The following is a 55595-nucleotide window of genomic DNA, read 5'->3' as shown; positions in this document are numbered from 1 at the left end:
CACCGCCTACGACATTAACGATGCGATTGTCATTGACAACACCGGTCGTTGGCGTGACCGCGAGGGACTGTCGCAGCACCTTCAGTCCAAGGGCGTTTCCAAGGTTCTTCTTACCGCACCGGGCAAGGGCGATGTGAAGAACATCGTCTACGGAATCAACCACAACATCATCGAGGAATCTGACAACATTTTGTCGGCAGCTTCCTGTACTACCAACGGCATCACCCCGGTGCTGAAGGTCGTCAATGACAAGTGGGGTGTCGAGTTCGGTCACGTCGAGACCGTCCACTCCTTCACCAATGACCAGAACCTGATTGACAACTTCCACAAGGGTTCCCGCCGTGGTCGCGCAGCCACCCTGAACATGGTTCTCACTGAGACTGGTGCCGCAAAGGCCGTCGCCAAGGCTCTGCCGGAGTTCGAGGGCAAGCTGACCGGTAACGCCATCCGCGTTCCCACCCCGGACGTTTCCATGGCGGTGCTGAACCTGACCCTGGACACTGAGGTCGACCGCGACGAAGTCAACAACTACCTGCGTGAGGTTTCCCTCAAGTCCGTTCTGCGCCAGCAGATTGACTACATCCACTCCCCGGAAGTGGTTTCCACCGACTTCGTCGGCTCCACCCATGCTGGCATCGTCGATGGTCTGGCTACCATCGCCAACGGTAAGCACCTGGTGCTCTACGTCTGGTACGACAACGAGTTCGGTTACTCCAACCAGGTCATCCGCATTGCTGAGGAGATCGCAGGCGCTCGTCCGCGGGTCTACCCGAAGCGCAAGCACATCGACGAGCTCTAAGGCGGCGGACCTGAGCTTGAGCTGCTGAGCCCTCGAACGCCCTCTCCCCCCCCCTCCAAAACCACGGGGGTTGAGGCGATGGGGAGGGCAGGGGAGGGGGACGGGGAGATTTTTCTGTCCATCGACGACGACCTGGATTCCGCGTATGAGCCGTTCGAGTTGGTGAGGATTGTGATCCTGCCGGAACTGAGCGACGAGGATCTGGTTTTCGGCCTCCAATTCCGGGCCTCCGGCGACATCGAGCACGGGCGGGGGATGAAGATTCGGGAAAGTGATTTCGGGATCGTCGAATACGGCTCGGCGGAAGTGGCCCTGTTCGGCGCCTTGGTGGCGGCGTCCGGCCGCCACTCGGTTCCAATCCGCGTGGGGCCCTATGTGGATTGTCAATAGTCAGGCGGGACTTTCACGTACATCGTATGGGAGGGGTGTAGCCATGACTGATCGCCGGGCCGCATCGTGCGGGCCGGCGGTGATCAGCGCAGCGGTCTACGCAGCCGTGGCGATGGTTCTAGCAGGGATTTCTCGGAAGAACTCACGCCGAGTCAACAGGGCATAGATGTCGTTGCAGCGGCTCCGGGCAAGCCACATCACCGCGGCATTGTGCTTCTGTCCTTCAGCCCGTTTACGCAGGTAGTAGTCGCGCGATGCGGGATGGCAGTGCGACGCGATCCACGCCGATCGAAACATCGCGTTTTTCAACTGTTTATTGCCGGCCCTGGTGGGAAACTCGCCGCGGACCGACGTACCCGACTGCCGGGTGGTCGGTGTGATGCCGGCGTAAGCGGCCAAGTGCGCGGCGTCGGCGAAGTCCTGGCAATCGCCGATGGACAACACGATGTTAGAGGCGGTCTTGATGCCTACGCCGGGCATCGACATCAAGACCTGGGCAAGAGGGAACGATTCGAGCATCTCCTCGACTTGTCCGGCAATCGTGTCGCGCTGTGCTTGAAGCGCTTTGATGTTCGCCGCCAGCTGGGGAATGACCAATTCTGCTGCCGCAGTGCCGGGTACCGTGACAGTTCGCTCGGCAAGGGCGGCGAAAATTGCGTCAACCAGGGCAGCAGGGTCCTTCTTGGCGCGGTTGCGCATCCACTTCAGGCCCCGGCCTCGACCTGCGGCGGCCAGTTTTGTCGGACCTTCGTAGTGGATGAGCGAGTCCAGCACCAGCGTGCGGGAGAGAATCTCGCCTGCAAAGACGCGCTCGAGTACGGGGCGAATCTCTGTGAGCACGCTGGGAAGGCGGTTTTTCGTTCGGGGGGGGGCGGGGGGTAATTTCAGTAAATTGAGCCTGGCGTAATCCGATAAGCATTGCCTAACCTAATACTGTTTCAGGTGGTTTTCCCGATCGGGAATCGGCAACGGAAGCGAGGCGGCGACGATGAACGGAAAACGTGGATCGACCGGAGAACCCCTCTCCGGAGGGGGAGCCGGGGACGCGGTGGCGTCGCAGACGGATGACGGGCGGTTGGTGCACGTCGCACCGGTCGCAGCTGGTGGCCGACCATCCACCCGCGACATGCTCGTCGCCGCCGCGATCGGCGTCGCGGGGTCTCTCATCATCGTGCCCCTGACCTACCTGCAGGTGTTCGCCGGCATCGCCCACGTTTATCTCGTCGCGGCGACGCTCGGGTTGTGGTTCCTGCAGTGCGTTGTTCCCCTCATCGTCGTCCGCAAGCCTGGCGCGAGCCTTATCGCGTGCCTTGCCATGGGCGTCGTGTCCGCGGCGACCACCCCGTTCGGCGTCGCCGCAATCGGGGCGCTGACTATGGAAGGATTGCTCATCGAGCTTCCGTTCATGGTCACCCTGTACCGGCGGTGGACGCGTCCGCAGTTCGTGGCGTCGGCGATGTTGTTCTCCGCGCTGATGGGAACGATGGCCCCGCGCGCAGTCGGCGTCGACTCGCCGACCACGCCCATGACCCTGATTAGCTTCGCCGTAGCCTTGGCATCGAGCCTGGTGTTTTTGGTCCTGGGCTTTGCCGTCGCAAAGGGGCTTCGCAGCCGCGGAGTCACCCGGTGACCGGCGGAGCACCCGCGTGCGCCGGTGCGACACGCGGGACGGCCCCGGCCCGGTTACGGGTTAGTGGCGCGGGCGTCCGGCACGCCGATGGGCGATGGGCACCCGACATGGTGGATCTCTCCTTCGATTTCGGCACGATTAACGCCATCACGGGACCCGTGGGATGCGGAAAGACGAGCCTGGCCCACCTCATCGCTGGACTGATCCCCTCGCACATCCCCATCGACCATGCCGGATTCGTGCACATCGTCGATGCCGACGGCACCGAACGCCCCGTGGACGGGGACCGGGTCACCTTCGTCGGGCAAGACCCGTCGACGCAGGTGCTCACGCTCCGAGTCGTCGATGACGTGTCGATGGCCCTCGAGTTTTCCCTCGTGGAAGCCGGCATCGTCGCCAAGCAATCAGCCGAGGCCCTATCGGAGCTCGGGCTGTCAGAGCTCGCGGAGAAGGATCCGTGGGCTTTGTCGGGTGGGCAACGCCAGCGGATGGCCATCGCCGGTGCTGTGGCCAGGGCGCCGGAGGTCATGATCTTCGACGAGCCCGCGGCCCACGTTGACGAGGACGGTCGTCGGTCGCTGTTCGCCGCCATCCGTGATTTGCGGGCCCCGGGGCGCGTTATCCTGCTCATCGAGCACGACCTCCGCCCGTTCGACGGGTGGGTCGACACGGTGACAATCCTCGATGCGGACGGGAGCGTCGCCGCGCACGGAGCACCGGAGGGCATCGCGGTGAAGGGCATTGCGACGTCGGCCGCGCCCGCCGGAGCGCCGGACGCCAGTACGCCGGGCACGGGGGCACCGGACCGTCCCGATTTGGAATCGGAGGCGGATGCCGTTCCACTGCTGGCCTTGACCGGAACCCACGTGGCCCGAGGCGGGGAGAGGATTCTGGACGGGGCCGATCTGACACTGGAACGGGGCGAGATTCATGCCCTAGTCGGCGCCAACGGAGCCGGTAAGTCCACCTTGCTGGCGGTGCTGTCAGGCCAGATGAAGGCGGGAGCGAACTTCCGGATCGACGGCGCGTCCGCCCGGCGCGTCCCCGACGCCTTCGCGTCGTGGGCGTTCCAGAACCCCGAGCACCAGTTCACCCGCGCGACCGTCGCCGCGGAAATCGACTCCGCGCTGGCCGGCACGGACCCGCACGGACCACTCGGCGCCGATGAGCTGCGGAAACTGCGGGAAGCCCTGTGCCCCAGGGCACTTGACCCCGTCTCGCCGTTCGTCCTGTCGGGCGGACAGAAAAGACGGTTGGGCATCTTCCTGGCGGTGGCGGCCAATCGCCGTTTGCTGCTTCTCGACGAGCCGTTGGCGCACCTGGATTCGCCGAGCTCGCGCATCGTACTGGATGCGCTAGCGGAATACGCCGGGGCCGGCGGAACCGTTGTGTTCACGTGCCACGACCGCCGTGTCGCGCGAACGTGGGCAGATAGGGCGAGCATCGTCGCCGAAGGGAAGGTCGCCTGGTCCGGTCCCGCAGCCGACCTGCCGGCTTCCCCGGAGTCGTCCCGGCGGGATCGCCCACTGCCCGCGGCCGGTGCACGGACGTCCTTGGACGAAAGCCCCTGGACCAATGAATCCGCCGCTAGAAGGCGCGCGGGGTTGAACGCCATCACGATTGTCGCGGCGGTGATGTTCGTCCTCGTCGCCGGGCTGCTCTCCGGCGGAGACGCCGTTCTCGCCCTGACGGTGGTCGCGTTCCTCGCACTCGCTGCGATCGCGGAACGCGACGTTCGGGCGACGGCGGGGAAGGTCCTTTTTGTCCTGTTAATCGGGGTGTTCTTCGGCCTGCTCGGGTGGCGCTCCGAGTTCTACGGAGGTGGGGATGCGTCGGAAGCCGTCCGCCACGGCATCCATCACGGACTGCTGTTGATGGCCGTGTTCGCGGGGACGGTTCTGGTCTCCGCGTGCATGCGCGTCGAGGAGCTTTTCGACGCCATGGTGCAACGCCTCCGGGTGCCCTACACATGGTGCACCATAGCGATTTCCGGGGTGAGCATCGCAGCGTTCCTGCGCAGTGAAATCCCCCAGCTGACATGGGCGATTAGAATGCGCTCGATGCGACCGGAGCAGTCTTTCCGCTCCGGTTTCATTCGCGCGACGACGCCCGCGCGCATCGCTTTCCCGTTGTTCGTCAGCGCCGTGCGCTGCGCCGAAAAGCTGTCCCTGACCCTGGCGATGCGCAACTTCGGCCTCTATCCGCGGCGTACCTTCCGCACCGATCACCCCTGGCGAGTGCGTGACGGGTTCGCGGCCGCAGCGTCCGCCGCGGTCTTCGTCGCCGCCCTGGTGTCCGCAGTGACTTGACGGGCGCCTGGAACCGGCGGGTCCCGGGCCCGCGAGCGTTTCTGAGCTTGTGCGGAGACGCGCCCCACCCAGTTGCTTCACCCTTTCAACCCTTCAGACGCATCCTCCGGGTCACGCCATGCGGGCCCGGTCCGCCCGGCACCGGCATGGCGCCGACAACCGAAAGAGGTACCAATGAACACGATCCGGACCATCAGCGACGTGCTTCGGGACAAGGCCGATGAGACGAAAAAGGGGATCACCTTCGTCGAGAATCGGCGGGACGTCTTCGTCCCGTATGGCCGGGTCCATGCGGAGGCGATGGCGGGCCCGGTTGACGTCGACAGGGTGCGGACGCTCTCGGACATGATGCCCGGGCCCCGATCCTGGTCGACGAACGCAGTCACACGCTGCTCACCGGCGCAAACGGTGCCGTGGTCGTGGGCGAGGACCGGCTGCTCGACGTGTCCATCGTCAATGACGCTGCCGCGGAACCGGGTGCGGCGATGCCGGGTGATGCTGAATCGGACTTCTCTCAGGCGGGGGACGTGGATTCCGGGGATGGCTCCGGGGCGGTCCCCGCGTTCCCGGTGCGAGGTGGGACGGCCGGCGAAGCCCTTATCCAGTTTTCGTCCGGCTCCACGGGATCGCCAAAGGGCGTCATCGTAACCAACGAGTCCGTGCTGAACGGTCTGCGCGCGACGATCCCACGCCACGCACACCGGTACGAGAACAAGATGCTCACGTGGCTACCTTTGACCCACAACCTTTCGCTGATCGGCTTCCACGTCTACGCCCTTTTTCGTGGTTACGACCAGGTGTTGCTGCCGGTTTCCGAGGTGGTCGCCGATCCCCCGAGGTGGTTCGAGGCCGTGACCAGGCACCGGCCGAGACGACCGTCGTCCGGGCGACTGGCCCGGGTTCCTACAAAATGACCGCGGCGATTGCTGCCGCCACCGTTGTGGCGGTGGCGGGGAAGCCGGTCACGCCGGGGTGCCGGGATCTCGTCGGCCACCCCCGGCTCCTCGAACCGGTCCTCGCCTTCGCCCGCGATGCGGGCATCCATATCGAGGTGCCGCATGACAACCCGACCACGGGGCCGCTGCCGACAGCGGCCCACTGCGATACCAAAGAAAAGGGGAAACGATGACGGAGAAAGCTGAACGAGGTGCGGCGATCGTCGTCCGCAACCTCACGAAGAGCTACCCGATTGCGGGCAAAGCGGGCACCGCGCCCGAAGGCGGTGCAGGTGCCCCGCCGGACGGCGGGCGTAAGGGAAAGCGCGGTGCCCGGATGCGCAAGCATGTGCTCGACGGCGTGAGTTTCACCGTGCCCGCCGGGGCGATTGTGTCGTTCCTCGGCCACAACGGCGCAGGCAAGACCACTCTCATCCGAATCCTGTCGACGCTCATCACCGCAGACTCCGGCGAGGTGAGCATCTTCTCGCGCGATGTGAAAGAGGATCCGGTGGGCGTGCGCGCCGACATTGCCACCACCGGCCAATTCGCGGCGATCGACGAGAACCTCACCGGCCGGGAGAACCTGGAGTTCTTCGGGCGGCTGCGCGGACTCGACCGCGCCGACGCGGCCGCCCGCGCGACGGAACTACTCGCGCAATTCTCGCTCGCAGACAGTGCCTCGACGTTGGTGTCGGCCTATTCGGGTGGCATGCGGCGGCGCCTCGACATCGCCGCGTCGCTGTGCGTCGTGCCCAGGCTGCTGTTCCTCGACGAACCCACGACGGGGTTGGACCCGGTCAGCCGCGAAGAGCTGTGGGGCTTCATCCGGCAGCTGCGGGACGACGGAATGACCCTGGTGCTGACCACCCAGTACCTGGAAGAGGCGGAGGCGCTGGCAGACCACGTCCATCTGCTCAAGGACCGCCGCATCGTCGCCAGCGGAACGCCGGAGGAATTGCGCCGCGACTTCGGGTCGCACGTGCTCCGCGTGTCCTTCGCCACCGCCGCCGGGGCGGAGGCGTTCGCCCGCTGCCTCGGGGGAACGTGCCTGGACCGCGCCCGCGTCGCGGGGAAGTCGGTGTCCCTCGACGTCGACCCCGGACCGCGGATCCTCGAGGCGGTGGCGCGGGCGATGGAGGCCTCGGAAGCGTTGCCGGATTCGCTGAGCGTGTCGCCGCCCACCCTCAACGAGGTGTTCATATCGATGAACGCAGGGGGTGCGGCGCGATGAGTGCGACGTCGGTCGCGGCGTTTCTCCATCGGGATCTGCTGCTGTTGCGACGCAACACCGCGTCGCTGATCTCCATGTTCGTAGTTCCGCCCCTCTTCCTGCTGTGCCTGTACGCGGTGTTTGGGTACTCGGCGGGGCAATCCGGCTTCGGGTACCTGCGTTTCGTGCTCGGCGGCTGCCTGTTCCAGGCGGCGATGTTCACCGCCGCGGCGTCGGCGATGGCGGTGGGACAGGACGTCGAATCCGGGCTTGTTGACCGCGTGCGCGTGTTGCCCGGGGCCACAGGCGGCTATGTCGCCGGCAGGCTCGCCACCGATTTGCTGCGGATGTCCGCGTCGATCGCGGCGCTGCTGGTCGTCGCGTGGGCCTGTGGCCTCGACATGGCTGTCGGTGACGTCGCGTGGACTGTCCTGTGGTCACTGCTCGCCGCAGCGGTTCTGTCCCTGGTCACGGACGGGGTGATCCTGATGGTGCCCGCCCCGGTGTCGACGGCCTCATCGATCCAGGCGCTGGAAATGCTGCTGCTTATGTTCTCCACCGCGTTCATTCCGGCGACCGCTTTGGACGGCTCCCTTCGCGACGTCGTACGTCACATGCCGTTTTCGCCGATGATCGAGGTGATCAGGGCAGCGTCCCCGGACGCCTTCCCGGATAGCGCCGGGGAAGAGGCAGCCCTGTGGCTCGGTGTCGCGGTGGTCGCCGGAATCGTCCTGTTCATCCGCCGGTTCACTTCGAGGAGCGAATCATGATCGACGCCATCTTCGTGCATTTGCGGCGCATCGCCCACATTTGGCTGCGGCGCCCCGACTTCTGGTTCATGACGTTCATTGCTCCGCTCGTGTACCTGTTCATCGTCAACCGCATGTTCGGTGGCCTGGTCAGGCAGCTCACCGGAGAGTTCGAACTCCGGAACGCGGTCATCCTGGTCGTGACGGCGTGGGCGTTCATCCTGGCCATCACGGGATCGTCCACCGTGTTCGTTGAACGCAGCAATGGCTTCCACGAGCGGTTAATCACCATGCCGTCACCGTACGCGGCCGTGCCGGCCGCACGGATTATTGCCGAGTTCATCCGGATCATGGCGATGACGGTCGTTGTTGCGGCGGTGGCCGCCTTGCTTTCCGACGGCCCCCCGGAGGTGTCCTGGTGGTGGAGGATCGCGGTGACCGGCGCGATGGTTGCCGCGGCGGCCGCATGCACCGGCACGTACATCGCGTTCTCCATCACCAGCCCCCAGGGTTCCGTGGCCCTCATCCCGTTAATCATCGTTGCGATGTTCGTCAACACGGTGCTCATGCCCGCCGACCACTTCCGTCCTCTCCTGCGCGGAATCGCCGGGCACACCCCCGTATCCGCGGCCGGCGAGGCCGTCAACGGCACCGGGGCTGCGGGTCTGGTGGTCTGCGCGGCCTGGTTCTTAGGCATCGCCGTGCTCGCGGCGTGGGGCATCGCCGTGAAAACGAGGCCGGGGGAGTCTGCATGACGGGCACGTCCACGGGCGCGGCGCCGCCGACGACGGCCCGCGAACCCGAGCACCTAACCCGAAACCGCCGCGTGGACGCGGCCCACACCCCCGGAGACAGAACCAGATGAAGTCGATTGCCCAGATCGTCCAGAACAACCGCAGACTCCTCGTGGCCTACGAGGACAAGGTCCAGCCGAGGTTCCTCAGCCGCTATGCGCGTGAACCGATGGACGCCGCCGCCGTGTATCGGCAGCTCCGTGCGCTGGATCCCGGGCCGGATGCGCCGGCCCGGGTTCTCGACCTCGGTTGCGGAACCGGGTGGCTCTCCCGCATGCTCGCCGCCGAGCCTCGCTATCGCAGGGCGAACATCGTCGGCTACGACCTGTCGCCCAATGCGATCCGCATCGCCCGCGAACGCGCCGCCGTCGAAGGGCTCGGGGCCCGGACGGAATTCCACGTCGCCGACGTCCTCGCGCCGCTCGCGGGAGAGACCGGCGGGGCCGATGAAATCTGGGTGTGCGGCGCGCTCCACCAAATGAAGGATGCGGGTGCCGCGCTCGGCAGGGTCGCCGGGCTGCTCGCCGACGACGGCATCGCTTACGTGCAGACGTTCGCCGAGGATCCCGACGTGAACGAGCGGGTCGACATGGCCATCATGGCGAAGATGGGCCACCGGGTGTTCCGGGACAGCGAGCTCGAGGACCTCGCCGAAGCCAACGGGCTGAAGCTGGGCGGAGCCTCACACGCCGGCATGGTGTACTTCTGTACTCTCACGAAGAAAAGCGCAATCGGGGAGGCGGGCAAGTGAGCGCCGTGGACGGGACTGTAGGCCCGTGGTCGCTGCTCGCCCCGATCCGGACCCGGATGCGTGCGGTGGTCGCGTTATCCGTCCTGTCGTCGGTGGCTACCGTCGCTTCGCTGGTCGGCATCATCGACATCGCGATGACGTACCCGGAGGCCCCGGAGCATCGGACGTGGTTGGCCGTGGCTGTCATTGTCGTCGCCGCAACGGTGCGCATGGCCGCGGACGGCGCCGCCGGCATGCTCTCGCACCGGGCGGATAACGACCTGCAGCTCCACCTTCGGCGCCGGCTGGTCGCCCAAATCCGGAAGTTGCCGCTGGGCTGGCTGGACGCCCGGCGCTCGTCGGGAATCATCGGGTCGGTTGAGAAGGACGTCGCGGCTGTCCACCAGCTCATGGGCCACACCGTCGGTGAGACCGTGGTGGCGGTGCTGGTTCCTATGCTTTCCCTCATCGCGCTCGTCGCGGTGGATTGGCGGATTGCGGCGGTGGCGGTCGTCCCGGTGCTGGTCACCTTCGCCCTGATGGGTGTGATGATTTCGCGCGGAGCCGGTCTTCAGCGCGACTACGAGCGAGCCTCCGAAGGAGTGATGGCCGCGGTCATCGAGTTGGTGCGAGGTATCTCAGTGATGAAGTCCTTCGGACGCGCCAACCAGGGCGCGGGTCGCTACGATGCCGCGGCGCTGTCGTTCGTCCGTGCGTGGTCTGCCTGGTCCCGGCAGTCGAACATCTATCTCGGGGTCATCGACGTGGTGACGTCCCCGATCACAGTCCTCGCAGTGGTGTGCGGGGCCGGCCTCGCTCTGAGGGACGCCGCGGGAGGTCTACCGGAGGGGCTCGTCGCCGGGCTGGTTCTCGGCCTTGGACTCTCCGCGGCGATCGTGCGGGTGGCCATGAACTCCGAACCCATCATCGCGGGGATCGCTGCCCTGAAGTCCATCGCGGAGGTGCTGGGCACGCCGCCGATCGTCGAGCCCGCCGATCCGGTGCCCGTGCGCGGAGGCGCGCTCGAGGCCCGGAACCTGGTCTTCTCCTACGGCGATGGGCCGCGGGTCCTCGACGGGATGTCCGCGACGTTCGAACCGGGGACCCTCACTGCGCTGGTGGGGGCCTCCGGTTCCGGAAAGTCCACCGTCGCCCGGCTGTTGGCGCGTTTCTACGACCCCGTTGAAGGCTCGGTGCTGCTGGGCGGCGCCGATCTTCGCGACATTGCCGTGCGTGACGTGCACCGCTCGGTGTCGGTGGTGTTCCAAGATCCGCAGTTGCTCACGCTGCCGTTGCGGGAGAACATCCGGCTGGCCAGGAGAGACGCCACCGACGGCGAAATCATGGCGGCCGCGAAGCTCGCGAACCTCGATGCGGTCATCGCGGCGCTGCCGAAGGGCCTGGATTCGGTGGTCAACGTCGACGTGACCTTTTCCGGTGGTGAGGCGCAGCGCGTGGCCATCGCGAGGTCGATCGTCACGGACGCGCCGGTGCTCATCTTCGACGAGGCAACCGCTTACGCGGATCCGGCTTCCGAGGCCCTCATCCAGTCCGCAATCGAGCGTTTGGCCCGTTCACGGACGGTGATTGTGATCGCGCACAGGTTGAGCACGATCCGCAACGCCGACCGCATCCTCGTTCTCGACGGGGGAGCGGTTGCGGAGGCGGGTACTCACGACGAGTTGCTTGCGCGCGGTGGCCGCTACCGGGATTTGTGGCGCGCGTTCGCGCTCGACGACGAACCATCCGCCCCGCGGGGCACTGAATTAGACGATGAAAAGGCGGGGAACCGATGATTCGGGACTTGTGGTCGATGACGGATCGGCGCTCGAGAATGACGCTGGCGTGGCTCATTGCGTTGGCCGCGCTTGCCGCGCTGGCTCAGGGAGCGGCGTTCGTCGCGCTGCTGCCGCTGCTGTCGGCTCTGGCCGAGGGAGATGATGCGACGGCGTGGCGTTTCACCGGCGTCATCGCCGGCCTCGCGGCCGCCCATGCGGTGCTGTCTCTCGCCGCGGGGACGGTCGGCAGGGCGAATTCCGCAGCGGTGCTGTCGTCCCTACTGCGTTCTCTGGGCGAACGCGTGCTGACGTTGCCACTCGGGTACGTCACCAAGTCCACGGCCGGCCGCTTTTCGGAGATGGCATCGTCGGGTATCGCGTTCGCGGCGTCCGTGCCGCACGTGATCCTGCGGCCTGTCATCGCCGCGGCGGTTGCGCCGACCGTCATCGCCTTCGGAATTCTGGCGGTGGATTGGCGCGTCGGTTTGGTTCTCGTCGCGTCGGCGCCGGTGATCTTCTTCGCCTACCGGGCCATTGGTCGCGTCGGCGGGGAGTCGGACGAAGCGCATGCTGACGCCGTCGCTGCCGTCTCCGGCAGGCTGATCGAGTTCACCCGCTGCCAGCAGGCGATTCGCGCCGCGGGCGACGGTTCGGCGGCGGACGCGATGGTGGATGAGGCAATCCGGGCCCAACACGATGCGTTCGCGAAGGCGACGTCGACGCAGGGGGCGGCCATCGGACGGCTGGGTTCGGTCGTCCATGCGGTGTTCACGGCGGCGGTGATAGTCGCCGTGGCAGTCGCCGCGACGGGCGGGATGGCGCCGGCGCATTTGGCGCCGATGCTCATCGTGGTCGTCCAGTTCACCGGACCGATCACCACGGCGGGAGCGTTGTCCGGCGGTTTCGGTGCGGGCCGCAACACGTTGGCTGCGTTGCGTGACCTGCGGGCAATCCCCGCCCTTCCCGAACCTGCCGCACCGGAGCTGCCCGACGGGCATGACGTGGAGTTCCGCGACGTGAGCTTCGGGTACGGGGATAAGAAGGTTCTCGACGGCGTCAGCTTCCGTGCCCCTCAGGGAGCGCTGGTTGCCGTAGTGGGACCGTCGGGGGCGGGCAAGACGACGGTCATGCGGCTGCTGTCGCGTTTTCATGATCCGGACTCGGGGGAGGTCCTCATCGGCGGGGTACCCTTGCCTCGGATTGGCACCGACGGCGTGAACTCGCTGGTGACCCCGGTGTTCCAGGAGACGTTCCTTTTCGACGCGTCCGTGCGGGACAACGTGGTCTTCGCCGATCCCGGATTCGGTTCCGAGCCCGGTGACGGGGATCGCTTGCGCGAGGCCGCCCGGCGTTCCGGGGTGGACCGCATCGTGGAGCTGCTGCCTTCCGGGTGGGATACCCCGGTGGGGGAGGAGGGGACGCTGCTGTCGGGAGGCGAGCGGCAGCGCCTCGCCATCGCCCGGGCGCTTCTGAAGGATTCCCCGGTGGTGCTTCTCGACGAGCCGACGTCCTCGCTGGATGCGGCCACTGAGCGGGCGATCGTCGGCACGATGGAGGCGTTGCGCGGCGATCGCACCGTGATTGTCGTCGCCCATCGCCTGCACACCGTTCGCGATGCCGACCTCATCGTCGTGCTTTCGGAGGACGGGACGGTCGCAGAACGGGGCACGCACGATGAATTGCTGGCGAAGGGCGGCCGCTACGCCGAGTCGTGGGCGTGCCGGACGGGGAGCTCCTCGGGCGCCTGATCCTCATCACCTGGTCGATGCCCTCACGGGCGCCCTGCCGCAGCTTCCCGAATCCCACCGCCAGGCGCTCGGTGGACAGAGCGAAAACGCCGACGAAAACGCCGAGCAGCACGAACACCGACGAGCTGTAAAGACTGAAGCTCCCGGGAACGTGAAAATAGCCCCCCCCTCCCGCTTCTGCTACCGCCCGTGAATCTGGTTCTGCGCAATCTCCAGCCCGTGGCTGGCGATTAGCTCCACCGCCTCCGCCGCAGTGGGCAGAGTGAAAGCGAGCTCCTCGCGTTCCTTAGCATTGAAGTTACGCAGCACGTAGTCCGCCGGATCTTGGCGGCCCGGAGGACGGCCAATGCCAATGCGCACGCGCATGTAGTCCTTCGTGCCCAACGACTTCGTGGTCGAGCGCAGGCCATTGTGGCCATTCTCGCCCCCGCCGCGCTTGACGCGCACCACGCCCGGGTCCAGGTCCAGCTCATCGTGGACTACCACGACGTCGGTAGGTGCGACGTTGAAGAACTTTGTCAGCGCCGCGACCGGTCCACCCGACAGGTTCATGTACGTCCGGGGCTTAGCCAGAATCACCTGCCGCTCGCCACCGTCGGAAGTCTTGAACCGAGTCTGGACTATCTCAGCATTCGACTTCTTGTGCACGCTAAACGACGACGGCATCGGAGAAGTGCGGCTGGCTAGTTCATCTAGCACCAGATGCCCGACGTTATGGCGGGTGAGTTCATATTTGGGCCCAGGGTTGCCGAGCCCCACGACAAGCAAAGGTGTGGTGGAGGCGTTCATGAGTTCAATCTTGGCACACAGCGCGCGGTCTGTTGGCTTCGGGGAGTTTCAAGAACAAAAAAGGGACGGACCAGAGTGTCCGTCCCTTTTTTTACTTAGCTGTGGTAGCTAGGCCTGCGAGTTCATAATTACTCAGCGGATTCCTCAGCTGGCTCATCCGGGGTCTCAGCCTCGCCCATGCCCTCGATGTCGGCATCGACGTCACCAGCCGGCTCTTCCTCCGGCTCGACAATGTTGAAGATGAGAAGGTCAGCGTCGTCGGTGAGGACCAGGCCCTCCGGCAGGGTAACGTCGCCGGCGTGAACCATGGTGCCGACCTCTGCACCCTCGACGGAGACCTCGATCTCTTCCGGAATAGCCAGAACCGGTGCGTTGACCAGAATGGTCTCGGCATCCTGCATGAGCAGGGCGCCCGGAGCGAGCTCGCCAGTCGGAACGACCGGAACCTCAACCTCAACCTTCTCGTCACGGTGAATGGCGAGCAGGTCAGCGTGGTCGATGTCGAGGGTCAGCGGGTTCTGGTCAACAGCCTTGACCATGGACAGCTGGGACTCACCCTCGATGTTGACGTCCAGAACAGCGTTGACACCGTGGTTACGGATGACAGCGTGGAAATCCAGAGTGTCAACGAGGATGTGCTTCGGGGCATCCAGGTCAGCGCCGTAGATGACAACCGGGATGTCGCCAGCAACGCGGGCACGGCGAGCGGCACCCTTGCCGAACTCGGTGCGGTTACGGGCATCAATCTTGATGATGTTGGGCTTTGCCATGAAAATGGACTCCTAAACGATTCGATATTGAGTCGTCGAGTCGAGCACGTGCCGCATCCATGCCACCGTGGGCGCAAAAGTTGGGCTGCGAGCGTCGCGTCGATAACGGCAACCACCTACTGTGGCCGCCCTCGCCGAGACTTACCGGAGAAATTGTAGTGGACTAACAGGTCAAACAGCAAACCCCGCCACCACCAGCAAAACTAGGTTGCTGGTCGCGGCGGGGTGCCCGTCGGCAAGCGGAAAGAACTTATGCCTGACCCTCGAAGAGGGTGGTGACGGAACCGTTTTCGAAGATCTCGTGGATCGTCTTAGCCAGCAGTGGTGCGATTGGCAGGACGGTCAGGTTGTCCCAGCCCTCGGTGGACTGCGGCAAGGTATCGGTGGTGATGACCTCGCGGGCACCGCACTTCGACAGGCGCTCGCGAGCTGGGTCGGAGAAGACGCCGTGCGTGGTAGCGATGATGACATCCTCAGCGCCAGCCTCACGCAGCACCTTGACAGCGCCGGCGATGGTGCCGCCGGTGTCAATCATGTCGTCGATGAGCAGACAGGTCTTACCGGAGACCTCGCCGACCACGCGGTTGGCGACAACCTGGTTTGCGACATCGACGGAACGGGTCTTGTGAATGAAGGCCAGCGGGGCGTCGCCCAGGGTGTTGGCCCACTTCTCGGAAACCTTCACACGGCCGGCGTCAGGGGAGACCACGACCAGGTTGTCCAGGGAGTAGTTCTTCTTGATGTACTCCGACAGAATCGGCATGGCGTGCATGTGATCGACCGGGCCATCGAAGAAGCCCTGAATCTGGTCGGTGTGGAGGTCCACGGAGACGATGCGGTCAGCGCCTGCGGTCTTGAGCAGGTCAGCGACCAGGCGAGCGGAAATCGGCTCACGGCCACGGTGCTTCTTGTCCTGGCGGGCGTATGGGAAGAACGGCAGGATAGCGGTGATGCGCTTGGCCGAACCGCGCTTGAGCGCGTCAATCATAATCAGCTGCTCGATGAGCCACTTGTTCAGCGGTGCCGGGTGCGCCTGCAGTACGAAGGCATCGGAACCGCGGACGGATTCCTCGTAGCGCACGAAGATTTCGCCGTTGGCAAAATCACGAGCGGTCATCGGAGTCAGCTCTGTGCCGAGCTCCTTGGCAACTGCCTCGCCCAATTCCGGGTGTGCCCTTCCGGAGAAGAGCATGAGGTTCTTTTGGTTATCGATCCACTGGCCGGTCATCTGCCGTCTAGCCTTCCTGGTCTTCCTTGTTGTTGTCAGCGTTGTCAGCTACCTGAGCCGCCTTCGATGCCTCAGCAGCAGCGGTACCTGGACGCTTCCGCTCGACCCATCCCTCGATGTTGCGCTGACGGCCACCACTGACCGCCAATGCTCCCGGAGGAACGTCGTCCTTAATAACAGTACCTGCACCTGAGTACGCACCATCACCCACGGTCACCGGAGCGATGAACATGGTGTCGGAGCCGGTGCGAACATGCGAGCCGATAATGGTGCGGTGCTTGTTGACACCGTCGTAGTTCACGAACACGCTGGAGGCACCAATGTTGGAGTGCTCGCCAATCTCCGCATCGCCGACGTAGGTCAGGTGCGGAACCTTCGAACCGTTTCCGATCTGCGCGTTCTTCGCTTCTACGAAGCCGCCGAGCTTCGCGCCGACACCGAGTTTGGTGTTCGGGCGAATGTAGGTGAACGGTCCGACCGTCGCATCCTCGCCGATCTCCGAATCGGAACCGTGTGTACGTACGACGCTGGCGCGCTTGCCGACGACCATGTTGGTCAGTGTCGTGTCCGGTCCCACGGTGGCCTCGTCGCCAATCACGGTCTTGCCGTGCAGCTGCGTGCCCGGCAGAATCGTGACGTCGCGGCCGATTTCCACCTCAACGTCAATCCACGTGGTGTCCGGATCGACGATAGTGGCGCCCCCGCGCATAGCTGCCTCGCAGGTGCGACGGTTGAGCTCGCGGCCAAGGGTAGCCAGCTGGACGCGGTCATTGACACCGGCGACGACGGTGGCATCGGCGAGGCGGTGGCCTCGCACTGAGCGGTCGGCCTCACGGGCGATGCCGATGACATCGGTGAGGTAGAGCTCGCCCTGGGCATTGTTGGTGTCCAGCTGCTTGAGAGCGTTTGCCAGGGTCTCGGCATCAAATGCGTAGACACCGGAGTTGACCTCGGTGATCTCGCGTTCCTCGTCGGTGGCATCCTTTTCCTCCACGATGCGCAGAACTTCGCCGTCGGCGTTGCGAACGATGCGGCCGTAGCCGTGCGGGTTGTCAGCAGTGGAGGTCAGCACAGTCACGGCAGCGCGTGGCTTGCGGTTGTGTTCTTCGAGCAGCGCCTGGAGCGCTTCGGAATCCAGCAGCGGAACATCGGAAGTGGTCACCAGGATGGTGCCATCGAAGTTCTGCAGCTCGGGGTGCTCCAGCGCGCACTGAACAGCGTGGCCGGTACCGTTTTGCTCGTCCTGGTGGGCAATGACGACACCGTTGGAGTGCTCGGTGTCCGAGGCCCAAGTCCCGATGGCGTCGATTACCTTTTCGCGCTGGTGGCCAACGACAACAGCAATCTCATCCGGATTAATGCCCTTGGCGGCATAGAGCGCGTGCTCCAACATGGTACGACCGCCGATAGCGTGCAGCATTTTCGGCGTATCGGATTTCATTCGGGTGCCTTGACCCGCGGCGAGAATGACCACAGCGGTGGCCGAACCGTTCGACATGAAACTTGCTACTCCTCGGTCAGGGTGCATCACGGTCACGGCGGGGCGAAAAGTCACTTCTTAATTAAGGGGCCGGCCCCCCGCTTGCTCTCCCACCAGGACTCGAACCTAGAATGCCGGTACCAAAAACCGGAGTGTTGCCATTACACCATGGGAGAATGGGGCAAACGCGAAAAATTGCATGGCTGATTCGACGCTGATTCGACTCAGCCAACTCGCTTGCGCCTGCGATATACGATAGCAAGACTTTAGCCACTAATCTAAAAGCATGGCCTCCGATTCTCCGAGACGACGTATGACCGGTCCACAGCGCAAAGCTCAGCTGACAGAAGTCAGCCGTGGAATCTTTGCCGCCAAGGGGCTTGATGCCGCCTCAATGGAGGAGATCGCTGCCGCAGCTGGGGTATCAAAGCCGGTTGTCTACGAGCATTTCGGTACCAAAGAGCGGCTCTACCAGGCAGTCGTCGACCAGGAGATGAAGACCCTGGAGGCCACGATTAGGGAAGCGTTGTCCCTGGGACGCTCGCGTTACCGCATCGAACAGGCGGTGTTGGCACTGCTGACTTATGTGGAGGAAAACCCGGAGGGATTCTCCATTATTTCTCGCGACCCCGGCGTGGCGGGTGGCTATGAGACGCTGCTGAATAATGCCACTGAGTCGATTACGCCTATCCTTGCCGAGGCTTTCAAACGCGCCGGCTTCGACCCGGCCATGTCGGTGCTCTACGGAAACTGCATGGTCGGTATGGTTTCGCAGACCGCTCGCTGGTGGATGGAGAAGCGCAGTCCGGATAAGGAGACAGTGGCGGCGCACATCGTGAACCTGTGTTGGAACGGGCTGGCCGGCATGGAGGGTTCTCCGACTCTGCATGGCTCCGCTGATGTGCCAGCGGCCGCTGAGGGCGCGAAGTTCGGCGCAGGTGCCGCAGCGGACCCGATGCAGGTGGCGGAGAACGGCTAACCAGCACGCAGGGTGGATCCGGGGTGCATGGTTATATTGGGGCTATGCCAACTTCTGCGTCTTCCTCGGCGAAAGCCACACCCAGCATTCTGCCGAACCCGCTGTCGGGGCTGGAAAGCCTCGTTGTCACGGATCCTCAATTTGTCGGCGTGCTCGGGCGCATCGGCGAAGACGAGCTGGCGCTCACGGGTGCGGACGCGGTGCGTTCGCACCTTATTTACGCCATGTCTACGAAGGTGCCGGTGCTGGTCATCACGGCTACCGGCCGTGAGGCGGAGGACCTGACTGCCGAGGTCAAGTCTATGATCGGCGACCGTGTAGCTATGTTCCCCTCGTGGGAGACGCTCCCGCATGAGAAGCTTTCGCCGGCCGTGGATACTGTGGCGCAGCGTCGTAAGGCGCTTTACGACGTTCGCCGGGGCAAAGTCGACGTTCTGATTGCGGCGGTGCGCTCGTTGGTGCAGCCGATTGTGGACGACCTCGAGGCTGAAACCAGTGCCCCCATTCACGTTCAGCTGGACCAGGACTGCGAGAACCTAGTTGAGCGGTTGGTGCATCACGGCTATTCGCATGTGGACATGGTCGGCAGGCGTGGCCAATTTGCCGTGCGTGGCGGCATCGTCGATGTTTTCCCTGCGACCGAAGAGCTGCCGGTACGTATCGAGCTCTGGGGTGACGAGGTCACCGACCTGCGCGCCTTTTCCGTCGCTGACCAGCGCACGATCTCTGAGGTAGAGGTCGACCAGCTGGATATCTTCCCGTGTCGTGCACTGCTTATCGACGACGACGTGAAGGCCGCCGCGGAGAAACTCGCCACCACGCGCTCTGGCCAGGTCCAAGAAATGCTCACCCGCATCGGCGATGGCCAGTGGGTGGAGGGCATGGAATCGCTGATCCCACTGATTAGTCAGCATCCGATGAAGATGCTCACCGAGGTCATGCCGGAGAAAACGCATGTGCTCATGTGCGGGCCGGAGCGCATTCGCTCCCGCGCACAGGACCTTATCAGTGCAGGCGAGGAGTTTATGGCCGCAGCGTGGGAAACTGCTGCGATGGGTGGCTCGGCGCCAATCGCCACGGATGGGCTGGAGCCCAGCGCGTACCGCAGCTTGGCCTCTATCCCGATGCCCACTTCGTGGCATATTTCCCCGCCCGGCATGCTGGAGGCGGGAGTCACCGAAGATGATGTGCTGCCACTGACCTTCGAGCCTGGGCCCGCGCCACGCGGAGACTTAAAGGAAATTGGTCACCTGATGAAGCAGCTGCGCGATGCCACGGTCGCGGGGGAGCGAGTGGCGTACGTGGCGGCGACGCCCGCGGGGGCGCGTCGGCAAGCGGAAAAGTTTAGGGAAGCCGGAATTGCGACGCGCATGGCGGCAGGTCCGGAGTATCCCGAGTCCGGAAGAATTACCGTCTACCAGGGTGTTTTGCACGGTGGTCTGGTATTCCCGCGTATTCCCGGTGGCGCGCTGACTCTGATTACCGAGCAGGACATCACAGGTAACCGCATCGCGGAAGGTGCGCTTGGTGGGCGCCGCAAGCCGGCGAAGCGCCGTGGTCGCGTGGATCCGCTGGCGCTGAAGGCCGGTGACTATGTCGTGCACGACACGCATGGCATTGGTCGGTTTGTGAAGCTCACTGAGCGCACCATCGGCACGGGCGAGGATCAGGCACGCCGCGAGTACGTGGTGCTCGAGTACGCACCGAGCAAGCGCGGAGGTCCCTCGGACCAGCTCTACGTGCCGATGGAGAGCCTGGATTTGCTGTCGCGCTATGTCGGCGGCGAAAAGCCCACCCTGTCGAAGATGGGCGGGTCGGACTGGAAGTCCACCAAGCGCAAGGCCCGTGGCGCTGTCCGCGAGATTGCGGAAGAGCTGGTCAAGCTCTACGCCGAGCGCCAAGCCGCGCCGGGCCACGCGTTCGCGCCGGATACGCCATGGCAGCAGGAGATGGAGGATAACTTCCCCTTCACCGAGACCGAAGATCAACTGCAGGCCATCGACGAAATTAAGTCCGACATGGAAAAGCCGGTGCCGATGGATCGCGTGCTCATCGGCGATGTCGGCTACGGCAAGACCGAGGTGGCACTGCGTGCTGCCTTCAAGGCTGTTCAAGATGGCCGTCAGGTGGCAGTGTTGGTGCCGACCACACTTCTGGCGCAGCAGCACTTGACCACTTTCACCCAACGTATGGAGGGCTTCCCGGTCACCATCCGTGGACTGTCCCGCTTCACCTCGCCGAAGGACTCCAAGGAGGTCCTCGAAGGGTTGAAGAACGGGACGGTCGACATTGTTATCGGCACGCATCGTCTCCTGCAGACCGGCGTGCAGTGGAAAGAACTCGGCCTGGTCATCGTTGACGAGGAGCAGCGTTTCGGCGTCGAACACAAGGAACACATCAAGGCGCTACGGCACCACGTCGACGTACTCACCATGTCCGCAACGCCAATTCCGCGCACGCTCGAAATGTCGATTGCTGGCATCCGCGAGATGAGCCAGATTCTCACCCCGCCGCAGGATCGTCACCCGGTGCTGACATACGTCGGCGCGCAGTCCGACAAGCAGGTCGCCGCAGCTATCAGGCGAGAGCTGCTTCGCGACGGCCAGGTGTTCTACCTGCATAATAAGGTGGAAACCATTGACAAAGTCGCCCAGACTATCCGCAATTTGGTGCCCGAGGCCCGCGTGGTAGTGGCCCACGGTCAGATGGGGGAGGAGCAGCTGGAGCGCACGGTCGATGGCTTCTGGCAGCGCGAGTACGACGTGCTGGTGTGTACCACCATCGTGGAGACCGGCCTGGATATTGCCAACGCCAATACGTTGATTGTGGAAAACGCCCACCATATGGGTCTTTCCCAGCTGCACCAGCTGCGTGGTCGTGTGGGCCGTTCCCGCGAGCGCGCCTATGCCTACTTCCTCTACCCGGAAAATCAGACGCTGACGGAGACTTCCTACGACCGTCTGTCCACGATCGCGCAGAACAATGACTTGGGTGCCGGCATGGCTGTGGCCATGAAGGACCTGGAAATGCGTGGCGCCGGAAATATCCTCGGTGCGGAGCAGTCCGGTCACATTGCCGGCGTCGGCTTCGACATGTACGTCCGACTGGTTGGCGAGGCCGTGGCCGCACTGAAGGCAGTGGCCGATGGTGAAACTCCGGATGCTTCCGATAACGAACCGAAGGAAGTTCGGATCGATTTGCCGGTCGATGCGAATATTCCGGCCGAATATGTGTCGTCGGAACGCCTACGTCTAGAGGCGTACCGCAAATTTGCTGCTGCCAGTGCGCTGGACGATATCGACGTAGTGCTCGAAGAGCTCGTTGACCGTTACGGAACCCCACCCATTGAGGTGGAGAGATTGGCGGTTATTTCACGACTTCGAATTATTTGCCGGGAATTCGGCGTGCATGAAGTTCAAGCCATGGGTGCGCACATTAGAATAACCCCTATGGAGCTTGCTGACTCCAAGCAGGTGCGTCTCAAGCGCCTGTATCCACAGGCGACCTACCGTGCGGCAACGCGCACGGTTTCCGTCGGAATGCCGAAGGAAGGGCGAGGGTTGCGGGCAAAACCTGTCCGCGACATTGCATTGGTGCAGTGGGTAGCAGACTTCTTGACATCGATGGCGGGAATTCCACGTATGGATATCTCGCACATGGGAAAGGACTAGAAACCGTATGACTATCATCAAGCTCGATAGCCGCTTTCCAACAGCGATTCCGCTGGAAGCCGCTAGCCTGCTGACCGGTGAAGTCAGCTACACCGAAGAAGTCCCGATCCGTGTGCGCTGGGCAATCGCCGACGCCGGTGGGCACTCGGTGTCCCAGGCGGAGATTCTGGTCACCACCGATATGGAAAACGACGAGGTACTCGATCGCCTCGATGCGGGCGAGAAGGTCTACTCGGTCGAGCTGGATGATGCGCCGGACCCAGCAGCTCCGGCAGCTCAGGTTGCGGCGGCTCCCCAGCAGGACTCGGTGAAAGAACCTGAGCCAGAACCGGTTGCAGAGCCAGGGGCAGAGCCTGTTGCAGAACCGCTGACTCCGCAGGAACAGCTTGCCGCAGCTCGTCTGCCCCACGTCGTCGAGGCCGTGGACATCATGGCGGCAGCACGGCGCACGGGGCAGTGGGAAGCTCGCCAGACGCACAAGAGCCTGCTGCCGTATCTCATTGAAGAGGCCTACGAGTTTGTCGACGCAGTCAACGAGGGCGGTGACATTCGTAGCGAGCTGTCGGATCTGCTGCTGCAGATCCTCTTCCACGCTGAAATCGCGGAGGACTTCGACTTCGACGATGTGGCGACCGACTTTATTTTGAAGATGCGCGCTCGTCAGCCGTACCTCTTCGACGGCACTGTGGCCGAGGGAGAGATGGTGTCGGAGGAAGAACAGGAGCGACTGTGGGCTTACGGCCGCGGACGTCCGCGCTCGAACCCGGCCACACAGCTGCCAGCTCTGACTTTGGCTGAGGAAGCCATCCGCCGCGCACGTGCACTGGGACTGTCCGATGCAGACATTCCAGTGGAGATTCTGGTCCCGACCCCGGGGCTGGAGACTGAGTCCGGTGCGGAAGAACGGACCCGACAGGCTTCACGCACATTCCTGACTGAGCTGGCCCAGATGGAGAATCAGCAGGCCGGCAGTGCTGAGCAGTGGGCAGCGGGCAGCGAAGATAACGAAGAGGCTGAGGACTTCGGCCCGTCGGAAAGCGACAGCTAGTTTCCAGCAAAAGTGATTTCTGTCCTCGAGTTTGAGTGATTTTTACGGTCTACCCCGTAGAGTAATTCCCCATGCCTTCTAATTCTCCCTTTGATGAATACGCGCACCCCGCACCCCGCGGGGCGAAGCCGCGTGGCCGCAGTAAGGGGAAAAAGAAGTCCTCGAGAGGCTGTGGCTGCCTCGGTCTAACCTCCCTGGCGGTGCTGATCATCATTGGCACGGTTGGGGCGTTGGCTATGTTCACTGGACCCGTAATCCCGTCGTTGACCAAGAAGCCGATTCCGGATAATGTGCCGCCTGCTGCGGCTGAGCCACCGCCGATGATTGATGTCAACGCGCCCGGGCGCACCTCGGAACAGCTCCGACAGTGGGCGCAGCAGATTTCCCCGAAGACGGGTATTTCTGAGGACGCTCTCCGCGCCTACGGCAACGCATATGTGATTGCGGCAGAACAGTTCCCGAACTGCCACCTGGAGTGGAACACGCTTGCAGGACTGGGCAAAGTGGAGACTAATCACGGCACGTACTCGGGCAATTGGCTCAAGCCGGCTCATATCGGCGCCGATGGGGTAGTCAGTCCGACGATTATCGGTCCGCCGCTGGACGGCACGAGTGGGTTTGCTGAGGTTCTCGATACTGACAACGGCGAACTCGACGGTGACACAGAGTATGACCGCGCTGTGGGGCCGATGCAGTTTATTCCCGAGACCTGGCATCGTTTTGCGATGGATGCGTCTGGTGATGGTGTCGCCGACCCCAACAACATCGACGACGCAACTGCGACCACCGCACGGATGCTCTGCAGTGGGGAACGCGACCTCGCCACCCCGGAAGGGTGGGCATCTGCAATTCGCTCATATAACCAGTCTGAGCAGTATCTTCGCGATGTTCGGGACGCTGCGGCGAACTATGCGCTGAATCAGCCCGCATAGGGTGAAAAGGATTTAAGGCGAAGGTTGGCAAACCGTGCCACAATTGGAGTCATGTGCCGGAACGGTTCCGGCGGAAAGGTGACCTATGGCTGCAATCATCGAGTTGAACGCACGCGAAATTCTGGACTCCCGTGGTAACCCGACCGTTGAGGTTGAGGTGCTGTTGGAAGACGGCGCTGTGGGCCGCGCTGCGGTTCCGTCCGGTGCCTCCACCGGCGTTCATGAGGCACACGAGCTCCGCGATGGCGGAGACCGTTACCTGGGCAAGGGTGTCGAGAAGGCTGTCCGCGCTGTGCTCGAGGAGATTGAGGACGCAATTATTGGCCTCGAGGCTGAGGACCAGCGTCTGGTTGACAAGACCATGATTGAGCTGGACGGCACCGACAACAAGTCCCGCCTGGGTGCTAACGCAATCCTGGGTGTTTCCATGGCTGTTGCCAAGGCTGCTGCTGAGTCCGCTGGCCTGGATCTGTTCCGCTACGTCGGCGGCCCGAACGGTCACGTTCTGCCGGTTCCGATGATGAACATCCTCAACGGTGGCGCACACGCTGACTCCGGCGTTGACGTCCAGGAGTTCATGATTGCTCCGATTGGCGCCCCGACCTTCAAGGAAGCACTGCGCGTCGGTGCTGAGGTCTACCACGCACTCAAGAAGGTCATTAAGGACAAGGGCCTGTCCACTGGCCTCGGTGATGAGGGCGGCTTCGCTCCGTCGGTTGACTCCACCAAGGCTGCACTGGACCTGATTGTTGAGGCAATTGAGGCCGCAGGCTACAAGTTGGGCGACGATGTCGCTCTGGCTCTCGACGTCGCTTCTTCCGAGTTCTTCAAGGACGGCAAGTACCACTTCGAGGGCGGCGAGCACACCGCTGAGGAGATGGCAGCTGTCTACGCTGACCTGGTTGAGAACTACGCCATCGTCTCCATCGAGGATCCGCTGCAGGAGGATGACTGGGAGGGCTACACCACCCTGACTGCTCAGCTTGGTGACAAGGTCCAGATCGTCGGCGACGACTTCTTCGTCACCAACCCGAAGCGTCTGGCAGAGGGCATTGAGAAGAAGGCCGCTAACGCTCTGCTGGTCAAGGTCAACCAGATTGGTACCCTGTCCGAGACCTTCGAGGCCGTCGCAATGGCTCACAACGCCGGCTACAAGTCCATGATGTCCCACCGCTCCGGTGAGACTGAGGACACCACCATCGCTGACCTGGCTGTCGGCCTGAACTGTGGCCAGATCAAGACCGGTGCTCCGGCTCGCTCCGAGCGCGTTGCTAAGTACAACCAGCTGCTGCGCATCGAGGAGTACCTGGGTGACGCTGCTGTCTACGCTGGTCGCAGCGCATTCCCGCGTTTCAAGTAAAGAGCTGAGGCGCTGCGAAAGCTGCGTCTAGCACTGCCCGTCCGCACCACGCACGTGGTTGTGGGCGGGTTTTTGTTATTTCATCGGCTGGCGGTCGGGTAGAGTGTGGGGCATGAGTGCATCGGACCGATCTCGCCGCGGAACACAGTCGCGCCCTGCAGGGGCGGGGCAGCGTTCGGCAGCGGCAATCGCATCGGGAATGCGCTCGCTGAGCACGGCACAGAAGATCGGTATTGGTCTGCTGGTGCTTTTCTTAGTATCTGTTCTCGCAATTCCGCTGCGGACTTTTGCACAACAGCAGGCGGATGTAGCCGCAACGCAGGACAATATTGCTCGCATGGAACAGCGAATTAAGCAGTTAGAGGATGAAAAGGAGCTGTACTCCAACCCCGCCTATGTTAAGGAGCAGGCACGTCTGCGCCTGGGGCTGGTAGAGCCGGGGGAGACCCCATTCCGTATCCTCGATCCGGCCGTGGGCGAACAGCCTGTGACGCAGCCGGAGGAAATTCCGCAGCACCAGGCCAAGAAGTGGTACGAGACGCTGTGGGATTCCATTTCCATCCCGCCCGAACCCGAAGAGACTCGCCCTAATCCGGGGCGCGATCAGGCAACGAGGCCAGAGAGCTTGCCGACGGTACCGGAGTCCTAAACCTCCGTAGGGCTACCTGGGGCCTCTCGGTGAGGTTGCATGCGCGGCGGAGTGTGCCGTCGTAAAGCGAAGCAACGCGCTTGTAAGGCGACTGTGAGATTATGTGTCAGTAAAAACGGAAGCAAAAGGAGTGTGACCGATGTCTGTGGATACCGCAGATTTGGAAGTGATAGCGGAGCAGCTCGGACGTGAACCGCGCGGTGTAGTGGACATCTCTTACCGCAGCCCCGACGGCACTCCTGGTGTGGTCAAGACGAAGCCGCGCTTGGACGATGGCACTCCGTTTCCCACGCTCTTTTACCTAACTGATCCGCGACTCACCGCCGAGGCCTCTCGGTTGGAGACGACCGGCGTGATGAAAGAAATGACCGCGCGTCTGGAAAGCGACGAAGAGCTCGCCGCCGATTACCAGCGCGCGCACGAGGCGTTTCTGGCAGAGCGCAATGAGATGGAAGACCTGGGCACGGACTTCTCCGGTGGCGGCATGCCGACGCGCGTGAAGTGCCTCCACGTTCTTATTGCCTACGCGCTGGCCAAGGGGCCGAATCACTTCCGACTGGGTACTGAGTCGGTGGCGCTGGCGGCGGAGAACGAGAAGCTGCGCGGCACCGCGATTCCCGCAGATTGGCCCACGATTGCCGAGCTCGGTATTGCGTATCCGGGGGTGGAGGGATAAATGACGACCCTCGCTGCCGTCGACTGCGGCACTAATTCGCTTCGCCTGCTTATCAGCCGGGTCGAGGTTGTCGATGGAGTTCTCGAAATCACAGAACTGCACCGACTGATGGAAATCGTCCGCCTTGGCCAGGGCGTGGATGCCACTGGCATGCTGGCTCCAGAGGCGCTGGAGCGCGTGCGGGAGGCTCTGACGAAGTATGCGGAGCTTATGCAGGTCGAAAAAGTGCAAGCAGTCCGAATGGTGGCGACATCGGCGACACGCGACGCAAGCAACCGCGACGATTTCTTCGCCATGACCCGCGAGATTCTCGCTCCCTGGGGTGCAGAGGCCGAGGTTATTTCCGGCGACGAGGAAGCCGCGCTGTCCTTCCGCGGGGCGGTAGATGACTTGGAGCCCGAGCTCGGTCCGTATTGCGTCATTGACGTCGGCGGTGGCTCCACCGAGGTTATTGTCGGTGACCACGATGGTACGGTAGCCGGTTCTGATTCCGTGGCTATGGGCAGTGTGCGCTTGACCGAACGGTTCCTGCAGGCCTCGCCACCGACGGCGGAACAGGTCCAGGAGGCGCGTTCGTATGTTGCGGAGCTGGCCGACGAGATTGTTGCGAAGGTGCCTGTCGACAAGGCTCGCACCATCGTCGGCTGCGCCGGGACCTTCACCACGCTGTCGGCGCTGGCACAGGGGCTAGAAACCTACGACCCGGAGGCAATCCACCTGTCGCAGCTGCGCTTTGCGGCGTTGCGTGCGCTGACCGCGTCCGTGATTGAGACCGACGCGGAGTCCCTCGCTGCCAATCCCGTGATGCATCCGAAGCGCGCGGATGTCTTCGCCGGCGGTTCCATCATTGTGGACGGTCTGATGGACATGTTTGAGGCGCTGCCGCTTTCCGAGGCAGCGAAGGAAGAGCAGCGCTTTTTCTACATCAGCGAGAAGGATATCCTCGACGGAATTGTGGCGAGTTTGGTAGACACCCATATCGCCCATTAATCTTTCTTAGGGGCCCCTATAGCCCAATTGGCAGAGGCAGAGGACTTAAAATCCTTTCAGTGTGGGTTCGAGTCCCACTGGGGGCACCAAAAGGCCAGGTAGAAGCGATTTTCTACCTGGTTTTTTCATGCTTAGACTTAAAACTGTCCAAAAAATGTCCAAATAATAACCGGACTTGCTAGAGAAGTAGCAAGGTGTAACGCTGCTCGGCAGGTCGGAATCACGACCTAAAGATGTTGTCGGCACTCCTGGGGGTTATCTATCCGCTTCAACCGTTACGAGGTTCGTAACAGATGACTTCTTTCTGCACGGTCATCTTTGACCGGGAAGGTTCCCGGAGCCGGGAATATCTCCCGTGTGCGTGTGGGGCTTACAGTCGTGGGCAACTGTGTCGATAATCAACACGGATAGTTTCCGTGCGCATGTGGGGCTTACTCTCGTTGACCTGCACAAAACCCCTGTTCACAAATCGATTCTAAGCGGTTAAACGCGGGGAGCACGTATCCTAGCACCCTCCAAACGTTCACAGAGCCTCCTAGCGCAACACCCCGTAAAACACGCCAGAACCAACACACACGCCACAAGCCCCAAAACAGCACCCAACCACCAAACAAAACCCACAACCCGCCAAACACGCCCACGGGCACCAAAAACAGCCGGAGAGAGAGAAGCCCGATGCGGACGGGATGCGAGGGTAGGAAAAACCCGACCGCCTTAAGATTTCCGGGGTCGGGTCTCGGCGTCACCAAATGAATGGTTCTGTCCGGTGGAGGGCGGGGCGGGTGTTGTCTCTGGTGCCGTCGCCTCGTTGTTGGTTGCAGGTTGCGTGTAGTAAGCGGTCGGCGAGGTTGTTGTGTGCGCCGTATTGACCAAGAGCTCGTGAATGGTCTGCATGCAAAGGACGCTGATCCCAATTGAGTTTCGCGTCTCGATACATCGGCTTGCCACACCACCAACAAAGAGCGCCGTCGTGGTGTAGGTGCATGAGGCGTTTCCGGTTCTTTTTGTGGATACTGCCGCGGCCTTTTTGGTTCTCGGTCTGCCGCGGTTGCCTATTCATTGAAAGTAATCCTTTTGTTGATAGCGGAAAGACCCTCCGGGAAAAGGGTTCCTAGAGGGTCTTGCCTGGTTTGGTTGGGGTTAACGCACCCAATTGTTTCGCTGGCGTTCCTCCAACTGCTCAAGTGTCAGCGAATGCCCAATTTCAATGCGTGGAATCGCTGCCGCTGCGTTGAGAGCCTTCACAGTTGCTTCCTTGTCAGCGTTGTAGGCTGCAATCCAGTTTTCGCGCTGGGCTGCTGAAGCCTTACTTAGACGGATAGCTTGATCAACGACAGCTTCGGCTTCGAGTCGGTGCTGCTGTCGCTTCGATGCGAGACCAATGTCCATGTTGCGCTTCATTTCGTCCCAGACGTTCTTGTCGATGATGACGTTGTTGTCTGGATTGGTGATTGCGATTGCTTCGCGTGCTGCTGATGCCGCAATGCGCTGTACGTCTTCTTGGTTGAGTGAACTGTCGAGACGATTGGAATCTGCGTCGTGAGCTGATTCGGCTACTTCGAGAATCTTGGCGACAAAGTCATCGGCGGACGCCTCCGGGTCGAGACCGAGGGCGGCGTACATCGTGGCTACCTGGTCATTAGTGAAGGTGAGGTCACTGAGCAGGCCGTCCTTCTTGAGGGGGCGGGTATTGTCCTCGCCGTCCTCGGAGGGGGTGGGGGTACTGAAAAACAGGCGCTTAAAGTCAGGCATGGGAATCTCCTTAGTGAGCGAGGCTAATCAGCGCGTCGGTGTCAGCGTCGGCATCGTCAACGCACCAACCAACAATGTGGCTGTTGTCAGTGGCTTTAGTGGCCTTGCCAGCGTCACCAACGGTTACCGGGTCTCCTGCCTTCAGGCCGGTGGCGGCGGTGATGGTGACGATGCGGCCGGAGCCACGCGCAACACCAACGTGCTCGCCGGTGTCGGCGTCGTACTTAGCGACTCCGGCAACTGCCTTGCCTGGGGTGGCGGTGGCGACGCTGATAAGGCCGCTGGTGAGTCCCTTCGAGTAGGTGACGAGGGTCTTGCCTGTCACCTTGTCGGTGGCAACGGCGGTGAGGTCGGTGCCGGGGTTGAAGCGCTCTTGCATCTGATTGCGGAAGAACATTGGTTTACTCCTTAGAAAATTCGATTACCCCGATAGCGGACGGGGTAGTAATTCCCATGACCGGCATTGCGTATGCCTGTGTCCAGGTCTGTCGGTGTGCCTCATCTCGCCATGTGGTGACGGTCAGCGGCTCTTCGTACTTGACGAAACCGGCCTTGCCGGGGTCAACGAAGTAAGCCAGATCGTCGGCCACAAAGTTGGTGGAGATCAGGTCGAGGCCGAAGTCTTCGAGCATGGTGCCGAGGTCGGAGCCGTAGACCATTCGCAGGGTTGCCTTCATTGCCGGGGAGACGAGCATCTTGGTGTACTCGATGCCGAGCTCTTGCTGTTCGGCGACTGCGAACAGGTTGGCGATATGGGAGTGAGGGCGGTCGGCGGGTGCGGTGATGGTGGTTGGGTTGCCGTCGAGGACAACGTCCTTCCAGCCGGTGCCGGGGATTGCGAGGGTGTTGGTCTTGTGGGCATCACGGGCGGCTTCGATAGTTTCGATTGCTCGCTGGTTGAGCTTGCGCACAAGAGTGTTGGACAGGACGCGGACGTCGTTGTCGAAGTCGATTGCCTGGTTGCGTCGGCGTGCCTCGTCACTGGTGGCGAACTTACCGCCGTAGTCTTCGACGCGGGCGAGCTTCGCTTCCGGGCGCTCACGGTAGACGATGGTGTACTCGTCGCCTGGCATGCGCTGTGTCACGTCGTTGTCGGTGTAGAAGTTCTTCTCTGTGGTCTCCGAGTAAATCACAGCGCCACCCTGTACGGGCGAGTTGTCCTGTGAGAAGACGGTCTCGACAATGAGGTTCGGGGTTGCTAGTTCTGCGATTCGGTGCTCAATGATGGTTGGGTCATTGAGGACGGAATCAACGGTGATAGTGCGGTCGTTGAGATCTGCCGCTCCGGGGTAAAACATTTCACTTATCCTTCATTCGCAAGTTGACCATGTGCTCTACGGTGTCTCCTCCGAGACCCGTGAGGTATCCGACGAGCCATGCTCCGAGTAGTTCCGGGTCGCGGTACATCGGAACATGGAAGGCGATGTGAGAGGGGATCGTGAAGGCAATTCCCTTGGTTCCCTTATCATCGGCCTTGAGGTTGATATCAATTGGCGCCATGTCCATTGCTTCGCCGAAGCTCAACATCTTGTATGGCGGCCTGTTTTCGTTCTTTATGGGCATCGTTATTTCTCCAATAGATCGCGGATATCTTGAAGACTTGTCATTGCTGGCCATTCCGCTCCGAGAAGAGCGAGACCGGTAAGACAGAACCGGAATGTTCGGCCTTCGTGTTGGAAGTTGAGGGCGGCTTCGATACTGCGCTGTGGATAGGCTTTTGAGACGTTGTCGTACAACCAACGAGGAAGGTCTACGAGGTCTCCGAGCAGTACGTCGCCAGCCTCGCCGGTATGTAAATTGACCACACGCCCCAGGGAAGGAGAGCCGGAGAAACGTGGGTCAAAGTGTCCGAGGCGGACGGGGATAGCGGGTAGATGTGGTGCTGCTGCGACGGCGGAAGCAAGGTCGGCGCGGGTTATGGCGCATTGTCCTGTTTCTGCGTTCCAGGTGCCGACGCGGGCGAGCTCCACATCTGTGATTGAGCAATCACTCGCGGTAGTCGCGGAAGGCCACGACATCACTCCTGTTGAAGATCCAGAAGCCTTGAGGTTTGGAGCCGGGGAGCCTGCCTGCTCTGGCGAGAGCTCGGACGTTGGGCTCGCCACAACCCAAAATTTTGGCGGCTTCGGCGGAAGTGATTTGCTCATACTCCACAGTCTCGCCGGTGTCCTCAATTGGCTTTTGCGTTTTTACGTTGGCGTAAACGGCATTGGCGAAGGCAATCATGCTCGCCGGGATACTGGCGCCTTGACGGGCGAGAGCTGCGTTCGCTTCAAGTAGAGTTCTGGCGATTCTAGTTGCCTCTTCCGGCGTCAAGATGAAACACGACTCCTTGTAATGATGCATTCCTAAACGGCTCCTTCTAGTAGTCCAGACACACCGCGATGAGCTCCGGCTTCGTCAGACCGGCGGCGGGGATACCGAGGGCGGTGGCGTAGTCCTCCCATGCCTTTTTTGGTGCGGCCTTGCGAGGCGGTGCTGGTCGCTGCTCCTGTGGTGTCGGCTCGTCTGGTTCCTTGACAGCGGGCGCTTGGTGACGCGGCTCCGGTCGCTTAGTGGGCTGCTCGGCGGGGCTGGCTGATCCACTGCGGATAAGACGCTCGCCGGTGGTGGCCGTGGTGGTGAAGACGGTGCCCTTCTTAATGAGAGCGCCGTCGATGAAAATTGAAGTTAGTGCTGTGAGTTTCATTTAGTTCTCCTTGTTGTTGTCGAGCAGCGTTCCTGCCCAAAGTCCTTGTTTGTGGTCATTCTTGAGTTGGCCTGCAACCGTGGTGCATTGAGTGAAGACAGGGCACCTCCGGCACAGGTTGCGGGCTTGGTGGTGGCGGGCTTCGCGCTGCTCCGAGGTTTCGCCATGAATAGAGAGGTCGAATAGGGGAGCGTGGCCTTTGCAGGCGGCTCCGTCGAGTGAGGCGTCGGTGATGGGGCGGAGGCTTGCCGGCAGGCGCCTAACCTTCGGGAACGGTGGTGTCTTCACTCGTCGGCCTCCAGGAGGTCGGCAACAGCGTTGGCTAGCTGGATCATCTGGTCTTCGTCGAGCAACATTGCACCGTGTGGAGTGCCGAGGAACCACTTGGTTTTATCGCGTGAATCGGGGCGAAGAACGATGCTTAGCCTCTTCTTTGAATTGACTGTCCGGCACCTAATGTGACGCTTCACGACTACTTGGCTCCTTGTGCTAGTAGGTAGTTGCCCTTGAAGTCCTGGACGATGAGACCGTCTTCTTCGAGATGCTTCAAGGCGGGGTCGAGGTTGTTCTCGGGGTCGAGCTTGGTGGGGATTGAGCCGGTGAGCGCTCGCTTGGAGAGACCTACTTCTGGGCTAAGAGAAGAGAGAATGGTTGAGTACACGTCAGGATTGACCGACCTCTTAACACGCATGTCCCTACTGTCCCTACTAGGGTTCAGGGCGCTTTTTACAAGATGTTCTCGCTGGTCAGAGGTAGTTTTTGTAGTAGGGACACTATGATTTCCACTATTTGTAGTGGGGACACTGCATTTATGCAGGTCAGAGACAGTAGGGACAGTAGGGACACCTCTATACGCATTGGGAGACACAGTGTCCCGACTAGGCAGTGACCACAGCGCGGTTCGAGGCTTAGTCTGCGTGTAATCAGAGACGCCACCGAGTCGCTTAAAGGCACGCTGGACAGTCTTAGCAACCTTGAAGCCAGCCTTGGCCGCTTCCTCTAGGACAAGCTGGCGAGGTACTCCGTTCTTGCCTTCGAGGAAGTCTTCAAGCCAGACCTCACAGTCGGTGCGATCCATCTTGTCAACGTCGGAGTCTTCAGGTGCGAGAAGGTCGCTGATGCTTCGATTAGAGACACCGTCGAAAACGGCCTTGCCGACGGGAACGGTTTCGCCTTCGATTAGGACGTCAGCGGGCTCGATATGCGCGTCGAGAGTGACGGCATGCGGGGCTAAATTGTGCTTCGTCGTAGAAACAAGCAATTTGCCATCTTCGTCCTTGGCAACTGCGATAACAGAGCGTGCCACCTGGCTCCAGGCAATCGAGCCGGTAATCAACTTTCCTGTGTCTGCGGACTCTCGCTTACCGAAATGAACCAATCCAAGGAAGACACACCCTAGTTCGTCGGCAATCCGGTTCATTGGGTCGAGCATGCGTCGGACGGACTCATCACGGTTGCCGTCGATGCTGGAGGCCATTGCCGACTTCGCAGCGTCGAGGACAATCATGCCAATGTTGTTGTCTTCGATTACTTGGCGAAGATGTGGAAAGTGAGCGGGGAGGACGAGGCCTGATTCGATGGGGTCTTCGCCGTCGTACTGGAGTTCGATATCAAGGAAGTAGACACACTCAAGGTCCGCGTCGGCGGCTCGGAGGCGGGGAACAATCGTTGCTTCTCGGCTGTCCTCGGTGTGTAAATAGAGGACGTTTAGCGGCTCCTTGTTGTCAAGGTTGCCCAGGGTAGCGGCTGCGACCCATGCGCAGGCTACCGTTGATTTTCCGACGCCTTCGCGACCTCCGAGAAGGGTAAGGCCATTCCACGGGATCATGTTTTCAACGAGCCACTTGGTTTGCTTTGACTTCACTGTCGATGCCTGGACAAGATTAAAGACAGTCTTCGGTGTACGATTTGGGGCGGTCATTCTAGGCCACCTTCTTTAGGCGGCGGTGCGGGTGCTCGATACGCACAAACAGGTCAATCTCTGGTTGATAAATCTCCTGGAGTGAAGTCTGAATGGTCTCCAGCGGCGCGGTCTTCGTTTCCTTGGCAAGACGGGTAACGATTGCGCAAGTCTCGGCGCGAAACCTATCTTCACGAAGGCTCTTAGCGAGAGGGAATGCCATGTCTCCAGTGGACTGGTCGACAGCGATATCTAGGATTGCAAGCTGGACTCCACGGCCAAATTCTCCGTTCATTGAACCATTAGCGACCGACTGGTCTTGGAGAGCAAGGCAGAGTGCTTCGCGTCCGTCGATAGTGGTCAGGCCGGGAATCTCCAGCATGGTTTTGTAGACGATGCGGAAAGGTTCTGTGGTGAAGTCTTCTGCTTCGACGCTTTCCAGCGCCTGCCGGCGAAGGCCGGGGGCAAGGTCAAGGACTGCCGAGAGGAACTGTGTGCCTCGGTAGCTGGTCTTCTGTGAGGGGGAACTCACCAATCCTCCTAATACTCGGAGTCTGCATTTGAAGGGCGGATTGCAAAGGGCAATCCCCGCTCCCGGCCGGAGAATCGAACTCCGGCAAACGAACCATTCCGGGAAACCCTGCTTACCGTTGTGTCACAGCAGCGCTTAAACGCTTTCCGTTTTTACGGCGGCGTAAATCAGGTGAGTGACGTCGAGGTGTGCGAGCAGGGTGGCCGCGTCCTCAACAAGTGCTGTGTCGGCTTCGTCGAGAAGCTGGTCGCAAACAATGGCGGTCACTTTTCGGCCTCCCATCGGTCGGCCAGATCCAGCGCCAGATCTGCCGGAATGAGGAACTTCGGCCAATGGCCTTCCATGTCCTTTTCCAGGTCTCGGATATGCCTACAGGCCGGGCATGGGTAGTACTCGGCGGATAGCGGTACACCGTCGCTATCGACCTTCACGGGAGTTGACCACTGGCGGGCAATGAACTTTCCACACGCGGTGTGGTCGCCTGCCTCGGTCTGGCGGACGATGGTGTGTGACGCGATCCTGCGACGTCGCCTTTTCGATTTCGTCCCCGTCTTCTTATCGGAGATATGTTCGAAATCTGTGTTATTCTTGTTGTGCATCTTTCGAGATGTTCCTTCCGTCTCCTGGTTCGGGATTGGGTAGAGGATTAGCGTCTTACCGTGTCGGCGGTGAGGCGCTTTTTCTTATTTCCGGGTGGCCAGCATTGCCATGACTGCCTTTTCTCCCTGTTCTGTCAGGTACTTCATGGCAGTGCCGAAGGAGTCTTTCGCAATATGCTTGAGGAGCGTGTCCTTGCCGAAGTGGGCAATCATGCCGTCGAGCATTTCTTCCTTATTGATGTTGGGAGCGAAGTCGTAGGACTCGCCCTTAATGACGTCGATGTAGTCGGCGAGTACTCGACGAAATACGGGCTCGATGCGCTCGACGAGGATCTCCTGTACTTCGAGCTCCCACGGGGCGCCTTCCGGCGAGCGGTCTGGCATGTGCTCCAGAATGAGCGGGAGCGTTTCGACAGTGGTCAGGAGAATGTAGGAGTTGGCGTAGTTGGACATTGGTTCTTCCTTCCTGGGGGTTAGTTGTCTTCGTCGTGGGTGGCGGCTTCGTAGTCGGCGTTAGCGATTCGGAAGTCGATGAGAGTACCGGCGACAGCTTCGTCGGCATTGACGTTTTCGCCGTTCTCGGCTGCTCGGAGGACAGCGAGGGCGAGGGTTATGGCGGCGTCGGCGCGGAAGAGGGCGAGCTCTTCGGTGGTGTACTGGTTCGGCATTGTGGTTCTCCTTTTTGGTTAGGCGGCGTCGGCGGGTAGTTCGTCGAGGCCGAGCAGGTCGAGCAGCGGCTTCGCAGGTACTGCGTAGCGGCCACCAATTCGAATGATCGGGACGGGGAAGTCTCCATCTCGGATAGCCGCGTATGCGGTGGACTCGCCGATTCGTAAAGCGCGTGCAGCCTCTCGGACAGTGAAAACGGTTGGTTGAGTTCTCATGTGATACCTCCAGTTCAACAAACACGGGAGAATTCAACAACATGTTTAACTTAACACGATAGCGGGAATTCCTGCAACACTTTGTTGAAAATTCCCGAAAATGGCTGATAGGTTTGGTTCATGTCTTTTGCCGATGAAGAGTCCAGGCTTATCAGGAGAATGACCGAAAAACGCCTTGAAAAAGGCTGGTCACAGAACGAATTTGCTCGAAAACTTCAGGAAGTCGGACTTAACTGGAAACAGCCGACAGTAGATCGAGTAGAAAAGGGAACTCGACCGCTGCGCTTCACAGAAGCTTTAGCGATAGCGAAGTTTTTCGGCGAGACGGTCGAGTCAATGAGTGCACCGGAGGAATTCACGCGGTGGCAACTCTTAGTTAGAGAAGCGGCCGTAGCGATGCTTGCCGAGCGGCTCGTTCACTATCAATGGGAAAATGAGAGTATGGAAGAGCGGGTCATCGAAATCTATGGCCGCTCTGTTTATGAAGATCTACCTAAGTCGGTGGCTAAGTGGGTTGATTGGATTAGCCACAAATCGCCAACAACGCAAGCCTCACTTGCGCTTTACGACCATGACTTTGACCTGTACGAGGCGGCGGCGCAGGAATCGGGGAGAATCTTTGTATCGTCTATGCATTCAGTTCCGAAGTAGAGACACCATCGCCGTGACAGCTCCTTTAGTAGGCCTTGCGCAATCATCAGTGTTGTTTCTACAGGGTGTGTCGAAAGCGTCGAAAGTGTAGAAAACACAGGTCAACACACATAAATAGTTTTCGACAGGCGTGTCGAAAGTGTCGAAAAGGAACCACCACAATGGCACGAGGCAGACCAGCACTCACACCAGGAACCTGGGGCGAGATAAACCTAAAACCAGTCGCAACCGACAAAGACGGAAAACCAACCCGCTGGGAAGCAGACACGCGGCTACGACTCACAACAGGTGAAACCGTCAGAGTCCGAGCACGCGGACAATCAGCAAACAAAGCCAAAACCGCACTGAAGCAACGATGCGCACAAAGACTCGAAGAGCACACCGACCACGCGGAATTATCCTCGACAAGCACCTTCTCGAAACTGCTCGACGAATACCTAGCCGTCAAAAAGACCGACGGCACCAAACCGCAATCCGTCGATAGATACACCGACGTCATCGAAAAGCATCTGAAGCCCACCCTCGGAGCGCTAAGGCTCAACGAGATAACGCCCCTCGTTATGGATCAGTGGCTTCACTCGTCTAAGCGTCGCAACGTCCAGCAGTGCAGAACAGTCCTCAACGGAGCGTTTGGGCTCGCTGCTCGTTACCGTCTCATCGGCCATAACCCAATGAAAGATGTTCGGCCGCTGAAGACGGCCAAGAAAGAGGTCAATCGACTTACATCTGAAGAAGTAACAGAGTTCCTTAAAGACCTGCGAAAAAGCGATTACGAATACGTTTACGAGGTGTGCGTCCTAGCGCTGCTCACAGGGTTTAGAGCAGGGGAGTTGTTAGCGCTCAACTTCAGCGACATTGACGAGGAAAAAGACCCGCCTGTCCTTACTCTCAATGCAACGATTAGTTACTCGAAGGCAACGGGGAACATTCGCCAGGAGCACGGCAAGACCGATGCGGCCACACGCTCAATCTCGCTAGCGCCGAAGGCAATGGAGATTATTCGAAAGAACAAGGAGCGCCACGGCGAATATCTCCCGATGGTGTTTCCGTCAGCGACGGGAACGTACAGGTGGGAGAACAATTTCAACGAAGATTTTCGGACGGCACGCGGCGAGCGGTGGAAGAACGTCACGATCCACACGCTTCGACGGACGTTTAGCAGCGTAGGCAAAGGCAACCTCGACCCGTGGTCTCTTGCTGTTGCGATGGGACATGCCGACAGCTCGATTACCGAGAAGTTCTACATCGCACGTGACGCGGTGGACGTTGCAGCATTCGCAGACCAGCTAATCCCAGATAAGGACAAGGAAGTGTAACGCGGCGGGAACTGTCCAAAAAATGTCCAAATAATAACCGGAATTACCGAATACGGGCAAAACTAGACGGGTTAACTAGACCATTGACCTGGAATAATAGGAATCTTGGTCAGTGGCAGGAACCAACATTATCGCCCTTTAACACCCTTTCAGTGTGGGTTCGAGTCCCACTGGGGGCACCAAAAGGCCAGGTCAGAGAGTTTTCTGACCTGGCCTTTTGCTATTTGTGCGCGCTACATGCGGATTACGGCAGGACGTTGAACTTCTTGCCGAGGACAAGTGCCGTGTTGAACACCTTCGAGTACAGCTCACGCGGCATCTGCGGCATCGATACCGGGGAAAGACGCTGCACGGTCACCGTCTGCTCATCGGTGTACTTCAACAAACCGCCCGCTGCTTGACGACGGCCCACACCCGAATCCTTGAAACCACCCATCGGGGCATCGACAGACGCGAAGGCCGCAGCAAAACCATCGTTGACATTGACAGTGCCGGCCTCAAGCTGTGGAGCCAGCTCCTTTGCGCGACGCGGGGAGGTCCACAGCGAAGCGTTGAGGCCATAACGGGAATCGTTGGACTTGGCGATAGCCTCGTGGACATCCGAGACGCGCTGGAGGACTACCACCGGTCCGAATACCTCTTCGGTCAGCAGGGCGACGCCCTCCGGGACGTCGGTAAGCACGGTCGGCTCGTAGAACAGCGGTCCCAGATCCGGGCGAGGACGACCACCGGTCAGCACGGTGGCGCCGGCCTCGATGGCCTCGTCGACCATGGACTTGACGATGTCGAACTGGCCCTGCGACTGCAGACAGCCCATCTCGGTTTCCCACTCGTAGCCAGCGCCGATGGACATTGCCTTCACGCGGTCGGTGAATGCCGGGACGAACTCGTCCCAGACGGAGTCCACGACATAAATTCGCTCAATGGATACACACAGGTGACCGGAGTTGGTGAAGCAGCCAATGCGTGCGCCCTCGACCGCGCGGTTGATGTTGGCATCTTCAGCGACAATCAGCGGGTTCTTGCCGCCGAGCTCCGCGGAGAAACTGATCAGGCGTTCGCCGCACTGCTGTGCCAGCGAGCGGCCGGTCTCGGAGGAGCCGGTGAACATCAGGAAGTCACACTGGCCGACAATGCCCTGGCCGACAACGCGACCGGGTCCTGGAATGACCTGGAAGAGATCCTCCGGAAGGCCAGCGCGGTAGAGCAAATCGACAGCGAAGAGAGCGGTAAACGGAGTGGTGCTGTCCGGCTTGAGCACGATGGCGTTACCGGCCATCAGTGCAGCCAGCGCATCGGAAACCGCGAGGGTCAGCGGGTAGTTCCACGGAGCAATAACACCGACGACGCCCTTTGGGTGGTGGTAGACGGTGGTCTTGGAAAGTACCGGGACCGCGCCGTGCGCTCGCTTCGGCTCAAGCAGTTTCGGGCCCTGATTGCCGTAGTAGCGGGCGGTGATAGCGGTGTGTACGAGCTCCTCGTGGGCACTGGCGCGGTTTTTACCGGTCTCGGCCTGCAGCAGGTCCAGCACCTGGTCGCAGTGGGTAAAGAGCAGGTCGTGGAAGTGGTGCAGCACTTCGCCGCGCTTTTCCGGCGCCATGCGGGCCCACTTCTTCTGCGCGGCACGGGCACGCTTGAAGGCCTCGTCGACATCGGCCTGGGTACCGACAGGAATCTGCGCCAGCTCCTGGCCGGTAAATGGTGCCGAGATAGTGGCGGTCTTCGACTTATCAGCTACCGTGACGCGCTGAAGAAGGCGGGCAACGAGCTCGTCGTTAAGCGGATTGCGGATGGTAGTTCGGTTTGTCGTAGCAGTAGATGCTGTCATGGCACAGATACTACTGTTGCGCGGCGCCCCGAGATAGTAAATTTGGCAAAACTACAAAAACTTAGAAAACTTTAGTAAGTAGTCCAGCCCATCCGACGGTTGCGGTCCGGGTCGCGCGGGCCATCGTTGCCGAACTCGAACGGTTCGTGGCCGTCGACATCGCCGTAGCGCATCTCCGGGTCATCATCCAGATCGTCGTCGACGTCGATGTCCGGCTTTTCCTCGGCCAACCGCTTGCCGAGAGTGTCATGCGGAGAAGCGCCCCGCCAGCGGTCCGGCGGATCCATTACATAATTCTCGCCATCACCGGTGAGGAAGTCGCCATCGAGTCCCTCTGAGCCATCGAGCGTGGTCTCGTCGAAATCACCAGTGGTATCCGGATCGTAGTCAAGGCCATCAGACATCTTGACCAACCTCCTGTTTCATAATCACTCATGTGGTGCCCACGCCTGGCGACTGTGAGTTTTTCCGCGATTACAAAATCACCGCCAGCAGGCGAGGAATTACCTTGATACTAACTGTTTTTCAGGGTTGGGAACAATACCTTTACATCGCCCGTTGTAGAAAGTGTAGGCAAACGTAAGCGCGTGTGCCTGAATACAAAACGTAAGAAAAACTGAGAAAAGAAAGAAGGACGACGTGCGCGAAAGCAGCAATCCTGCATTCAGTTCACTTACTAAGACCGTCGCCCGCGGACAGGCGGGCGCACATCACTACGGCCAAGGTCAGATGGGCGCTGGCTACGGGGATAACCCGTACCAGTCGCAGGTTGCCGCCGACTACCGTCCGATGACGGTCGACGATGTCGTTTCCAAGACCGGCATCACGCTGGCAACCATCATCGTTTTGGCTGCGGTCAATTTCTTCATTGCCGTCAGTGTCTCCACCAGCCTGGCCATGATTCTGACCATTGTCGGCGCCATCGGTGGTCTGATTACTGTTTTGGTTTCCACCTTCGGCAAGAAGTACGGCTCCGCGCCGGTTACCCTCACCTACGCGGCCTTCGAGGGCCTCTTCGTCGGTGGCATCAGCTTCATGTTCACTGCTCCAATTCAGGGCGTTGCCGCTGGTGCGCTGATTATGCAGGCCGTGCTGGCTACCCTGGGTGTCTTCATCGGTATGCTCTTCGTCTACAAGTCGGGCGCTATCCGCGTGACCCCGAAGTTCACCCGTTTTATGAGTGCGGCTCTGATTGGTGTCCTGGTCCTCATGCTGGGCAACCTGGTGCTCTCCCTGTTCGGCCTGGGCTTCCCGCTGCGTGACGGCGGCATGCTGTCGATCATCTTCTCTCTGGTCTGCATCGGCCTGGCAGCCTTCAGCTTCCTGATTGACTTCGATCAGGCTGATCGCCTGGTTCGCGCTGGCGCTCCGGCTCAGTACGCCTGGGGTGTCGCCCTCGGTCTGGCTGTGACCCTGGTCTGGCTCTACACCGAGATTCTGCGTCTGCTGTCCTACTTCAGGGACTAAACGCTAGAAAACTAACTAACGCACAAGCGCCGGGTAGCCCGTTATTACGGGTTGGCCGGCGCTTTGTTGTTGGCAGTCGACGTATTGACCGATAGGGCTGTGCAGTGTGACGTCGTAAAGCGCGATATCGAAGCGGGAGAGGGCACAAAAAATGGACCGATAGGCCATATGGGCTTCTATCGGTCCAAGAATCGGGCACTGTGGCCCGAAGTTGCCGCCTGGGTTGAGGCGGTCTAACGCCGGGAGCGCTTAGGCGTCCATCTCCGGGTCGTACGGCTCAGCCTTGACCACAGTGACAGACACTTCGTCGCCGCTCGGGGAAGCGTAAGTGCGGGTCTCGCCCTCCTTAGCGCCGACCAGAGCCTTGCCCAGCGGGGAATCGGTGGAGTAGGTCTCCAGGTTCGGGTTGGAGGAGTCAGCGCCACGGGTACCGATGAGGAAGGTCTCGGTGTCGTCTTCGTCGCCGTCGTAGTAGACGTGGACCACGGTGCCGACCAGAGCCACACCGGACTCCTGTGGAATCTCGCCGACGGTGGCGCGCTGCAGCAGGTCTTCGAGGTAGCGGATGCGTGCCTCTTCCTGTCCCTGCTGCTCGCGGGCGGCATCGTAGCCGGCGTTTTCCTTCAAGTCGCCCTCTTCGCGACGCTCGTTAATCTCGGCGGCGATGACCGGGCGGTTTTCATATAGCGCCTCAAGCTCGGCCTTGAGCTTGTCGTAGGACTCCTGGGTGAGCCATGGGCTATTGTTCTTTGCCTCAGTCATGGTTCCTCCTGTGTTTTTGGCTATTTAATACAAAAGCGGCCCCGCGTGGGGCCGTCGGCTGCGTCACAGGATAGCACTGTCACGCCACATGGCAATAACAGGCGCGTCGGAGTGTTGTCGCGCACGCTTTACGACGTGCCCCCGCAGCGCATGATCCTCAGTCGCGAAGGGAGATTACTTCGCAGGTGCGAGGAACTCCGGAATGTCGGTGGAGCAGCCATAGACATCGCCTGCGACGGCCAGCTCGCGGGTGGCAATGGGGACGTCCATCCGCACGGTAGCGGGGCCGCCGCCCGGGATGAATACGTCGCGACGCCCGACCTCTGCCACGTCATAGTTCAGCGCATAGATAATGCAGTAGCTATCCAGCTCCGGCTTTTCGCGGGTGACGTCCAGCGTGAAGATGAACTGCTCATCTTCCTTACCTGGAGTGCGGCTCCAGCCCGCTTGCGTTGCAGAGACATCCGGGGCGGAGACGCGGTTCATCTGAACGAAGATGTATGCGCCGGCGATGACGAGCATGCCAACAATAGCGATGACAACCAATTTTGCGGGGAGAGTGCGACTGTTGTCCCCATAGCGCTCGCGCTCTCGCTTCGGCGCTGCGGTATTTCGGGTGTTTCGCTCCGAACTTTCAGCCATGCTTTTTAGCCTATCGGAGTTCTCGGTCGACGTGGTAAAATGTTGACAGTTAAACAATCTTTCTGGTGTGGCGCGGTGTCCTGCTGCTATGTCGTTCCACCGAGTAGCGATGCTGCGTGGTCATATGATGGTGCAGCGCTATAGTGGGGCGGTATTGAAACGGTGCTGGAGTAGCATCGTTGCGGTCGAAGGGCTCCGGCCTTGGCCAGAAAACATGGACTGAGATAGTAGCGGGAGTGACTTCAATTGACACTTCGTCTGATGGCAATTCACGCTCATCCTGATGACGAATCGAGCAAGGGCGCCGCAACGATGGCCCGATATGCGGCGGAAGGGCATCGCGTCAAAGTGGTGACCTGCACCGGCGGTGAGGCCGGCAGCATTCTCAACCCTGCGATGGATCGGCCGGAGGTGCGGGAGAATATCGCCGCAGTGCGCGTTCATGAAATGGCTGCAGCCGCTGAGACTCTCGGCGTTGAACATGAGTGGCTCGGCTTTACCGACTCCGGTCTGCCTGCGGGCAACCCGGTGCCGGTGCTGTCGCACGGAGTGTTTGCTCGCCAATCGGTCGAGGATGCGACCAAGCCTCTCATTCGGGCAATTCGCGAGTTTCGTCCGCACGTCGTCATTACTTACGACGAAAACGGTGGCTACCCGCACCCGGACCACATCATGACCCATATCGTGTCCATGCGCGCTTGGCTGGAGTCTGGAACGGATAAGTACCCCGAGCTCGGTGAACCATGGGAAATTTCCAAGCTCTACTACACCCACGGTTTCATCAAGGCGCGTCTCATCGCGCTGGACAACTACTATCGCGACAACGGTTTGGAAAGCCCGCTGGCCGAGTCCTTCCGCCGTTGGACTAAGACTCCCGGCGACATCATGACCCGCGTGACCACGCAGGTTGAGTGCGGCGATTACTTCCAGCAGCGGGATCAGGCGCTGCTGGCGCACGCTACGCAGATCGATCCGAACGGGCCATTCTTCGCCGTGCCGGTAGACATTCAGCAGCGCGTTTGGCCGACCGAAGAGTTTGAGCTTGCCCGCACTCGAGTGCAGACCGAGCTGCCAGAGACCGATCTCTTCGCCGGTATCGACCCCGACGCGGAATAGTCCGGAATTAACGCTAAGCTGGAACTCATGATTGAAAGCTTCGATGCCTTGGCGGCTCGCACGACAATTTTCCTGGCGCAGAACCCCACTGGTCCGCGGGGTGCTGACTTCGGAAAGGCCTCTCCTGTTGGCCTGCTCATCATTGTCGTTTTGCTCATCGTCATCCTGGCTCTCGGCTGGGATCTCTCGCGGCGCGCGAAGCGCATGGCCGCTCGCCGGAAGTTCGCCGAGGCGCACGGCATGGATCCCTTCGATTCCGAGGCTGTGGATAAGGCGATGGCTGCAGCAGAGCAGCGTCGTGAAGCGGAGTAGTCAGCGTCAAGGTGTGTGCGCGTCGCTTGACGACGGGCAGTTGCGCGCGCCCCTGATTGTTTCCCGTGTGGCGGGATTTGGAGTTCGAATTGCGGGATTCTAGGCAGTGCGCTACAGTCGAGCGCATGCGTATGTGGCGATTTTATTTTTCGAAGGCTCCGGAGGCAGTGACGACATAGTCACAGCCGGCGGCTAATCGTCACGTCGCCACCAACCGGAGCCAAAGGCAGCAGCCCCACCAATAGGGGCGCTGCCTTTTGTCGTATCTACAGCCAAATACATGCGTAACGCCCCAGAGAAAAGAGACCTCAGATGACCCCTCCAACTTCCCTCGAAGCCCCCGCCTCTACCGCGAACCGCCGTGTCGTAGCCTTCCACGACCTGCCCTCCCCAGAAGAGGTCATGGCCAAACAGCCACTGACCCCGAACCTAGTTAACGAAGTGGAGCAGTCGCGACTCGACATCGCCCGCGTCATCGCCCGCGAGGACAATCGCCTGCTGGTCGTTGTCGGCCCGTGCTCCATCCACGACCCCGAGGCCGCCATCGACTACGCCCGCCGCCTGAAGGCCACCGCCGATGAGCTCGACGAGGACCTGCTGGTCGTCATGCGCGTCTACTTCGAAAAGCCGCGCACCACCGTCGGCTGGAAGGGACTCATCAACGACCCCGACCTGGATAGCTCCTTCAAAATCAACAAGGGCCTGCACATGGCCCGCGAGGTACTCATCGAGGTCCTGCGCACCGGCCTGCCCGCCGGCGCCGAATTCCTCGAGCCCAACAGCCCGCAGTACATTTCCGACGCCGTCTCCTGGGGTGCAATTGGTGCGCGCACCACGGAGTCGCAGGTCCATCGTCAGCTCGCTTCCGGACTTTCCGTGCCCATCGGCTTCAAGAACGGCACCGACGGCAACGTCCAGGTCGCCGTGGACTCGCTGGTCTCCGCAGCAAACCCGCACTTCTTCTTCGGCATGAACGACCAAGGCCGCGCCGCCGTTGTCGAAACCGCCGGCAACCACAACTGCCACATCATCCTCCGCGGTGGCACCTCCGGCCCGAACTGGGACGAAGAATCGCTTAACGACGCCGAAGCGCGCCTGAACAAGGCCGAGCAAACCGTCAGCATCATGGTGGATGCCTCCCACGCCAATTCCGGAAAATCCGAGGTGCGCCAGGCCGAGGTCGTTGAGGAGCTCGGCAAGCTCATCGGGGGCGGCGACGAGCGCATCACCGGCATCATGATGGAGTCCTTCCTCGAAGCCGGCGCGCAAAAAATTACCGATGGTCGTAAGGGCCTCGTATACGGCAAGTCCGTCACCGATGCGTGCATGGATTGGGAAACCACCGACCGGCTGCTGCGTACGCTTGCGGCAGAAGTTCGGAAGCGTCGGCAGGCACGCGACTAAGCACAAAGTGGCCGTGCCCATTGGGTAGAGTTACATATGTGAAAGAAAACCAGCCGTCCTCACTCCGGCGGATTGCGTATCCGCTCTACGAGCGCAAACTAGCCCAAGAGCTAGAAGGAAAACCTCGACCCAAGCACGTTGCCATCATGGCCGATGGCAACCGCCGCTGGGCGAGGGAGGCTGGCTTCACCGACGTCAGCCACGGCCACCGCGTCGGCTCCCGCAAAATCGCAGAATTCGTCGGCTGGTGCGCAGAGCAGGAAATCGAGCTGGTGACCATCTACCTGCTCTCCACCGAAAACCTCGGGCGAGACCCCGAAGAGCTGGAATTACTGTTCGACATCATCGCCGACGTCGTCGACGAATTGGCGCAATCGCCTAACGACGTGCGCCTGCGCATGGTCGGCCACCTCGAGCTCCTTCCGGAAAGAATGACCGCCCGGCTGCGTCACGACGAAGAAGTCACCGCGAACAACACCGGCATCCAGGTCAACATCGCCGTTGGCTACGGCGGCCGGCAGGAAATCGTCGACGCAGTACGCAGAATCATCCGGGAATCAGTCGCCGAGGGAATCGATGCTTCCGAGCTTGAGGAGCGCATCACCACCGATGCCATTTCTCGCCGCCTCTACACATCCGGACAACCGGACCCCGATCTAGTCATCCGCACTTCCGGAGAACAGCGGCTCAGCGGCTTCCTCCTCTGGCAAACCGCCTACTCCGAGATTTGGTTCACCGATACCTACTGGCCCGAATTCCGCCGCATCGACTTCCTCCGCGCACTTCGAGACTTTTCGCAGCGCTCACGCCGCTTCGGCAAATAACCTCCCTACATCCGGAAAAATTTCCGGATGTTAGAGTTTGCGCATCCGGACCCTCGAAACCTTGTGGTCCCGAGACTTCGTAAGAACTAATGACGCCCGCACTCGAGTGGGCAAAATATTTTCCGTCAGGTTCGGCAAGTTCACCTGCTGCCAAATGCGTCGGGCCACCTCGGCCGCAGCTTCGTCGTCAAGCGTGGCGTAATCCGCGAAGTGCGCGCCCGGAGCGCGAAACGCCGTCTGGCGGAGACTGAGGAAACGATTAATGTACCAGCGTTCGATGTCCGCGCGCGGGGCATCGACGTAGACACTGAAATCGAAAAGATCGGAAATCATCAGCGTCGGGCCCGTCTGCAAAACGTTGAGCCCCTCGAGAATGAGAATGTCCGGACGATCGACATCGACGAACTCATCCGGCACCCGGTCATAGAGCGTGTGCGAATACACCGGCGCCTTCACATGCCGCGCCCCCGACTTCACCGCCGTGACAAACCGCATCAACGCACGCTGATCATACGACTCCGGATACCCCTTGCGCTGCATAATCCCACGGCGATTCAATTCCTCAGAAGGATAGAGGAAGCCATCAGTAGTAACCAAGTCCACCCGCGGATTAGTCTCCCAGCGCTCGAGCAGGACCTGCAGCAAACGCGCCGTCGTTGACTTGCCGACCGCCACCGAACCCGCGACGCCGATAATAAACGGCACCGACGCCCCCTTCGAAGGATTTTCCCCAAGAAAGTTCGACGTTACGGCGTTCAGCTCCCGATGCGCCGCCACACGCATGTGAATCAGACGAGAAAGCGGAAGATAGACCTCGGCGACTTCGTCCAGGTCGATGTTTTCACCGATACCGGAAAGTCGTTCAGCTTCCTCTTCCGTCAGCACCAGAGGCATATTCTTGCGCATTTCGCGCCACTGCTCGCGTTTGAACTCGACGTACGGGCTGGGGGATGTTGCGCGCGTCATACTTCCAATTGTGCCAAGGGGGTGCCGAAAACCGGAAAACGAGTCAATAAAGGGGGCATACCTGAATGGTGCTGCTTTCGTGGTTTGCCCCATAAAGGGCTAGCATGGCCTGTGGCATTGAAGTTTCATTGAAAGGTCGAAAACCTACTCATGACCGGGTCTAACAATAACGATGTCCGCTACCAATCGCTGCGTGAACTCGATCCCGACCTCGCAGAGGCAATGGCAGGGGAGCTCTCTCGTCAGCGTGACATGCTCGAAATGATTGCCAGTGAGAACTTTGTTCCACGTGCAGTGCTGCAAGCTCAGGGCTCGGTTCTGACCAACAAGTACGCCGAAGGCTACCCGGGCCGTCGTTACTACGGTGGCTGCGAATACGTCGACGTCGTCGAGGACATGGCACGCAACCGCGCCAAGGAGCTCTTCGGCGCTGAGTTCGCCAACGTTCAGCCACACGCAGGTGCGCAGGCCAACGCTGCCGTTCTGCATGCGCTAATCAACGCCGGTGACAAGATTATGGGCCTCGACCTGGCACACGGCGGTCACCTGACCCACGGCATGAAGCTGAACTTCTCCGGCAAGCTCTACCACGTCGCCGCATACGGTGTGGACAAGGACACCATGCGGATCGATATGGACAAGGTGCGTGAGCAGGCGCTCGCAGAAAAGCCGGATGTTCTCATCGCAGGTTGGTCGGCGTACCCGCGCCACCTCGACTTCGAAGCTTTCCGTTCCATCGCCGATGAGGTCGGTGCGAAGCTGTGGACGGACATGGCGCACTTCGCAGGCCTGGTTGCCGCCGGTCTGCACCCGTCGCCGGTTCCGCATTCTGACGTTGTGTCGACCACCGTTCACAAAACCCTCGGTGGTCCACGTTCGGGCATGATTTTGGCCAAGCAGGAGTACGCCAAGAAGCTGAACTCCGCTGTTTTCCCGGGGCAGCAGGGTGGCCCGCTGATGCACGCCATCGCCGGCAAGGCCGTGGCGCTGAAGATTGCTGGTACCGAGGAGTTCAAGGAGCGCCAGGAGCGCACTCTGGCTGGTGCCCGCATTCTGGCTGAGCGTCTCACCGCTTCCGACTGCGCCGAGGCTGGCGTCGATGTTCTCACTGGCGGCACCGATGTCCACCTGGTTCTGGCGGATCTGCGCAATTCTGAGATGAACGGCCAGGAGGCCGAGGATCTGCTCCACGCTGTTGGCATTACCGTCAACCGCAATGCTGTTCCGTTTGACCCGCGTCCTCCGATGGTTACATCCGGACTTCGTATCGGTACTCCGGCGCTGGCCACCCGTGGTCTCGACGAGAAGGCGTTCACCGAGGTCGCCGATGTCATCGGTACTGCTCTCGCCGCCGGCAAGAATGCGGATGTTGACTCCCTGCGTGCTCGTGTTTCGAAGATTGCTCAGGAATTCCCGCTTTACGACGGCATCGAGGACTGGAACCTCATCTAATTCTGCGTTTTTGCAGCGCAAGTACCCGTTCTAGCAGTGCGCTAGGACGGGTTTTCCCGTACATCCGGGTTTTAGTCCGGAGGTGGTGGCTCCGGCCCGAGCTGTTTCGTCGTGCCTGCCCGGTATCCGGCGTAGGACCTCCCGGACATTGATGTCACAAATGAGTTGCTAAACAGCGGCGGCCGAGTTTTATCCGGCGGGCGCCATCGAATATGTCCGGATGTGGGGATGCGTTCGAGGTGGCCGTTGCGTCCTTCCCGGTCGTCGTCGTTAAGCCCGTTGTGTTCGCGGCAGACCATGGTGAGGTTGTCCAGCGTGGTTGTGCCGCCGTGTTTGTGGGCGACTAGGTGGTGCGCTTGTCCGCTATAGGCGGGGCGTTCACAGCCGGGCCAGGCGCAGATGGGGTTGTCGATGAGCATCGCGATGCGCTGCTCTTCAGTCGCCAGGCGGGGGTTGCCGATGGGAAATAAGTCCGTAATGGCGCTGTGTTCGTCGTAAAGCACGGCCCACCCGGTGTCGGCGAGTAGGGCGTTGAGGAAGACGTCGGGGGCGAGCGCAGAGCCGTTGGTGGTGGCGGCGAATCGCGGGCTGTAGTCGATGAGGTCTTGTGCGGTGATGATGATGGCGGGTTGGTAGCGCATTTCATCGAGCTTGTCGACGGGCGTTGCGGCATCGGCATGCTCGAGGCGCTCGGCAAGCGCTTGGCCGACGCAGCGGTCGTGGGAAAACTCCGGATGGGACTTCCGGATTTCTGCGGCACGGATGGTAAGCGGCGACAGGAGATTGTCGAGCATATCCGAGGGGCCGGAGATGTGGAAGTGCTTCATTCCCCGGATGTCTACCTTCCGGGAAAATCGGGCGCGCAGATGCTGGGGTGGCTCGTCTTCGGTGTTGAGCTCGGTGAGAGTTTCCCGCATGTAGAGATCGAGTTCTTCGAAGCCGAGGCGTTCGGCGGCAGCGACGAAGGTGAGCCGCAGGTTGTCGTGGAGTTCGGCGTTGTTGGCTTGGCGGCTGCGCTTGTCGATAAGCACGCAGGTGTCCAGGCTGAGGCCGAGCTGGCGCGCAAGGGCGGTGGCGTCTTCGCGGGCTTTGGTGTTTTCCTCGGTGTCAGCGGGTTGGAGATAGTGGGCGGCGACGCGTAGCAAAAGCCGGAGGCGCGCCGGGTCAAGGCCGAGGGTTGCCGCCAGGTGGGAGGTGGCGTCGTGGCCGTCGGGACGCGCGGCGTGGAGTTCCGCTAGCGTGTCCATTCCGCGCGAGGCCAGTGCGGCGAGCGTCCCAAGAACTGTCATGCCTTTGAAGGTAAAAGTCCGGATGTAGGGGGACAACGCCTATGGGGGCAGGCTGTGGATAAGTCAGCCGGTTTAGCAGTTATCCACATCCGGACTTTTCACCGCGCAAACGCACCGCAGCTGCACCGCCGTACCGCCGCACCACGCGCTGCCGTCTGTTACGCCCCGAAGTCACGCAGGGCGCTGCCGGTGAGGCGGAAGGTGTCCCATTCGTCCATGGGGAAGGCGCCGAGGGAGCGGTAGAAATCGATGGAGGGTTGATTCCACTTCAGGACGCACCACTCGACACGTGAGTAGCCTCGCTCCACGGCAATTCGCGCGAGGTTCTGCAGCAGTGCTTTGCCCTTGCCGGTGCCGCGTGCCTCGGGGCGGACGTAGAGGTCTTCGAGGTAGATGCCGTGGGTGCCTTCCCAGGTGGAGTAGTTGAGGAACCACAGTGCAATGCCGTCGAGGCGCGGGCTGCCTCCAACACCGCCATCACCGCCACCAACACCGCCATCACCGCCACCGGCGCCGTCGTCCAAATTTCCGGATGTGGAGTCGACGACGTGGCAGAAAATCGCAGGGTTGTCCCCGAAGAGCTGTTCGCGCAGGCGCTCGGGGGTCAGTCGGACGGCATCGGGTTCTTTTTCGTAGGCCGCCAGGTCTTTGATGAGGTCGACGATCTCGTGGACGTCGTCAGGCGTGGCGGGGCGTGGAAGTGTCATGTGTCCCTTGTTACTCGCGGCGAGTGATTTGGTGCAAAAGTGCGTCCGAGGCGGGGGAGATTGCGATAACCTGCGAGGTTATGAGCAACGTTACTCAAGACTTTTCCGACGGCATTCTAGCCATCACCATCGACCGCCCGGATGCCTATAACTCCCTGGATAAGAATCTCCGCTTGGAGCTGAAAGCCGCTTTTGAGCGTGCGCAGGAGCCGGATGTGCGCGCTGTTATCCTGCTCGGCGGGCCGAAGGCGTTTTGTACGGGCCAGGATTTGAAGGAGCACATTTCTGACCTGCAGTCCGGCGCCGGCATGGGCAAGGTTGTCGAGGAGTACAACCCGATGGTCGCGGAGCTGACCGCGATTAACGTTCCGGTTATTGCAGCTATCGAAGGTGCTGCGGCGGGTGCCGGCTGGTCGTTGGCGCTGCACTGTGATTTCCGTATCGCCGGCCCGAAGGCGTCGTTCAAGGCGGCGTTCCCGTCGATTGGCCTGGCCACGGACTGTGGCATGTCGGCGCTGCTGCCGCGCATGGTCAGTGACGCGAAGGCGCGTGAGCTGTTGTTCTTCGATAAGAAGGTGCTTGCCGACGAAGCCCTGAGCCTCGGCCTGGTCACTGAAGTGGTGGATAATCCAGCGACTCGGGCACGTGAGTTGGCTGCCCAGTTTGCGGCGGGGCCGACGGCCGCGCTGAAGGAGATTAAGGCTCTGCTGCGCCGGGATACCTTGTCTGCCGCTGCGGCGGAGGCGGACGCGCAGGCTCGTTTGGCGGTCTCGGCCGACCATAAGGAAGCGGTGGCCGCGTTCTTGGAGAAGCGACCACCGCATTTCGTAGGTGAGTAAGGCAGATACCTGGAGTGGCAGGGGAGAGATAGTAGTGAAGAACTACTGCTCTTCCTGTGCTCCTAGTACTTCACTGGTGAGCTCTGGGTGATCTCCCAGCTCACCGGAAACCTCGTCAGGGTGCTTGGATAGGCTGACCAGCGAGACTGCCAGACCGCCCCAGATGACGATGATGAACAGTGCCATCATGACAATTGCGATACCGGACATTTGGCTTAAACCTCCTCGGTTTCCGGAGTGTGCTTGCGTGGCAGGTGTGAGGACCGCTTGAAATCTGGCGTCACACCGAAGTCCGAGCCCGGAGGGCCATCGAGACGGTGTTGGCCGCGCCAAGGCAGGATGGCCATAATCAGAGCGCCGATGAGAATCACGCCGATGACACCCCAGCCAAAGATGTCGATTTGGGTGTCGGAGTAGCCTTCGTAGTTTTCCTGGAAAAGTCCAATGAGCTCCTGGAACAGGATGACGGCGAGAATGACCGGCGTGATGTTTCCGACGAAGATCTGCCACATGGTGCCGACCTTGAACGAGGAGACGGCGTTGAGGTGCATGGCGAACTCGTTGGTGCGGCGCAGGATCCAGTCGATTGCGATGATGGTCAGCAGTGCAACCAGGACGATACCGACGTTGTTGGTGAACTTATCGACAATGTCGAGGGTTACCAGACCTGAGGTGGTCGGGAAGGCCAGCAGCGAGATGACGGCCATGGCGCCACCGACGGTGAGGGTGGCCTGGACGCGGCCGAGGTTCAGCTTGTCCTTTACTGCGGAGACAACGACCTCGAGCAGCGACATCAGGGAGGTCACACCGGCGATTGCCAGGGAGAGGAAGAACAGCAGCCCGAAGACCGAACCGATGACCTTGGGCATCTCAGAGATGACCGTCGGGAATGCGATGAAGGCAAGACCAATACCGGAGGTTGCGACCTCGTCAACGGCCTCACCCGACTGCGCTGCCATGAAGCCCAGGGTGGCGAAGACACCGATACCGGCGAGAACCTCGAAGGAGGAGTTTGCGAACGCGGTGACCAGGCCGGAGCCGGTGAGGTTCGTGCGTGGCTTCAGGTAGGAGGCGTAGGTCAGCATAATGCCGAAGGCCACGGACAGGGAGAAGAAGATCTGGCCGTAGGCGGCAATCCATACGCTGGAGTCAGTCAGTGCGGACCAGTCTGGGGTGAAGAATGCATCCAGGCCCTTTGCAGCGCCGTCGAGCGTCAGGGAGTAGATGACCACTGCGACGAAGAGGATGGTCAACAGTGGGATGAAGATAATCGAGACCTTGCCGATGCCCTTGTCCACACCAGCGGCCAGAATGCCGATGACGAGTACCCAGACAATGAGCAGGACGATGGAAATCGAGGGGACGAAGTCCAGAGAGAAGACGCTCTCGGTGTCTACTTGGAGGAAGTCCTTCATGAAGTGGGTCTCGGCATCTGGGCCCCAGCTCTTGCGGATGGACTTCCAGGCGTAGATGAAGGACCACGCGATAATAACGGCGTAGTAGACGGTAATGAAGAAGGCGATACCGACCTGGATCCAGCCGATTGGCTCAGCCCAGGGCTTGATCCGACGCATCGACTTCGGTGCGGACCCGCGGAAGCGGTGTCCGATGGCGAAGTCGAGGAAGAGCAGTGGGATACCTGCGGTCAGAAGTGCGACCAGGTAGGGGATAAGGAAAGCGCCACCGCCGGAGTCATATGCGACATAGGGGAAACGCCAGATGTTTCCAAGCCCGACTGCCGAGCCGATAGCGGCGAAAATGAAGGCTGCTCGGGTGGAAAACACCTCCCTTCGCTGAGGGGTAGCGGTCGAGTTGGTTGTGCTCATACCTCTGGAACTCCAATCCTTCATCTCCGGTCACGCGCTCGCGCGGCCTAGGAGGGAATTTGGTGAAGTGCATCACCATTACCTAACAGAATCTTAGTATATGAGATGGGTATCTCATTGTATAGTTTCGGTTTTGTAGGGGGTAATGTTTTTAGTGGGGGTGTGGCACAGGGGAAGGGAGCTCTAATCCAGCCTCGTAAATAATCGCCAGCCACCTACTTTGAGGTATGCAAAAACCCCGCCAGGAAGACCTGACGGGGTTTGGGGCGAATCGGCTAGGCCGACGTGAGCTGTTTACTCTGCGCCGCCCTTGGCGATACGACGGAAGATGATCTCCTTCATGATCTCGTTGGTGCCACCGTAAATGGTCTGGACCTTGGAGTCGAGGTAGTGAGTGGAGATTGGGTACTCGAGCATGAAGCCGTAGCCACCGAACATCTGCAGGCAGCGGGTAACGATGTCCTGCTGTTCCTCGGTGGTCCAGTACTTGGCCATGGAAGCGCCGGTCTCGTCCAGCTGGCCTGCGTTGTGAGCCATAACAGCCTGGTCAACGAAAGCCTGCAGGGCGGTGACGCGGGTGGCAATGTCAGCCAGGTAGTGGCCGTGGACCTGGTGCTGGATGATCGGGCGACCGAATGCCTCGCGCTCCTGAGCGTACTTGTAAGCCAGGGTCCAGGCGCGGCGGGAAGTTGCGACAGAGCCGCAAGCCAGGGTCAGGCGCTCGTGAGCGAGGTTGGTGCGCAGGTAGCCGAAGGCAGCGCCCTCTTCGCCGAGCAAGTTCTCGGCCGGAACGCGGACGTTGTCGAAGTTGAGCTCAGCGGTGTCCTGAGCCTTCAGGCCGACCTTCTGCAGCGGGCCAGCCTTGGTGAAGCCCTCGAGATCAGCGTCGACGATGAACATGGAGACGCCAGCGCGGCCCTTGGATGGGTCGGTGATAGCTGCGACGAGAGCGAAGTCGGCCATCATGCCGTTGGAGATGAAGATCTTGGTGCCGTTGAGGACGTAGTGGTCGCCGTCCTTCTTGGCGAAGGTGCGCATACCTGCCAGGTCAGAACCGGCGCCCGGCTCGGTCATAGCGAGGCAGCCGATGGTGTCGCCGGCGTTCATGGAAGCCAGGTACTTCTGCTTCTGCTCTTCGTTACCGAACTTGGCCAGGTACGGAGCGACCAGGTCGTTGAGAACGCCGAAGGAAACGACGATGGAGCCACAGTCGGCGTTGGAGAGCTCCTCGTTCAGGACCTGGTTGTAGCGGAAGTCCATCTCTCCGCCGCCGCCGTATGCCTCCGGGGTGGACATACCAATCAGGCCCAGCTCACCGGCCTTCTTGAAGATTTCGCGGTCCGGCTGACCTTCCTTGTGCCAGCGCTCTACGTTCGGGGTGATTTCCTTCTCGACGAAGCCGCGAACCATGTCGCGGAACATGTTGTGCTCTTCTTCGAAGTGAGTACGGGGCAGAAAGTCCTTCATGACATGCTCCTAGAAATATTGTCGTGGAATTTTTGTCTTAAGGCCTTTTCGTACGTCGCAGATAAACGCTGCAGATAAACGCGATGGCCTCGGTTCATCGTCATAGTGACTATGACTGTTGTACCCCATTATGCATGAGTGTGATGAGAGACACTTGTTTTTTTAAAAGTTTTTTCCCGATTGATGACGTGAAATCGCTTGACGACGGATATTGTGCCCAACCTTCCCGGAAAACTACCCCCGTTGCGGTTGGGGGTGCTATTGAATCCAGACTGTCCCCGACAGTCGGCAATGTTAGGTAATGCTAACCTACAGACCCAGGTGAATGGCTATTTTTGTCATATCTGACAGGCGGGACCCTGGGGCTTTGGGGTGGATAGGGTAGGCGTTTTGGATGGTCCTCATGGGGGTGATTAACGAAACATTCTCGTTTTCTTATTCCCATTAGTGCTGGTGGTAGTTAGTATGAGCATCAGGTGGAGACCGGTTCCCTTGATTATCCGAGCTTCTTCCACTGCAGTCATAGCAACCTCCAATTGCACTCGAAAAAATGACGCGACCTGTGCGCCGTCCCTGTGGAATGGACAGCGAGCAGGTCGCGTTATTTTTATTTTTTATTGCTGCGATTAGGCGCTAGTCGGCAATCCGGGTTAAGTAGCAAAAAGTGTGTCCGCTCGGCGTGTTGCGGGGCGGGCACACCGTTTGTTACTTCATGGGGCCTTTT

General features: G+C 60.8%; 58 protein-coding genes, 2 tRNA genes and 1 pseudogene (1 of these 61 running past the window's edge). 30 read left to right on the top strand and 31 right to left on the bottom strand.

The genetic code is table 11. The annotated features are described in order from the left end of the window. Both QP995_RS08930 and QP995_RS08925 read left to right on the top strand, forming a co-directional pair. Positions 1-799 carry the 3' portion of a glyceraldehyde-3-phosphate dehydrogenase gene (locus QP995_RS08930; RefSeq protein ID WP_049172209.1) on the top strand. The gene continues 653 nt to the left of window position 1, outside the view, so 799 of the gene's 1452 nt are visible here — the last part of the coding sequence; the start codon falls outside the window, past its left edge; its stop codon occupies positions 797-799. 78 nt (positions 800-877) lie between these two features. Further along, entirely contained in the window at positions 878-1189 is a 312-nt protein-coding gene (locus tag QP995_RS08925) for a hypothetical protein (protein WP_070605756.1), read from the top strand. 96 nt (positions 1190-1285) lie between these two features. On the opposite strand, the pseudogene QP995_RS08920 reads toward QP995_RS08925, so the two are convergent. Further along, positions 1286-2053 (bottom strand): annotated as a pseudogene (locus QP995_RS08920) (transposase); the annotation flags it as partial. A gap of 184 nt (positions 2054-2237) precedes the next feature. On the opposite strand from QP995_RS08920, the gene QP995_RS08915 reads away from it, so the two are divergent. The 9 genes from QP995_RS08915 (at position 2238) to QP995_RS08875 (ending at position 13075) form a co-directional block, all read left to right on the top strand. After that, positions 2238-2819, top strand: a complete 582-nt coding sequence (locus QP995_RS08915; protein ID WP_187400548.1) for an ECF transporter S component — start codon at positions 2238-2240, stop codon at positions 2817-2819. A gap of 107 nt (positions 2820-2926) precedes the next feature. Beyond that, positions 2927-5128 carry an ATP-binding cassette domain-containing protein gene (locus tag QP995_RS08910; RefSeq protein ID WP_284853131.1) on the top strand — a complete coding sequence of 734 codons (2202 nt, stop codon included), beginning with the start codon at positions 2927-2929 and terminating at the stop codon, positions 5126-5128. 362 nt (positions 5129-5490) lie between these two features. Continuing rightward, positions 5491-6042, top strand: a complete 552-nt coding sequence (locus QP995_RS10885; RefSeq protein ID WP_350309321.1) for an AMP-binding protein — start codon at positions 5491-5493, stop codon at positions 6040-6042. Between the two features lie 211 nt (positions 6043-6253). After that, complete coding sequence (locus QP995_RS08900) at positions 6254-7297, top strand: ABC transporter ATP-binding protein (RefSeq protein WP_049172221.1); 1044 nt, start codon at positions 6254-6256, stop codon at positions 7295-7297. After that, positions 7294-8046 carry an ABC transporter permease gene (locus QP995_RS08895; protein WP_049172223.1) on the top strand — a complete coding sequence of 251 codons (753 nt, stop codon included), beginning with the start codon at positions 7294-7296 and terminating at the stop codon, positions 8044-8046. Before QP995_RS08900 ends, QP995_RS08895 begins: the two co-directional genes overlap by 4 nt. Then, the gene (locus QP995_RS08890) at positions 8043-8780 is read left to right on the top strand and encodes an ABC transporter permease (RefSeq protein ID WP_070653326.1); all 738 of its coding nucleotides are present in this window, start codon (positions 8043-8045) and stop codon (positions 8778-8780) included. The genes QP995_RS08895 and QP995_RS08890 overlap by 4 nt, the downstream gene beginning before the upstream one ends. A gap of 106 nt (positions 8781-8886) precedes the next feature. After that, complete coding sequence (locus tag QP995_RS08885; RefSeq protein ID WP_049172229.1) at positions 8887-9570, top strand: SAM-dependent methyltransferase; 684 nt, start codon at positions 8887-8889, stop codon at positions 9568-9570. Continuing rightward, positions 9567-11345: an ABC transporter ATP-binding protein gene (locus tag QP995_RS08880; protein ID WP_070653328.1), complete on the top strand. Its 1779-nt coding sequence runs from the start codon at positions 9567-9569 to the stop codon at positions 11343-11345. The genes QP995_RS08885 and QP995_RS08880 overlap by 4 nt, the downstream gene beginning before the upstream one ends. Further along, on the top strand, positions 11342-13075 hold the full coding sequence (locus tag QP995_RS08875) for an ABC transporter ATP-binding protein (protein WP_016423209.1): 1734 nt from the start codon (positions 11342-11344) through the stop codon (positions 13073-13075). The genes QP995_RS08880 and QP995_RS08875 overlap by 4 nt, the downstream gene beginning before the upstream one ends. 180 nt (positions 13076-13255) lie before the next feature. On the opposite strand, the gene pth is transcribed toward QP995_RS08875, so the two are convergent. From pth to QP995_RS08850, 5 genes are all read right to left on the bottom strand, one after another. After that, complete coding sequence (pth, locus tag QP995_RS08870; RefSeq protein WP_284853129.1) at positions 13256-13864, bottom strand: aminoacyl-tRNA hydrolase; 609 nt, start codon at positions 13862-13864, stop codon at positions 13256-13258. A gap of 128 nt (positions 13865-13992) precedes the next feature. Beyond that, positions 13993-14634, bottom strand: a complete 642-nt coding sequence (locus QP995_RS08865; RefSeq protein ID WP_038626221.1) for a 50S ribosomal protein L25/general stress protein Ctc — start codon at positions 14632-14634, stop codon at positions 13993-13995. Positions 14635-14884: 250 nt separating this feature from the next. Beyond that, a complete protein-coding gene (locus QP995_RS08860) occupies positions 14885-15862 on the bottom strand; it encodes a ribose-phosphate diphosphokinase (RefSeq protein WP_016423206.1) in 978 nt (325 codons plus the stop codon). 7 nt (positions 15863-15869) lie between these two features. After that, complete coding sequence (gene glmU / locus QP995_RS08855) at positions 15870-17360, bottom strand: bifunctional UDP-N-acetylglucosamine diphosphorylase/glucosamine-1-phosphate N-acetyltransferase GlmU (protein ID WP_284853128.1); 1491 nt, start codon at positions 17358-17360, stop codon at positions 15870-15872. An 87-nt stretch (positions 17361-17447) separates the two neighbouring features. Next, positions 17448-17518 (bottom strand) — tRNA-Gln (locus QP995_RS08850). A 110-nt stretch (positions 17519-17628) separates the two neighbouring features. On the opposite strand from QP995_RS08850, the gene QP995_RS08845 reads away from it, so the two are divergent. From QP995_RS08845 to QP995_RS08805, 9 genes are all read left to right on the top strand, one after another. Then, positions 17629-18321 (top strand): TetR/AcrR family transcriptional regulator, encoded by a 693-nt coding sequence (locus QP995_RS08845; RefSeq protein ID WP_284853127.1) that lies wholly within the window; start codon positions 17629-17631, stop codon positions 18319-18321. Positions 18322-18365: 44 nt separating this feature from the next. Further along, a complete protein-coding gene (gene mfd / locus QP995_RS08840; RefSeq protein WP_070595508.1) occupies positions 18366-21992 on the top strand; it encodes a transcription-repair coupling factor in 3627 nt (1208 codons plus the stop codon). 7 nt (positions 21993-21999) lie between these two features. Continuing rightward, a complete protein-coding gene (locus QP995_RS08835) occupies positions 22000-23040 on the top strand; it encodes a MazG nucleotide pyrophosphohydrolase domain-containing protein (protein WP_049172244.1) in 1041 nt (346 codons plus the stop codon). Between the two features lie 71 nt (positions 23041-23111). Next, the gene (locus tag QP995_RS08830) at positions 23112-23972 is read left to right on the top strand and encodes a lytic transglycosylase domain-containing protein (protein ID WP_049172246.1); all 861 of its coding nucleotides are present in this window, start codon (positions 23112-23114) and stop codon (positions 23970-23972) included. Between the two features lie 85 nt (positions 23973-24057). Next, positions 24058-25332 (top strand): phosphopyruvate hydratase, encoded by a 1275-nt coding sequence (gene eno / locus QP995_RS08825; protein ID WP_048733955.1) that lies wholly within the window; start codon positions 24058-24060, stop codon positions 25330-25332. Between the two features lie 112 nt (positions 25333-25444). Then, the gene (locus QP995_RS08820) at positions 25445-25981 is read left to right on the top strand and encodes an FtsB family cell division protein (RefSeq protein ID WP_048733957.1); all 537 of its coding nucleotides are present in this window, start codon (positions 25445-25447) and stop codon (positions 25979-25981) included. A 139-nt stretch (positions 25982-26120) separates the two neighbouring features. Then, positions 26121-26657 carry a DUF501 domain-containing protein gene (locus QP995_RS08815; protein ID WP_048733959.1) on the top strand — a complete coding sequence of 179 codons (537 nt, stop codon included), beginning with the start codon at positions 26121-26123 and terminating at the stop codon, positions 26655-26657. Next, entirely contained in the window at positions 26658-27647 is a 990-nt protein-coding gene (locus tag QP995_RS08810) for a Ppx/GppA phosphatase family protein (protein WP_049172251.1), read from the top strand. It begins immediately after the preceding gene. 12 nt (positions 27648-27659) lie between these two features. Further along, positions 27660-27736, top strand: a tRNA-Leu gene (locus QP995_RS08805). A 1051-nt stretch (positions 27737-28787) separates the two neighbouring features. Here the strand turns inward: QP995_RS08805 and QP995_RS08800 are convergent. The 15 genes from QP995_RS08800 to QP995_RS08730 all read right to left on the bottom strand — a co-directional run bounded on the left by QP995_RS08800 (position 28788) and on the right by QP995_RS08730 (position 36003). Continuing rightward, entirely contained in the window at positions 28788-29399 is a 612-nt protein-coding gene (locus tag QP995_RS08800) for a hypothetical protein (protein WP_284853126.1), read from the bottom strand. A gap of 10 nt (positions 29400-29409) precedes the next feature. Then, positions 29410-29796, bottom strand: coding sequence for a capsid cement protein (locus QP995_RS08795; RefSeq protein WP_284853125.1), 387 nt, complete (start codon positions 29794-29796; stop codon positions 29410-29412). A 4-nt stretch (positions 29797-29800) separates the two neighbouring features. Then, positions 29801-30697, bottom strand: coding sequence for a major capsid protein (locus QP995_RS08790; RefSeq protein WP_284853124.1), 897 nt, complete (start codon positions 30695-30697; stop codon positions 29801-29803). Position 30698: 1 nt separating this feature from the next. Beyond that, entirely contained in the window at positions 30699-30962 is a 264-nt protein-coding gene (locus tag QP995_RS08785; protein ID WP_284853123.1) for a hypothetical protein, read from the bottom strand. 423 nt (positions 30963-31385) lie between these two features. Next, complete coding sequence (locus QP995_RS08780) at positions 31386-31745, bottom strand: helix-turn-helix domain-containing protein (RefSeq protein ID WP_284853122.1); 360 nt, start codon at positions 31743-31745, stop codon at positions 31386-31388. 16 nt (positions 31746-31761) lie between these two features. Next, a complete protein-coding gene (locus tag QP995_RS08775; protein WP_284853121.1) occupies positions 31762-32088 on the bottom strand; it encodes a hypothetical protein in 327 nt (108 codons plus the stop codon). Then, positions 32089-32376: a WhiB family transcriptional regulator gene (locus QP995_RS10880; RefSeq protein ID WP_350309320.1), complete on the bottom strand. Its 288-nt coding sequence runs from the start codon at positions 32374-32376 to the stop codon at positions 32089-32091. It abuts the gene before it with no gap. Next, positions 32373-32558, bottom strand: coding sequence for a hypothetical protein (locus QP995_RS08765; RefSeq protein WP_070856004.1), 186 nt, complete (start codon positions 32556-32558; stop codon positions 32373-32375). The genes QP995_RS10880 and QP995_RS08765 overlap by 4 nt, the downstream gene beginning before the upstream one ends. Before the next feature lie 2 nt (positions 32559-32560). After that, on the bottom strand, positions 32561-34009 hold the full coding sequence (locus QP995_RS08760) for an AAA family ATPase (RefSeq protein ID WP_284853119.1): 1449 nt from the start codon (positions 34007-34009) through the stop codon (positions 32561-32563). A gap of 1 nt (position 34010) precedes the next feature. Next, positions 34011-34520: a hypothetical protein gene (locus QP995_RS08755; protein ID WP_284853118.1), complete on the bottom strand. Its 510-nt coding sequence runs from the start codon at positions 34518-34520 to the stop codon at positions 34011-34013. Positions 34521-34655: 135 nt separating this feature from the next. Further along, on the bottom strand, positions 34656-34787 hold the full coding sequence (locus tag QP995_RS08750) for a hypothetical protein (RefSeq protein WP_284853117.1): 132 nt from the start codon (positions 34785-34787) through the stop codon (positions 34656-34658). Further along, on the bottom strand, positions 34784-35119 hold the full coding sequence (locus QP995_RS08745) for a hypothetical protein (RefSeq protein WP_284853116.1): 336 nt from the start codon (positions 35117-35119) through the stop codon (positions 34784-34786). The genes QP995_RS08750 and QP995_RS08745 overlap by 4 nt, the downstream gene beginning before the upstream one ends. A gap of 84 nt (positions 35120-35203) precedes the next feature. Beyond that, a complete protein-coding gene (locus QP995_RS08740; RefSeq protein WP_284853115.1) occupies positions 35204-35572 on the bottom strand; it encodes a hypothetical protein in 369 nt (122 codons plus the stop codon). 20 nt (positions 35573-35592) lie between these two features. After that, a complete protein-coding gene (locus tag QP995_RS08735; RefSeq protein ID WP_284853114.1) occupies positions 35593-35787 on the bottom strand; it encodes a hypothetical protein in 195 nt (64 codons plus the stop codon). Between the two features lie 18 nt (positions 35788-35805). Beyond that, positions 35806-36003 (bottom strand): helix-turn-helix transcriptional regulator, encoded by a 198-nt coding sequence (locus tag QP995_RS08730; RefSeq protein ID WP_070856010.1) that lies wholly within the window; start codon positions 36001-36003, stop codon positions 35806-35808. Positions 36004-36123: 120 nt separating this feature from the next. Here QP995_RS08730 and QP995_RS08725 point away from each other — a divergent pair, with 120 nt between their 5' ends. Next, positions 36124-36654, top strand: coding sequence for a helix-turn-helix domain-containing protein (locus tag QP995_RS08725; RefSeq protein WP_284853113.1), 531 nt, complete (start codon positions 36124-36126; stop codon positions 36652-36654). 161 nt (positions 36655-36815) lie between these two features. Further along, positions 36816-37970 carry a tyrosine-type recombinase/integrase gene (locus QP995_RS08720; RefSeq protein ID WP_284853112.1) on the top strand — a complete coding sequence of 385 codons (1155 nt, stop codon included), beginning with the start codon at positions 36816-36818 and terminating at the stop codon, positions 37968-37970. 244 nt (positions 37971-38214) lie between these two features. Here the strand turns inward: QP995_RS08720 and QP995_RS08715 are convergent, their stop codons facing one another. Continuing rightward, positions 38215-39798 (bottom strand): succinic semialdehyde dehydrogenase, encoded by a 1584-nt coding sequence (locus QP995_RS08715; RefSeq protein WP_048733962.1) that lies wholly within the window; start codon positions 39796-39798, stop codon positions 38215-38217. A gap of 71 nt (positions 39799-39869) precedes the next feature. Beyond that, positions 39870-40202 (bottom strand): hypothetical protein, encoded by a 333-nt coding sequence (locus QP995_RS08710; protein WP_048733964.1) that lies wholly within the window; start codon positions 40200-40202, stop codon positions 39870-39872. A 235-nt stretch (positions 40203-40437) separates the two neighbouring features. Between QP995_RS08710 and QP995_RS08705 the strand changes: the two genes are divergently transcribed. Continuing rightward, the gene (locus tag QP995_RS08705) at positions 40438-41265 is read left to right on the top strand and encodes a Bax inhibitor-1/YccA family protein (protein WP_048733966.1); all 828 of its coding nucleotides are present in this window, start codon (positions 40438-40440) and stop codon (positions 41263-41265) included. A 249-nt stretch (positions 41266-41514) separates the two neighbouring features. Here the strand turns inward: QP995_RS08705 and greA are convergent, their stop codons facing one another. Both greA and QP995_RS08695 read right to left on the bottom strand, forming a co-directional pair. Continuing rightward, positions 41515-42027, bottom strand: coding sequence for a transcription elongation factor GreA (greA, locus tag QP995_RS08700; protein WP_048733968.1), 513 nt, complete (start codon positions 42025-42027; stop codon positions 41515-41517). 174 nt (positions 42028-42201) lie between these two features. After that, positions 42202-42669 (bottom strand): DUF4307 domain-containing protein, encoded by a 468-nt coding sequence (locus tag QP995_RS08695; protein ID WP_070566587.1) that lies wholly within the window; start codon positions 42667-42669, stop codon positions 42202-42204. 261 nt (positions 42670-42930) lie between these two features. Between QP995_RS08695 and mca the strand changes: the two genes are divergently transcribed. From mca to QP995_RS08675, 4 genes are all read left to right on the top strand, one after another. Continuing rightward, positions 42931-43785: a mycothiol conjugate amidase Mca gene (mca, locus tag QP995_RS08690; RefSeq protein ID WP_070546065.1), complete on the top strand. Its 855-nt coding sequence runs from the start codon at positions 42931-42933 to the stop codon at positions 43783-43785. Positions 43786-43812: 27 nt separating this feature from the next. After that, positions 43813-44097, top strand: a complete 285-nt coding sequence (locus QP995_RS08685; RefSeq protein WP_038626184.1) for a hypothetical protein — start codon at positions 43813-43815, stop codon at positions 44095-44097. Between the two features lie 312 nt (positions 44098-44409). After that, positions 44410-45501, top strand: coding sequence for a 3-deoxy-7-phosphoheptulonate synthase (locus tag QP995_RS08680; protein WP_070429187.1), 1092 nt, complete (start codon positions 44410-44412; stop codon positions 45499-45501). Between the two features lie 38 nt (positions 45502-45539). Continuing rightward, complete coding sequence (locus QP995_RS08675) at positions 45540-46325, top strand: isoprenyl transferase (RefSeq protein WP_016423188.1); 786 nt, start codon at positions 45540-45542, stop codon at positions 46323-46325. Positions 46326-46355: 30 nt separating this feature from the next. On the opposite strand, the gene coaA is transcribed toward QP995_RS08675, so the two are convergent. Further along, positions 46356-47291 carry a type I pantothenate kinase gene (gene coaA / locus QP995_RS08670; protein WP_038626177.1) on the bottom strand — a complete coding sequence of 312 codons (936 nt, stop codon included), beginning with the start codon at positions 47289-47291 and terminating at the stop codon, positions 46356-46358. Between the two features lie 150 nt (positions 47292-47441). On the opposite strand from coaA, the gene glyA reads away from it, so the two are divergent. Further along, positions 47442-48743 carry a serine hydroxymethyltransferase gene (gene glyA, locus QP995_RS08665; protein ID WP_005510713.1) on the top strand — a complete coding sequence of 434 codons (1302 nt, stop codon included), beginning with the start codon at positions 47442-47444 and terminating at the stop codon, positions 48741-48743. Positions 48744-48814: 71 nt separating this feature from the next. Here glyA and QP995_RS08660 read toward each other — a convergent pair whose 3' ends face one another. After that, positions 48815-49570, bottom strand: coding sequence for an HNH endonuclease signature motif containing protein (locus QP995_RS08660; RefSeq protein ID WP_246820038.1), 756 nt, complete (start codon positions 49568-49570; stop codon positions 48815-48817). On the opposite strand from QP995_RS08660, the gene QP995_RS08655 reads away from it, so the two are divergent. Then, a complete protein-coding gene (locus QP995_RS08655) occupies positions 49556-49885 on the top strand; it encodes a hypothetical protein (RefSeq protein WP_246822166.1) in 330 nt (109 codons plus the stop codon). The two genes, QP995_RS08660 and QP995_RS08655, sit on opposite strands and share 15 nt — an antisense overlap. A gap of 305 nt (positions 49886-50190) precedes the next feature. Here QP995_RS08655 and QP995_RS08650 read toward each other — a convergent pair whose 3' ends face one another. Next, on the bottom strand, positions 50191-50739 hold the full coding sequence (locus QP995_RS08650) for a GNAT family N-acetyltransferase (protein ID WP_049190692.1): 549 nt from the start codon (positions 50737-50739) through the stop codon (positions 50191-50193). Between the two features lie 80 nt (positions 50740-50819). Between QP995_RS08650 and QP995_RS08645 the strand changes: the two genes are divergently transcribed. Further along, entirely contained in the window at positions 50820-51578 is a 759-nt protein-coding gene (locus QP995_RS08645; RefSeq protein ID WP_048733985.1) for an enoyl-CoA hydratase-related protein, read from the top strand. A 42-nt stretch (positions 51579-51620) separates the two neighbouring features. Here the strand turns inward: QP995_RS08645 and metS are convergent, their stop codons facing one another. From metS to QP995_RS08630, 3 genes are all read right to left on the bottom strand, one after another. Beyond that, positions 51621-51788 (bottom strand): methionine/alanine import NSS transporter subunit MetS, encoded by a 168-nt coding sequence (metS, locus tag QP995_RS08640; RefSeq protein ID WP_048733989.1) that lies wholly within the window; start codon positions 51786-51788, stop codon positions 51621-51623. A 5-nt stretch (positions 51789-51793) separates the two neighbouring features. Continuing rightward, complete coding sequence (locus QP995_RS08635) at positions 51794-53404, bottom strand: sodium-dependent transporter (protein ID WP_049172268.1); 1611 nt, start codon at positions 53402-53404, stop codon at positions 51794-51796. 294 nt (positions 53405-53698) lie between these two features. Then, complete coding sequence (locus QP995_RS08630) at positions 53699-54871, bottom strand: acyl-CoA dehydrogenase family protein (RefSeq protein ID WP_005510658.1); 1173 nt, start codon at positions 54869-54871, stop codon at positions 53699-53701. Between the last annotated feature and the right edge of the window lie 724 nt (positions 54872-55595).

It is taken from the genome of Corynebacterium sp. MSK032 (assembly GCF_030232065.1).
GTDB classification, from domain to species: Bacteria; Actinomycetota; Actinomycetes; order Mycobacteriales; family Mycobacteriaceae; genus Corynebacterium; species Corynebacterium jeikeium_D.
Note: the sequence above shows the minus strand (reverse complement) of the source record. Positions and strands in the feature narration are given on the sequence as shown.

What these genes read in the sequence shown, in the direction of transcription:
- QP995_RS08635 (WP_049172268.1), bottom strand. Translation starts at nt 53,404, where the DNA reads ATGAGCACAACCAACTCGACCGCTACCCCTCAGCGAAGGGAGGTGTTT.
- QP995_RS08710 (WP_048733964.1), bottom strand. Translation starts at nt 40,202, where the DNA reads ATGTCTGATGGCCTTGACTACGATCCGGATACCACTGGTGATTTCGAC.
- QP995_RS08725 (WP_284853113.1), top strand. Translation starts at nt 36,124, where the DNA reads ATGTCTTTTGCCGATGAAGAGTCCAGGCTTATCAGGAGAATGACCGAA.
- greA (WP_048733968.1), bottom strand. Translation starts at nt 42,027, where the DNA reads ATGACTGAGGCAAAGAACAATAGCCCATGGCTCACCCAGGAGTCCTAC.
- QP995_RS08660 (WP_246820038.1), bottom strand. Translation starts at nt 49,570, where the DNA reads ATGAAGCACTTCCACATCTCCGGCCCCTCGGATATGCTCGACAATCTC.
- QP995_RS08740 (WP_284853115.1), bottom strand. Translation starts at nt 35,572, where the DNA reads ATGTCCAACTACGCCAACTCCTACATTCTCCTGACCACTGTCGAAACG.
- QP995_RS08695 (WP_070566587.1), bottom strand. Translation starts at nt 42,669, where the DNA reads ATGGCTGAAAGTTCGGAGCGAAACACCCGAAATACCGCAGCGCCGAAG.
- QP995_RS08890 (WP_070653326.1), top strand. Translation starts at nt 8,043, where the DNA reads ATGATCGACGCCATCTTCGTGCATTTGCGGCGCATCGCCCACATTTGG.
- QP995_RS08865 (WP_038626221.1), bottom strand. Translation starts at nt 14,634, where the DNA reads ATGGCAAAGCCCAACATCATCAAGATTGATGCCCGTAACCGCACCGAG.
- eno (WP_048733955.1), top strand. Translation starts at nt 24,058, where the DNA reads ATGGCTGCAATCATCGAGTTGAACGCACGCGAAATTCTGGACTCCCGT.
- QP995_RS08645 (WP_048733985.1), top strand. Translation starts at nt 50,820, where the DNA reads ATGAGCAACGTTACTCAAGACTTTTCCGACGGCATTCTAGCCATCACC.
- glmU (WP_284853128.1), bottom strand. Translation starts at nt 17,360, where the DNA reads ATGTCGAACGGTTCGGCCACCGCTGTGGTCATTCTCGCCGCGGGTCAA.
- QP995_RS08830 (WP_049172246.1), top strand. Translation starts at nt 23,112, where the DNA reads ATGCCTTCTAATTCTCCCTTTGATGAATACGCGCACCCCGCACCCCGC.
- QP995_RS08715 (WP_048733962.1), bottom strand. Translation starts at nt 39,798, where the DNA reads ATGACAGCATCTACTGCTACGACAAACCGAACTACCATCCGCAATCCG.
- QP995_RS08745 (WP_284853116.1), bottom strand. Translation starts at nt 35,119, where the DNA reads ATGCACAACAAGAATAACACAGATTTCGAACATATCTCCGATAAGAAG.
- QP995_RS08785 (WP_284853123.1), bottom strand. Translation starts at nt 30,962, where the DNA reads ATGCCCATAAAGAACGAAAACAGGCCGCCATACAAGATGTTGAGCTTC.
- QP995_RS08845 (WP_284853127.1), top strand. Translation starts at nt 17,629, where the DNA reads ATGGCCTCCGATTCTCCGAGACGACGTATGACCGGTCCACAGCGCAAA.
- QP995_RS08895 (WP_049172223.1), top strand. Translation starts at nt 7,294, where the DNA reads ATGAGTGCGACGTCGGTCGCGGCGTTTCTCCATCGGGATCTGCTGCTG.
- QP995_RS08780 (WP_284853122.1), bottom strand. Translation starts at nt 31,745, where the DNA reads ATGCATCATTACAAGGAGTCGTGTTTCATCTTGACGCCGGAAGAGGCA.
- QP995_RS08795 (WP_284853125.1), bottom strand. Translation starts at nt 29,796, where the DNA reads ATGTTCTTCCGCAATCAGATGCAAGAGCGCTTCAACCCCGGCACCGAC.
- QP995_RS08630 (WP_005510658.1), bottom strand. Translation starts at nt 54,871, where the DNA reads ATGAAGGACTTTCTGCCCCGTACTCACTTCGAAGAAGAGCACAACATG.
- QP995_RS08650 (WP_049190692.1), bottom strand. Translation starts at nt 50,739, where the DNA reads ATGACACTTCCACGCCCCGCCACGCCTGACGACGTCCACGAGATCGTC.
- QP995_RS08820 (WP_048733957.1), top strand. Translation starts at nt 25,445, where the DNA reads ATGAGTGCATCGGACCGATCTCGCCGCGGAACACAGTCGCGCCCTGCA.
- mca (WP_070546065.1), top strand. Translation starts at nt 42,931, where the DNA reads ATGGCAATTCACGCTCATCCTGATGACGAATCGAGCAAGGGCGCCGCA.
- metS (WP_048733989.1), bottom strand. Translation starts at nt 51,788, where the DNA reads ATGTCCGGTATCGCAATTGTCATGATGGCACTGTTCATCATCGTCATC.
- mfd (WP_070595508.1), top strand. Translation starts at nt 18,366, where the DNA reads ATGCCAACTTCTGCGTCTTCCTCGGCGAAAGCCACACCCAGCATTCTG.
- QP995_RS08680 (WP_070429187.1), top strand. Translation starts at nt 44,410, where the DNA reads ATGACCCCTCCAACTTCCCTCGAAGCCCCCGCCTCTACCGCGAACCGC.
- QP995_RS08900 (WP_049172221.1), top strand. Translation starts at nt 6,254, where the DNA reads ATGACGGAGAAAGCTGAACGAGGTGCGGCGATCGTCGTCCGCAACCTC.
- pth (WP_284853129.1), bottom strand. Translation starts at nt 13,864, where the DNA reads ATGAACGCCTCCACCACACCTTTGCTTGTCGTGGGGCTCGGCAACCCT.
- QP995_RS08685 (WP_038626184.1), top strand. Translation starts at nt 43,813, where the DNA reads ATGATTGAAAGCTTCGATGCCTTGGCGGCTCGCACGACAATTTTCCTG.
- QP995_RS08730 (WP_070856010.1), bottom strand. Translation starts at nt 36,003, where the DNA reads ATGAGAACTCAACCAACCGTTTTCACTGTCCGAGAGGCTGCACGCGCT.
- QP995_RS08790 (WP_284853124.1), bottom strand. Translation starts at nt 30,697, where the DNA reads ATGTTTTACCCCGGAGCGGCAGATCTCAACGACCGCACTATCACCGTT.
- QP995_RS08910 (WP_284853131.1), top strand. Translation starts at nt 2,927, where the DNA reads ATGGTGGATCTCTCCTTCGATTTCGGCACGATTAACGCCATCACGGGA.
- coaA (WP_038626177.1), bottom strand. Translation starts at nt 47,291, where the DNA reads ATGACGCGCGCAACATCCCCCAGCCCGTACGTCGAGTTCAAACGCGAG.
- QP995_RS08800 (WP_284853126.1), bottom strand. Translation starts at nt 29,399, where the DNA reads ATGCCTGACTTTAAGCGCCTGTTTTTCAGTACCCCCACCCCCTCCGAG.
- QP995_RS08735 (WP_284853114.1), bottom strand. Translation starts at nt 35,787, where the DNA reads ATGCCGAACCAGTACACCACCGAAGAGCTCGCCCTCTTCCGCGCCGAC.
- glyA (WP_005510713.1), top strand. Translation starts at nt 47,442, where the DNA reads ATGACCGGGTCTAACAATAACGATGTCCGCTACCAATCGCTGCGTGAA.
- QP995_RS08760 (WP_284853119.1), bottom strand. Translation starts at nt 34,009, where the DNA reads ATGACCGCCCCAAATCGTACACCGAAGACTGTCTTTAATCTTGTCCAG.
- QP995_RS08815 (WP_048733959.1), top strand. Translation starts at nt 26,121, where the DNA reads ATGTCTGTGGATACCGCAGATTTGGAAGTGATAGCGGAGCAGCTCGGA.
- QP995_RS08885 (WP_049172229.1), top strand. Translation starts at nt 8,887, where the DNA reads ATGAAGTCGATTGCCCAGATCGTCCAGAACAACCGCAGACTCCTCGTG.
- QP995_RS08875 (WP_016423209.1), top strand. Translation starts at nt 11,342, where the DNA reads ATGATTCGGGACTTGTGGTCGATGACGGATCGGCGCTCGAGAATGACG.
- QP995_RS08925 (WP_070605756.1), top strand. Translation starts at nt 878, where the DNA reads ATGGGGAGGGCAGGGGAGGGGGACGGGGAGATTTTTCTGTCCATCGAC.
- QP995_RS08835 (WP_049172244.1), top strand. Translation starts at nt 22,000, where the DNA reads ATGACTATCATCAAGCTCGATAGCCGCTTTCCAACAGCGATTCCGCTG.
- QP995_RS08775 (WP_284853121.1), bottom strand. Translation starts at nt 32,088, where the DNA reads ATGAAACTCACAGCACTAACTTCAATTTTCATCGACGGCGCTCTCATT.
- QP995_RS08860 (WP_016423206.1), bottom strand. Translation starts at nt 15,862, where the DNA reads ATGACCGGCCAGTGGATCGATAACCAAAAGAACCTCATGCTCTTCTCC.
- QP995_RS08810 (WP_049172251.1), top strand. Translation starts at nt 26,658, where the DNA reads ATGACGACCCTCGCTGCCGTCGACTGCGGCACTAATTCGCTTCGCCTG.
- QP995_RS08720 (WP_284853112.1), top strand. Translation starts at nt 36,816, where the DNA reads ATGGCACGAGGCAGACCAGCACTCACACCAGGAACCTGGGGCGAGATA.